The 57024-nt window shown below is 63.9% G+C and carries 51 protein-coding genes (1 of these 51 running past the window's edge); 21 read left to right on the top strand and 30 right to left on the bottom strand.

Going from position 1 to position 57024, the window contains the following annotated elements:
• A protein-coding gene (locus tag AC1RJW_RS16735; RefSeq protein WP_131686128.1) for a YidB family protein crosses the window boundary here: on the bottom strand, positions 1 to 390 show its 5' portion. The gene continues 30 nt to the left of window position 1, outside the view; only the first 390 of its 420 coding nucleotides appear in the window; the start codon lies at positions 388 to 390; its stop codon lies beyond the left edge, outside the window.
• Between the two features lie 262 nt (positions 391 to 652).
• Here AC1RJW_RS16735 and AC1RJW_RS16730 point away from each other — a divergent pair, with 262 nt between their 5' ends.
• The 4 genes from AC1RJW_RS16730 to AC1RJW_RS16715 all read left to right on the top strand — a co-directional run bounded on the left by AC1RJW_RS16730 (position 653) and on the right by AC1RJW_RS16715 (position 4754).
• A complete protein-coding gene (locus AC1RJW_RS16730; protein WP_034751103.1) occupies positions 653 to 865 on the top strand; it encodes a hypothetical protein in 213 nt (70 codons plus the stop codon).
• A gap of 109 nt (positions 866 to 974) precedes the next feature.
• Positions 975 to 1682 (top strand): hypothetical protein, encoded by a 708-nt coding sequence (locus tag AC1RJW_RS16725; RefSeq protein ID WP_493045927.1) that lies wholly within the window; start codon positions 975 to 977, stop codon positions 1680 to 1682.
• An 88-nt stretch (positions 1683 to 1770) separates the two neighbouring features.
• The gene (locus tag AC1RJW_RS16720; RefSeq protein WP_493045926.1) at positions 1771 to 2244 is read left to right on the top strand and encodes a DUF6328 family protein; all 474 of its coding nucleotides are present in this window, start codon (positions 1771 to 1773) and stop codon (positions 2242 to 2244) included.
• Between the two features lie 260 nt (positions 2245 to 2504).
• A complete protein-coding gene (locus tag AC1RJW_RS16715; protein ID WP_493045925.1) occupies positions 2505 to 4754 on the top strand; it encodes a hypothetical protein in 2250 nt (749 codons plus the stop codon).
• A gap of 27 nt (positions 4755 to 4781) precedes the next feature.
• Here the strand turns inward: AC1RJW_RS16715 and AC1RJW_RS16710 are convergent, their stop codons facing one another.
• Positions 4782 to 5684: a LysR family transcriptional regulator gene (locus tag AC1RJW_RS16710; RefSeq protein ID WP_493045924.1), complete on the bottom strand. Its 903-nt coding sequence runs from the start codon at positions 5682 to 5684 to the stop codon at positions 4782 to 4784.
• A gap of 103 nt (positions 5685 to 5787) precedes the next feature.
• Between AC1RJW_RS16710 and AC1RJW_RS16705 the strand changes: the two genes are divergently transcribed.
• The 5 genes from AC1RJW_RS16705 (at position 5788) to AC1RJW_RS16685 (ending at position 10496) form a co-directional block, all read left to right on the top strand.
• Positions 5788 to 6804, top strand: a complete 1017-nt coding sequence (locus tag AC1RJW_RS16705) for an aldo/keto reductase (protein WP_493045923.1) — start codon at positions 5788 to 5790, stop codon at positions 6802 to 6804.
• Between the two features lie 19 nt (positions 6805 to 6823).
• Positions 6824 to 7240 carry an SRPBCC family protein gene (locus AC1RJW_RS16700; protein WP_493045922.1) on the top strand — a complete coding sequence of 139 codons (417 nt, stop codon included), beginning with the start codon at positions 6824 to 6826 and terminating at the stop codon, positions 7238 to 7240.
• A 295-nt stretch (positions 7241 to 7535) separates the two neighbouring features.
• On the top strand, positions 7536 to 8753 hold the full coding sequence (locus AC1RJW_RS16695) for an MFS transporter (protein ID WP_083287090.1): 1218 nt from the start codon (positions 7536 to 7538) through the stop codon (positions 8751 to 8753).
• A gap of 166 nt (positions 8754 to 8919) precedes the next feature.
• Entirely contained in the window at positions 8920 to 9660 is a 741-nt protein-coding gene (locus AC1RJW_RS16690; RefSeq protein WP_493045921.1) for a HipA family kinase, read from the top strand.
• Positions 9657 to 10496, top strand: a complete 840-nt coding sequence (locus AC1RJW_RS16685) for a DUF3037 domain-containing protein (RefSeq protein WP_493045920.1) — start codon at positions 9657 to 9659, stop codon at positions 10494 to 10496. Before AC1RJW_RS16690 ends, AC1RJW_RS16685 begins: the two co-directional genes overlap by 4 nt.
• A gap of 98 nt (positions 10497 to 10594) precedes the next feature.
• Here the strand turns inward: AC1RJW_RS16685 and AC1RJW_RS16680 are convergent, their stop codons facing one another.
• The 5 genes from AC1RJW_RS16680 to AC1RJW_RS16660 all read right to left on the bottom strand — a co-directional run bounded on the left by AC1RJW_RS16680 (position 10595) and on the right by AC1RJW_RS16660 (position 14688).
• Positions 10595 to 11293 carry an aspartate/glutamate racemase family protein gene (locus AC1RJW_RS16680; protein WP_493045919.1) on the bottom strand — a complete coding sequence of 233 codons (699 nt, stop codon included), beginning with the start codon at positions 11291 to 11293 and terminating at the stop codon, positions 10595 to 10597.
• Between the two features lie 63 nt (positions 11294 to 11356).
• Positions 11357 to 11662: a hypothetical protein gene (locus AC1RJW_RS16675; RefSeq protein ID WP_493045918.1), complete on the bottom strand. Its 306-nt coding sequence runs from the start codon at positions 11660 to 11662 to the stop codon at positions 11357 to 11359.
• 98 nt (positions 11663 to 11760) lie between these two features.
• Positions 11761 to 12282 carry a hypothetical protein gene (locus AC1RJW_RS16670; protein ID WP_493045917.1) on the bottom strand — a complete coding sequence of 174 codons (522 nt, stop codon included), beginning with the start codon at positions 12280 to 12282 and terminating at the stop codon, positions 11761 to 11763.
• A 28-nt stretch (positions 12283 to 12310) separates the two neighbouring features.
• Positions 12311 to 13846, bottom strand: coding sequence for a hybrid sensor histidine kinase/response regulator (locus tag AC1RJW_RS16665; RefSeq protein WP_493045915.1), 1536 nt, complete (start codon positions 13844 to 13846; stop codon positions 12311 to 12313).
• An 11-nt stretch (positions 13847 to 13857) separates the two neighbouring features.
• Positions 13858 to 14688, bottom strand: coding sequence for an alpha/beta fold hydrolase (locus tag AC1RJW_RS16660; RefSeq protein ID WP_493045913.1), 831 nt, complete (start codon positions 14686 to 14688; stop codon positions 13858 to 13860).
• Positions 14689 to 14926: 238 nt separating this feature from the next.
• On the opposite strand from AC1RJW_RS16660, the gene AC1RJW_RS16655 reads away from it, so the two are divergent.
• Together AC1RJW_RS16655 and AC1RJW_RS16650 are read left to right on the top strand one after the other, a co-directional pair.
• On the top strand, positions 14927 to 16174 hold the full coding sequence (locus tag AC1RJW_RS16655; RefSeq protein WP_493045911.1) for a PepSY-associated TM helix domain-containing protein: 1248 nt from the start codon (positions 14927 to 14929) through the stop codon (positions 16172 to 16174).
• Positions 16175 to 16514: 340 nt separating this feature from the next.
• The gene (locus AC1RJW_RS16650; RefSeq protein ID WP_493045908.1) at positions 16515 to 18818 is read left to right on the top strand and encodes a TonB-dependent receptor; all 2304 of its coding nucleotides are present in this window, start codon (positions 16515 to 16517) and stop codon (positions 18816 to 18818) included.
• On the opposite strand, the gene mdcH is transcribed toward AC1RJW_RS16650, so the two are convergent.
• The 9 genes from mdcH to mdcA are packed head-to-tail and all read right to left on the bottom strand — an operon-like array spanning position 18815 to position 26095.
• Complete coding sequence (mdcH, locus tag AC1RJW_RS16645; protein WP_493045906.1) at positions 18815 to 19753, bottom strand: malonate decarboxylase subunit epsilon; 939 nt, start codon at positions 19751 to 19753, stop codon at positions 18815 to 18817. The two genes, AC1RJW_RS16650 and mdcH, sit on opposite strands and share 4 nt — an antisense overlap.
• Entirely contained in the window at positions 19750 to 20358 is a 609-nt protein-coding gene (locus AC1RJW_RS16640; RefSeq protein WP_493045904.1) for a malonate decarboxylase holo-ACP synthase, read from the bottom strand. Before AC1RJW_RS16640 ends, mdcH begins: the two co-directional genes overlap by 4 nt.
• The gene (gene madM, locus AC1RJW_RS16635) at positions 20358 to 21122 is read right to left on the bottom strand and encodes a malonate transporter subunit MadM (RefSeq protein WP_070218632.1); all 765 of its coding nucleotides are present in this window, start codon (positions 21120 to 21122) and stop codon (positions 20358 to 20360) included. The genes AC1RJW_RS16640 and madM overlap by 1 nt, the downstream gene beginning before the upstream one ends.
• Complete coding sequence (madL, locus tag AC1RJW_RS16630) at positions 21115 to 21528, bottom strand: malonate transporter subunit MadL (protein ID WP_493045902.1); 414 nt, start codon at positions 21526 to 21528, stop codon at positions 21115 to 21117. Before madL ends, madM begins: the two co-directional genes overlap by 8 nt.
• 54 nt (positions 21529 to 21582) lie before the next feature.
• On the bottom strand, positions 21583 to 22395 hold the full coding sequence (gene mdcE, locus AC1RJW_RS16625) for a biotin-independent malonate decarboxylase subunit gamma (RefSeq protein ID WP_493045900.1): 813 nt from the start codon (positions 22393 to 22395) through the stop codon (positions 21583 to 21585).
• On the bottom strand, positions 22392 to 23246 hold the full coding sequence (locus tag AC1RJW_RS16620; protein ID WP_493045898.1) for a biotin-independent malonate decarboxylase subunit beta: 855 nt from the start codon (positions 23244 to 23246) through the stop codon (positions 22392 to 22394). The genes mdcE and AC1RJW_RS16620 overlap by 4 nt, the downstream gene beginning before the upstream one ends.
• Positions 23243 to 23551 (bottom strand): malonate decarboxylase subunit delta, encoded by a 309-nt coding sequence (locus AC1RJW_RS16615; protein WP_493045896.1) that lies wholly within the window; start codon positions 23549 to 23551, stop codon positions 23243 to 23245. Before AC1RJW_RS16615 ends, AC1RJW_RS16620 begins: the two co-directional genes overlap by 4 nt.
• Complete coding sequence (locus tag AC1RJW_RS16610) at positions 23538 to 24419, bottom strand: triphosphoribosyl-dephospho-CoA synthase (protein ID WP_493045894.1); 882 nt, start codon at positions 24417 to 24419, stop codon at positions 23538 to 23540. Before AC1RJW_RS16610 ends, AC1RJW_RS16615 begins: the two co-directional genes overlap by 14 nt.
• Positions 24419 to 26095 (bottom strand): malonate decarboxylase subunit alpha, encoded by a 1677-nt coding sequence (gene mdcA / locus AC1RJW_RS16605; protein ID WP_493045891.1) that lies wholly within the window; start codon positions 26093 to 26095, stop codon positions 24419 to 24421. Before mdcA ends, AC1RJW_RS16610 begins: the two co-directional genes overlap by 1 nt.
• A gap of 116 nt (positions 26096 to 26211) precedes the next feature.
• Between mdcA and AC1RJW_RS16600 the strand changes: the two genes are divergently transcribed.
• The gene (locus AC1RJW_RS16600; RefSeq protein ID WP_493045889.1) at positions 26212 to 27135 is read left to right on the top strand and encodes a LysR family transcriptional regulator; all 924 of its coding nucleotides are present in this window, start codon (positions 26212 to 26214) and stop codon (positions 27133 to 27135) included.
• Between the two features lie 33 nt (positions 27136 to 27168).
• Here the strand turns inward: AC1RJW_RS16600 and AC1RJW_RS16595 are convergent, their stop codons facing one another.
• From AC1RJW_RS16595 to AC1RJW_RS16580, 4 genes are all read right to left on the bottom strand, one after another.
• Positions 27169 to 27528, bottom strand: coding sequence for an immunity protein PIM1 family protein (locus AC1RJW_RS16595; RefSeq protein WP_493045887.1), 360 nt, complete (start codon positions 27526 to 27528; stop codon positions 27169 to 27171).
• Between the two features lie 159 nt (positions 27529 to 27687).
• Complete coding sequence (locus AC1RJW_RS16590) at positions 27688 to 29508, bottom strand: glycoside hydrolase family 15 protein (protein WP_493045885.1); 1821 nt, start codon at positions 29506 to 29508, stop codon at positions 27688 to 27690.
• A gap of 3 nt (positions 29509 to 29511) precedes the next feature.
• Positions 29512 to 30276: a trehalose-phosphatase gene (otsB, locus tag AC1RJW_RS16585; RefSeq protein WP_493045884.1), complete on the bottom strand. Its 765-nt coding sequence runs from the start codon at positions 30274 to 30276 to the stop codon at positions 29512 to 29514.
• A complete protein-coding gene (locus AC1RJW_RS16580; RefSeq protein ID WP_493045883.1) occupies positions 30276 to 32552 on the bottom strand; it encodes an alpha,alpha-trehalose-phosphate synthase (UDP-forming) in 2277 nt (758 codons plus the stop codon). Before AC1RJW_RS16580 ends, otsB begins: the two co-directional genes overlap by 1 nt.
• Positions 32553 to 32812: 260 nt before the next feature.
• Here AC1RJW_RS16580 and AC1RJW_RS16575 point away from each other — a divergent pair, with 260 nt between their 5' ends.
• From AC1RJW_RS16575 to AC1RJW_RS16560, 4 genes are all read left to right on the top strand, one after another.
• Positions 32813 to 33928, top strand: coding sequence for a mechanosensitive ion channel family protein (locus tag AC1RJW_RS16575; RefSeq protein WP_493045882.1), 1116 nt, complete (start codon positions 32813 to 32815; stop codon positions 33926 to 33928).
• A gap of 50 nt (positions 33929 to 33978) precedes the next feature.
• On the top strand, positions 33979 to 35274 hold the full coding sequence (locus AC1RJW_RS16570; RefSeq protein WP_493045881.1) for a cation:proton antiporter: 1296 nt from the start codon (positions 33979 to 33981) through the stop codon (positions 35272 to 35274).
• 108 nt (positions 35275 to 35382) lie between these two features.
• Positions 35383 to 36564, top strand: coding sequence for a serine hydrolase domain-containing protein (locus AC1RJW_RS16565; RefSeq protein ID WP_493045880.1), 1182 nt, complete (start codon positions 35383 to 35385; stop codon positions 36562 to 36564).
• Positions 36565 to 36655: 91 nt separating this feature from the next.
• Positions 36656 to 36826 (top strand): hypothetical protein, encoded by a 171-nt coding sequence (locus AC1RJW_RS16560; protein ID WP_493045879.1) that lies wholly within the window; start codon positions 36656 to 36658, stop codon positions 36824 to 36826.
• On the opposite strand, the gene AC1RJW_RS16555 is transcribed toward AC1RJW_RS16560, so the two are convergent.
• Positions 36823 to 37206, bottom strand: a complete 384-nt coding sequence (locus tag AC1RJW_RS16555) for a YkvA family protein (protein ID WP_219889948.1) — start codon at positions 37204 to 37206, stop codon at positions 36823 to 36825. The genes AC1RJW_RS16560 and AC1RJW_RS16555 overlap by 4 nt on opposite strands.
• A gap of 92 nt (positions 37207 to 37298) precedes the next feature.
• Here AC1RJW_RS16555 and AC1RJW_RS16550 point away from each other — a divergent pair, with 92 nt between their 5' ends.
• Positions 37299 to 38396 (top strand): DNA topoisomerase IB, encoded by a 1098-nt coding sequence (locus AC1RJW_RS16550; RefSeq protein ID WP_493045878.1) that lies wholly within the window; start codon positions 37299 to 37301, stop codon positions 38394 to 38396.
• Here the strand turns inward: AC1RJW_RS16550 and AC1RJW_RS16545 are convergent.
• Together AC1RJW_RS16545 and AC1RJW_RS16540 are read right to left on the bottom strand one after the other, a co-directional pair.
• Positions 38350 to 38616, bottom strand: coding sequence for a hypothetical protein (locus tag AC1RJW_RS16545; protein WP_493045877.1), 267 nt, complete (start codon positions 38614 to 38616; stop codon positions 38350 to 38352). The genes AC1RJW_RS16550 and AC1RJW_RS16545 overlap by 47 nt on opposite strands.
• Before the next feature lie 461 nt (positions 38617 to 39077).
• Positions 39078 to 39521, bottom strand: a complete 444-nt coding sequence (locus AC1RJW_RS16540; RefSeq protein ID WP_326456338.1) for an RICIN domain-containing protein — start codon at positions 39519 to 39521, stop codon at positions 39078 to 39080.
• A gap of 370 nt (positions 39522 to 39891) precedes the next feature.
• On the opposite strand from AC1RJW_RS16540, the gene AC1RJW_RS16535 reads away from it, so the two are divergent.
• Positions 39892 to 43275 (top strand): hypothetical protein, encoded by a 3384-nt coding sequence (locus AC1RJW_RS16535; RefSeq protein WP_493045876.1) that lies wholly within the window; start codon positions 39892 to 39894, stop codon positions 43273 to 43275.
• 6 nt (positions 43276 to 43281) lie between these two features.
• Here the strand turns inward: AC1RJW_RS16535 and AC1RJW_RS16530 are convergent, their stop codons facing one another.
• The 3 genes from AC1RJW_RS16530 to dsdA are packed head-to-tail and all read right to left on the bottom strand — an operon-like array spanning position 43282 to position 46396.
• The gene (locus AC1RJW_RS16530) at positions 43282 to 44103 is read right to left on the bottom strand and encodes a ferritin-like domain-containing protein (RefSeq protein ID WP_493045875.1); all 822 of its coding nucleotides are present in this window, start codon (positions 44101 to 44103) and stop codon (positions 43282 to 43284) included.
• A gap of 41 nt (positions 44104 to 44144) precedes the next feature.
• Positions 44145 to 45065, bottom strand: a complete 921-nt coding sequence (gene dsdC, locus AC1RJW_RS16525) for a DNA-binding transcriptional regulator DsdC (RefSeq protein ID WP_493046056.1) — start codon at positions 45063 to 45065, stop codon at positions 44145 to 44147.
• Positions 45065 to 46396 carry a D-serine ammonia-lyase gene (gene dsdA / locus AC1RJW_RS16520; protein ID WP_493045874.1) on the bottom strand — a complete coding sequence of 444 codons (1332 nt, stop codon included), beginning with the start codon at positions 46394 to 46396 and terminating at the stop codon, positions 45065 to 45067. The genes dsdC and dsdA overlap by 1 nt, the downstream gene beginning before the upstream one ends.
• Positions 46397 to 46649: 253 nt before the next feature.
• Between dsdA and AC1RJW_RS16515 the strand changes: the two genes are divergently transcribed.
• Positions 46650 to 46874, top strand: coding sequence for a hypothetical protein (locus AC1RJW_RS16515; protein WP_493045873.1), 225 nt, complete (start codon positions 46650 to 46652; stop codon positions 46872 to 46874).
• A gap of 43 nt (positions 46875 to 46917) precedes the next feature.
• Here AC1RJW_RS16515 and AC1RJW_RS16510 read toward each other — a convergent pair whose 3' ends face one another.
• From AC1RJW_RS16510 to AC1RJW_RS16495, 4 genes are all read right to left on the bottom strand, one after another.
• On the bottom strand, positions 46918 to 47139 hold the full coding sequence (locus AC1RJW_RS16510) for a hypothetical protein (protein WP_493045872.1): 222 nt from the start codon (positions 47137 to 47139) through the stop codon (positions 46918 to 46920).
• A gap of 228 nt (positions 47140 to 47367) precedes the next feature.
• Complete coding sequence (locus AC1RJW_RS16505; protein WP_493045871.1) at positions 47368 to 49446, bottom strand: TonB-dependent receptor; 2079 nt, start codon at positions 49444 to 49446, stop codon at positions 47368 to 47370.
• Between the two features lie 98 nt (positions 49447 to 49544).
• Complete coding sequence (locus AC1RJW_RS16500; protein ID WP_493045870.1) at positions 49545 to 49943, bottom strand: DUF2946 domain-containing protein; 399 nt, start codon at positions 49941 to 49943, stop codon at positions 49545 to 49547.
• A gap of 54 nt (positions 49944 to 49997) precedes the next feature.
• Positions 49998 to 52142 carry a TonB-dependent siderophore receptor gene (locus AC1RJW_RS16495; protein ID WP_493045869.1) on the bottom strand — a complete coding sequence of 715 codons (2145 nt, stop codon included), beginning with the start codon at positions 52140 to 52142 and terminating at the stop codon, positions 49998 to 50000.
• Positions 52143 to 52387: 245 nt separating this feature from the next.
• On the opposite strand from AC1RJW_RS16495, the gene AC1RJW_RS16490 reads away from it, so the two are divergent.
• Positions 52388 to 55858, top strand: a complete 3471-nt coding sequence (locus AC1RJW_RS16490) for a DUF748 domain-containing protein (RefSeq protein ID WP_493045868.1) — start codon at positions 52388 to 52390, stop codon at positions 55856 to 55858.
• Between the two features lie 21 nt (positions 55859 to 55879).
• Complete coding sequence (locus tag AC1RJW_RS16485; RefSeq protein ID WP_493045867.1) at positions 55880 to 56971, top strand: hypothetical protein; 1092 nt, start codon at positions 55880 to 55882, stop codon at positions 56969 to 56971.
• The last annotated feature ends 53 nt before the right edge of the window (positions 56972 to 57024 follow it).

The following is a 57024-nucleotide window of genomic DNA, read 5'->3' as shown; positions in this document are numbered from 1 at the left end:
CAAGCCCTGGCTGACCAGGTCATTGCCTTCAGGCACCTGACCGTTCGGCGTCAGCTTGTCGATCAGCTGGGGCAGCAAGGCGGCCAGGCCGCCCGAGGCCGCGTCCGGGGCGACGCCCGCTTTTTCAGCGATCTGGGTGATCGTGTCGGCGCCCAGCGCATCCTTGATCTGGTCGCCGGAGACGGGCGCATTGGCGCCGGTGCCGATCCAGCTGGCCACCTGGTCGCCCAGGCCGCTTTCCTGGAATTTCTGCAGCAGGCCGGGCAAGCCGCCATGCTGGTTGACCAGGTCCATCACGCTGGCCATCAGTCCCGACGGGGCTTCCCCCTCCGCACCCTTGTTACCCAAAGCGCTCATCGCCTGTCCTGCAAGTTGATCTAGCAAACTCATCGTATTCTCCTGAACGCTGTCAATTGGTGCCGCATACAGCGGCGTCCGGTAAGGCCGGCGCATAGTCGCCGACACACACAACAATTATACTATATATAATTCAAATGCTATAATTACAATTTAACAGGCGGAACAAAACCAGGCTCGGCCTTAGCCTCACCCACCTCCATCATATTTAGTTCGGCACAACATGCAAGCGTAAATTGACGATTTGCAAAACCGTGTAGAATTAATTTTCCTACTTACTGAGGAGTATCAACACATGAACATCAATAAAGCGGTAGACAAAGCCTACGAAAAAAAGACGTTCAAGGAAATTGCCGATGCCCCCGTCGATGCGCTGCAAGGCGTGAGCGAGAAAGATGCGGAACTGCTCAAGCAGGCGTTCAATATCAAGACCGTGCGCGATCTGGCGAACCTGAAATACTCGAAGTGGGCGCGCGCCATCGTCACCCTGGCCGATACGGAAGAATAAACCGGGCCATGCCGCAGGCATTCCCGTCAGCACAGCCCGCCCCAGTCGGCGGGTTTTTTCATGCCGGCCCACTATCGGCTCGCAAGCCGCTAGCCGCGGGGAGGCGCCATTGGCCACGCCGCTGACCCTGCCCGGCATCTGCTGGCCCCTGCAGGCGAGCACGGGCCATCTTGCCGTCGCCACGTCCCACATCACGGGCCATTTTCGCGCCGGCGCGGGCGAGGACGCCGTCATCGTGTGCGATCTGCTGCCAGCCGGAAAGTTTCGCAATGGCGCGGCGCGCCACTGGTGCCGCACGCACCAGTGCTACTGGGGCACGCAGGCCGACGTGGCCGGCTGGCAGGCGTCGCGGCAGATGCGCTGCCGCCAGCACGCCAACCCCATGGGCTATGTGCTGTACCCGGAACTGTTCGACCCCGGCCGCTTTCACGCCACCACCTTGCGCCTGGGTTCCGACGGCTTGCTGCAACTGCGCGCCCTGGCCGATGACGGCGGCGCCCTGCTGGCGCGCGACGCAGCCGCGCTGGCCATCGATTGCCGCGCCCTGCCCGGCCTGTTTCCTCCTGATATCGTGCAACTGAACGTCACGCCGCCCGCCGCGCAGGCGTTCGCCGCCGCCTTGCAGGCTGGCGCACCGCTGGGCTGCAGCGACTGCGCCCGCTGCGGCCACCCGCACCTGGACCTGGGCGACTTCGCCCTGGCGCCGCACCGGCGCCACAGTTGCGGCCATTGCGGCCACGACGCCTCGCACAGTCCCGCGGCCATCGTCTCGACGCCCTTGTGGCGGCTGCGCCAACGCTACCCGCACTGGTTCTGACGCAATGCGTCTGAAGGTGCGCCCGCCCACAGTCGGCCTGGCCGCCTGTGCGTAGACTGGCCCCATCGCCACCAACAGGAATAGCGCCATGCCGCACAGCCCGCCACATGACGACAATAATCAGCCAGGCGAGGAAGGCGACCTGTCCGACCTGCTCAGCGAATTGCGCATCCTCTTGCCGGGTGCGCAGATGCTGACGGCCTTCCTCATCATCCTGCCCTTCAACGGCGGCTTCGCAAAGATCGTGCAGGCGGAAAAGATCGTCTTCCTGCTGACGTTTTTCCTGTCCATGACCAGCCTGGTGCTGCTCAGCGCGCCGGCCATCCAGCACCGCGTCATGCGCCCCCTGCAAGACCGCGAACGCTTCAAGCGCGTGGCCGACCGCATCATGATGTGCGGCGCCTTTTCGCTGGCGCTGGCATTTATCCTCGGCACCAATCTGGTGATGTCGGAAGTCTTCGGCCACCTGCCCGGCATCGTCGCCAGCGTGCTGATGGGCACGCTGATCGTCTGCATGTGGTGGCTGCTGCCCCTGCACTTGAAGCGCAGCAGGAAAATATAGGCGGGCTGGCGCTGCCGCCAGCGCTGGCTGACTAGCGAAAGCATAGCCGTTTTAATTTACTGCATGACAATATTGCCCTTCAACATGGCAATGCCCTCCCATTCCTTCGTCCAGTGGCGCCAGCGTGCCGGCCGCCGCGTGCCGCTGCGCTGGCTTGCTGCCATTAAATGTTGCCTCTGCGCCCAGCCGCCCATGTTAGTCTAGAAGCAATATTTTTCTTTTCCCAACAAGCGCTTGCGCCGCAATGAAAGGATGACAACTTGACTGCCGATCCCGACCAAATCAAGAGACAGCTTGCGCTGATGAACCTGCATGCGCAATCGACCAAGGAAAAAAAGCAGATCCAGATCATTGCGACGGCAACCCGCGAGATACAGACGACGTATGAGGATGCGCTGCGCACCTTGCACGACGAGAAATCAAGCGGCAAGGCCAGGAAGGATGCCAAGGACATCCTCGATGCCATCGACAAGAACCTGCCGGACATGGTCGACGCCATGCTGTCCGCGTCTGCCGCCTTCAAGGCGGGCGACCATATCAACGGCAGTGCCGCGCTGATGACTATCTGCGCTTCCGGCATGCAGATACTCGCCGGCTTCTCCGTCGCCGCCGGTCCGTATGGCGTGGCGTTTGCGGCGCTGTTTGGCCTCGTCGGCCAGCTCCTCACGTATTTCGGGGAAGAGCAGCCTTCCCTCAAGGACCAGATCATCGAGGCGATCAAGGGGCTGAACGCGGACGAAAAACTGCGCAATGCGCAAGAGCATGCCAATGTCGTCGACGAATATACGCGCACCGTGTATCGCATGCGGGCAGACCTGCCACTCCTGTTGCAACTTCCCATGAAAACGGAAGAGGACCTCAGGACGTTCCACAAAGGTCTCGATACCTGTCTCGTTTCCATCAACAAGGCGCACGACAAGATTTCCCTGCTATACAGGAAATGGGCGACCGCGGAATGGCTGAAGGACCCGAAAACCCAGGAACTGCCCCAATGGCCGGAAATCCTGGGCGTTTTCTGCCGCACCTACGCCGACTCCCTGCTCGCCAACATGGCCCTGGCATCCATGGCAAACCTTGCCGTGGTGAATCAACGGCTGGACGACGCCTCGAGCAAGAACCCGGACTACACGAAGTTCCAGCACCAATTCGACGCGATCTATGATCGTTTGATGATGCTCAGTGCCACCGTCGAGGCGATACCGAAGTTGTGGGACGACGGTAACGATCTGATCCTGCGCTTCATGCAGGCCGTCGAGCCGGTGGCCCGCGCGCGGGGACTGTTCGTCTACCTCGGCGCCAGTGCCAACAGGGACTTGAACAACGAGCATAACAATAGAAACAGGAACAAGTCCGACCTCTACGCTGCCACGGGTGGCAAGGTCATGGAGCCTGGCGACTGGACCCTGTTGCAAATGGGGCCTTACGACCGCGGCCACCGCTTCGCCATGAGCATTCCCGGAACATTCGCGGGCTCGCTGCAGGCCCGCTACCGCATCTTTTTTTGCCAGCACTGGGTATTGTCCGACAACGGAGACATGGAGCACGGCTGGGTAGACCCCGCCGCCGTCGACATTTCTGGCCGCGCAATGATTTCCCCGGATAAATTCCATGACGTCTGGGCCATCCCCTCCCCCAAGGAGCGCGATACCTCGTTCGTGTATGCGGCACGCAATGATGGCAACAGTGGCGCCGTCAAACTGTTTGCGATCGGTGCCAGCGACACCTTGAAGGAAATCGGCTGGAAAGCGACCACCAAATCCGGCATCGTCAATGTGCGCGCGCTTCACCACCCGCCCGCCACCTTGCCTGGCGATCCGCACGGGGACGCCATGCCGCCAGAGCTGCTGCAAGGCAAGGGAGAAGAGCATGCCATCCTGTATGGCGCGCTCGCCTCGTCCGGCGACATTTATGTCGATTATTTAAACACACTGCGCTACGTGCCGTCTCCGTGGGGCAGCTATGGCGGCATCGACGTCGACCCGTACTTTCTCTGGGTTTTCGGGCCATGGGGCATGGCGTGCGCCACGCACGCCTCGGTCATCAGCTGCCTGCGCGGGCAGATCGACAAGCCAAGGTGGATGACGCACTCGCCCGATGCGCTGATCGGCGACAGGGATGCCCATGAGGAAAACAAGTGGTGGGACAGGCAACGCAAGACCAGGACCTACCCGCCGCTGATCGGCATTCGATCGCTGTCCCCATGCAAGGATGGCACGCTGTTCGCCAGCATCCATCACCGTAGCGTGACGAAGAAGAGGAACGAAGACCATTGGCAGTTCGAAGTGCAGGATACGCCAGCGCTGTACACGGCCCGTTACAGCATCGATATCAAAAACGGACACCTGCATGTCGATTCCTGGAGCAAGCTGCCAGCCGAGCGGCAAGCGCAGCAAGTCCAGAAGCTGGCCATCCCCTGCTGGCCGCAGTTTGCGCGCCTGAAAGCGAGGCTGACGGATGTCCCCGTCATCGCCAAGGCTACGCCACGCGCTCCGCGGCCCGGCAGCGTCTGATGCCAGGCCGGTCAGGCGGGCGCCCCGTCAGGCCAGCGCGCCCGCCTGCTCCAGCAGGGTTGCACGGAAGATCCCCACCAGCGGACGCAGATTCACCTTGTGCCAGGCCAGCCACAAGGGCGTGCGGTAGCTGAACCAAGGCAACTCGCGCACGACGACGCCGGCCGGCGCGTGCTGGCGCAGGCTGTGCTGGATCATGGCCATGCCCAGCCCGGCCGCCACCAGGCCCAGCGCCGTCAGCGGCTCCGTCGCTTCCATGCGGATATCGGGCGTAAAACCGGCGCGCGCGCAGGCGGCGATGAAGTTATCGTGTTTCAGAACGCTTTCCTTGTGCAGCACGGCAATCCACTCCTGGCCCGCCAGGTCGGCCGGGGTCAGCTCGGCCTTGGCCGCCAGCGGGTGCGTCTGCGGCAAGGCCAGCAGCATGGGGTCGCTCAGCACCTGCGCGCAGTCGAGGTCGGGGTCGTTCGGCAGCGGCGGTTCGCACAGCAAGGCGATGTCGAGACTGCGCTGGCGCAAGCCCTCGATCTGCTCGGCGGAATGCAGGTTGTACAGCGCCACGTGGACTTGCGGCCGCGTGGCGCGCAAGGCGCGCAAGCCGTCAGGCAAGACGCCCGCATGCATGGCGTTTTCGATGTAGCCGATGCACAAGCCGCCCTCGTCGCCCCGTCCCAGACGCTTGGCCAGCGCTTCCAGCCGGTTCCCGTGGGTAATAAAAGCGCGCGCTTCGGCCAGGAAGGTATGGCCGTCGCGCGTCAGGCGGATGCGCTGGGCGCTGCGCTCGAACAGGGTCAAACCGAGCTTGTCTTCGAGCTGGGCGATTTGCCGGCTCAGCGGCGACTGGGAAATATGCAGGCGCTCGGCAGCCCGTCCCACATGTTCTTCCTCGGCGACGGCGATGAAGTATTGCAATTGGCGTATGTCCAGCATATCAGACCTTTAAGGACTCAAGTTGCGCCAATTATGTCTTGGACAGGCTTAACTTGTCCAGCTATTCTGTCTCCATTCGCTCACTCATTGAAGGAAAAACACCATGACGATCAAACACTTACTGACAGGCAAACTGGGTTTCGGCACGGCGCCGCTGGGCAATATGTTCCGCAACATTCCCGAAGCAGAAGCGCTGGCCACCGTCGACGCCGCCTGGGAATCGGGCATCCGCTATTTCGATACGGCCCCGTTCTACGGCGCCGGCCTGGCCGAACTGCGCCTGGGCGCCGCCCTGAAGCAGCGCCGCCGCGACGATTACGTGCTCAGCACCAAAGTCGGCCGCCTCATCCTCGACGAGCTGGAAGACCCGGCTGCCCGCGAACTGGGCGAAAAAGGGGGATTGTTCGAATTCGGCCGCAAGAACAAAATCGTCGACGACTATTCGGCCGACGCCACCCTGCGCTCGATCGAAGACAGCCTCAAGCGCCTGGACACGGACCGCCTCGACATCGTCTGGGTGCATGACATCGCGCAAGACTTCCATGGCGACAACTGGCTGGCGCAATTCGAGATTGCCCGCACGGGCGCCTTCCGCGTGCTGACCCGCTTGCGCGAAGAAGGCGTCATCAAGGCCTGGGGCGTGGGTGTAAACAAGGTGGAACCGCTGGAACTGACCCTGGATTTAAGCGAAGCGCAGCCCGATGCCTTCCTGCTGGCCGGGCGCTACACCCTGCTCGACCATGAACGGGCGCTGCAGCGGCTGATGCCGGCCGCGGCAAGCCAGAACGTCGACATCGTCGTCGGCGGCCCCTACAGCTCGGGCATCCTGGCCGGCGGCGCGCACTTCGAATACCAGAAGGCCTCGCCCGAGATCATTGCCAAAGTGGAACGCATCAAGGCCATTGCCGCGCGCCATGGCGTCAGCGTGAAGGCGGCCGCCCTGCAATTTTCCTTGGCCAATCCGGCCGTGGCCGCCGTGATCCCCGGCGCCAGCCGTCCCGAGCGCCTGGCCGAAGACCTGGCAGCCTTGCACAGCGTCATCCCCGCCGCCTTCTGGCACGACATGCGCGCCGAGCAGCTGGTGGCGGCCAACGCTCCGCTGCCAGCTGGCGCCAACTAATATAGACAAGGAACTTACCATGGCACACACCACCACCTCGATCGACATCGCCGCCACGCCGGAAAAGGTCTGGCAACTGATCGGCGGCTTCGACTCGCTGCCCGACTGGCTGCCCTACATTCCCAGCAGCACCTTGAGCGACGGGGGCCGCATCCGCCACCTTGCCACCCCGGCAGGCGAGGTCATCGTCGAGCAGCTGGAAGCGTATGACAACACGGCGCGCAGCTACAGCTATTCGATTCTGCAGGCGCCGTTTCCCGCCACGGATTACCTGTCGACCCTGCAGGTTGAACCCCTGGCGGGCGGCGCTGGCGCCCGCGTCACCTGGTCCGGCCGCTTCATGCCCGTGGGTGTGAGCGAACAGGAAGTAACCGACTTGTTCCACGGCATCTATGTAGCGGGCCTGGAAGCGCTGCAGCAATCCTTGGCGAAGTAAGGCGCAGCTAAGACCATTTCCGCCACAGCCAGGTTTTCTTCGCTTGCCCTGTGGCGGAAACGCGCGCATTCCGTGTTATCGTTAACAACAAGCGCCATCGCTGTTGTGTGCAATGCAGCAGATTTTAGCCATCGCCCAGCAGAGCTTGCCCGAATCTTTTACAATGTTGTCCTTGGGCAGTTGTTATAGCCCGAAAATACCGGCCAGCCGTCGACTCTGGTGGCGCATTGCCACTTCCGGCCGGGCCACAGCGCGCCTCTCCACCCAGTCACATCCTTACCCAACCAACAAGAATATGCACGCCTCCGTAGACCCATTGATTCCGCGCGTCACCGCGCCTTTTGGCGCTGGCTATGCCGACCTGGCCCTGGCCATCGGCGGCCTCGCCATCGGCACGGGCGAATTCGCCTCCATGAGCATCCTGCCCGTGGTGGCCGACGACCTGGGCACGACCTTGCCGCAGATGAGCCACATGATCAGCGCCTACGCGCTGGGCGTGGTCATCGGCGCGCCCCTGATCACCATCTTCCTGGCGCGCATGCCGCGCCGGCTGATGCTGATCTGTTTGATGCTGATGTTCGCTGGCGGCAACTTGCTCAGCGCCATCGCCCCCAACTACGGTTTGCTGGTCGTCGCCCGCTTCGTGGCCGGCATCCCGCATGGCGCGTATTTCGGCGTGGCAGCCCTGGTGGCGGCCGCCCTGGCCGAACCGGACCGGCGCGGCCAGGCCGTCGCCCGCGTGCTGATGGGCTTGACGGTGGCAAATATCTTCGGCGTGCCCCTGGCCACGTACATCGGCCAGACCCTGGGCTGGCGCTCGGCCTTTTTGCTGGTCGCCGCGCTGGGTTTATTGACCATGCTGATGGTGCGCATCTTCGTGCCGATGGTCGCCGCCGGCGATTCGAGCCCGCGCCGCGAACTGGGCGTGTTCCGCCGCCTGCAAGTGTGGCTGACCCTGCTGATGGTGGCGATCGGCTTCGGCGGCATGTTCGCCGTCTACACGTTTATTACCCCAACCTTGCTGGAAATCACGAAAGTCTCGCCCCTGGTCATCTCGATCCTGCTGGCCATCATCGGCGTGGGCATGACGGTGGGTAATTTGATCGGCGGCTGGCTGGCCGACCGCTCGCGCCTGTGGACCATCTTCGGCGTGCTGCTGTGGAACGTGGCCGCGCTGGCCGCGTTTACCTATACCAGCAGCAATGTCTGGTTGACTGCGATCAACCTGTTCGCCATCGGCGCCGGCATCGCCGTCGCCCCGGCCGTGCAGACGCGCCTGATGGACGTGGCCGGCGACGCGCAAACCGTGGCCGCCGCCCTCAACCATTCCGCCTTCAACATCGCCAACGCCCTGGGCGCCTGGGCCGGCGGCATCGCCATCGCCATGGGCATGGGCTTGCGCTCGACGGGCTGGGTGGGCGCCATGCTGGCCTGCGGCGGCATCGTCGTGCTCGGTATTTCCGTGCTGGTGGAAAACCGCAGCCGGAATGTGGGCGGTGTGCAGCCGGCTTGATGCTTGTGCATAGGTAGGATAATTTTCTCTGTATAGTTATCATTTCCTATATCATGAATATAGATCGGATCTCGCAACTCCTGCGCATCCGATTTCTTTACATGATGAAGCGTGCAGCCATGAACGAAGCAGTCATCGCCAGGTACAAATCTGAAAGCTGGCATCTGTGAATACAGCGACCATCTTCATTGACGAGGTTCTCGGACGGGCGCAGCAAGGCATAACCGAGCCATTTATTTGCCGAGGCGACGACGGAGCGATTTACTTTATCAAAGGCAAGGGGGCTGGTCGACGCAGCCAGATTTGCGAGTGGGTCTCGGCGCAGCTGGCGACGGAATTTGGCCTTCCGATTGCAGAATATGCATTGGCAGAAGTGGCTGAGGAACTCATTGAGGCAAATGCATTTCCCAATATCAGCCAACTCGGCAGCGGGATAGTATTTGCCTCGAGAGAACTTCCACATCCACAAGAGCTGACAGCGATCACACGAGACCTTGTGCAGGATCAACTGGCAAGCGATGTGTTGGTTTTTGATTGGTGGTTGCATAACGAAGATCGTCATTTGACCGAACGTGGCGGCAATCCTAACTTGCTTTGGGACATGCAGAACTCAGAATTGGTCGTGATCGACCATAACCAAGCGTTTGATCGGCATTTCAATCCGAGCAACTTCCTGAAAACGCATGTGTTTGCGAGCAGGTGGAACGACATTTTTAGCGACCATCTTCAACGCGAGCACTACGCAGGCAAGTTAGAGGCAATTCTGCGAAGATTGGCGGGCATCCGTGCTAACATACCCGACTCTTGGTGGTATGTTGATGATGGCGTACCAGCAGATGTGACGTGGGATGAAATCGAGACCTGCCTGCAGCGTTGCTGCCAAGAAGATTTTTGGAATACCCCATGAAAAAGTTCGCCTGCCAATATGCTCTGTTGCGATTTCGCCCGTTTGTGGAAACCGGAGAGTTCGCCAACGTCGGTATTGCGCTGATCGCCCCCGAAGCGCGCTTCTTTGGTTTCCGCATATTGAAGCGGTATGGCCGTATCACGCAATTCTTTCATCAGCTTGACCGTCAAATCTACCTGGATGGCCGCCAACTTTTTAAAGAAGAGATGGATCGCTTCGCTCTCGAGCTTCGGCGCTTGGCATTGGATGGCAGAAAGACGCAGCCCGATGTAATGCTCGCAAGAAATCTGTTTGCTGAAGTGGTTCGCCCACGAGAAGCGATGCTGCAGTTTGCCGATCAGCGCGTCGTCCTGGCCGAAGATCCCAAGGCCAAACTTCTGCAGCTATTTGATCATTATGTCGAACGCAACTTTGTAACCAAAGAATATCAAGAGCGTTTATTGGAAAACAATGTTCGCAAACTTCTCTTCAACGCGCAAGTCGGCGCACGATATCAACGTGAAAAGGTTGGCACGGAAGATTTCGCCGTAAATTTCCCCTTTGTCGCTATGGTTGAAGGCAAAGCTGAGCGGGTGATCAAGCCGCTTTATCTTGCCCAAGGCGATAGCACCAAGATCCTCACACATGGCGGTCAATGGGTCGACAGAGTACGGCGCTTACGCAAACGCAATGCACTACCACCAAAAGTACTGTTCCCGGTTACTCAACCGGCAGCCAACACCAAGCCTTATCATGCATTCCAGGAGATTAGGCAAGACTTGCTGGCTGAAAATGTACAGGTCGTGGCTGCGGACGATGAGCGTCAGATTCTCAAGTTCGCTACCGATAGAAGCTGACAATAACGACTGAGAATAGTAGCGACCTTGAAGATAGCGGTAGTGCGCGAGCGTGCCGGATTGCCATGCATAAGGCACAGAGAACATTGACAGGCGTCCTACTCCGCAATGGCAAACGCCACCGCCGCCTCGCAATGAATGGCCGTGGTATTAAATAGCGGCAAGTCGACATCGCCGGGCTTGATCAGCAGCGGTATTTCCGTACAACCCAGGATCACGCCCTGCGCGCCTTGCCGCCGCAGTTTCTCAATGATCTCCAGGAAAATGTTCCGGCTGGCGCCGGTGAAGATATTCTGCACCAGTTCCGTGTAGATAATCTCGTGGACGGCCTCCTGGTCGGCCGCATCGGGCGTCACCGTCGCGATGCCCTGCTGCTCCAGCGCATCGTGATAAAAGCGGCCCGCCATCGTCTGCTTGACGCCCAGCAAGCCGACCTTGCGCACGCCCGACTGTTGTACCCGCTTCGCCGTTTCCTCGACGATGCTGATAAAAGGCAAGCCGATGCGCGGCACGACGGCCGGGGCGAAACGGTGGGCGCCGTTTGCGCACAGCAGGAAGAAATCCGCACCCATGCCTTGCAGGCGTTGCCCTTCCGCCACGAGGAATTGCTCGATGGCGCGGGAATCGGGCTGCGCCGCATGCGCGACGAAATCGGCCTGGTCGATGCTGACCAGCATGATGCGCGCGCTGTGCGCGGGACCGATGCGCGCCACCAGCATTTCATTGAGCAAGCGATAGTATTCCAGGGTGGAAGCCCAGCCAATGCCGCCGATTAAACCTATCGTTTTATGTTGCACGTCTATTTCCGTGAAAAAGTTGCATAAATCATACAGCGAAAAGCGGCAGCCTTGCGCTTCCCATCATGCGTCCAGCCAGAGAAAAAATGCTTTATCCGCCGTGGCGGATCGATGCCAATTCGATTGCAATTCCATTAGGAAGCCGGCCAGGTCGAAGGGATTGACCTGCGAACCGGCCCACGGCGCGGTTTTTGCCCACGCCACGGCGATATCCGACAAGTCGTCGGCCGCCATGCCACCGATCGCCTGCGCTATGGCGTCCGTCAACACGTAAAGCTCCCGCCCCTGCACCAGCGCAGGCCGGAGAACAGGCGCTGTCGACTGTGTCAACAATTGCCCAAGTGACATAAAATCCAGTTCGCCGGGCAAGGTGATGCCGGTGACGGGAAACGTGCCAGCTGGCACATGCGCGCATCTCGGCATCGGAACAGACAAAGATATCGATTTTCTTCATCGTTCGTTCTGCATCAGGTAAGGCTCACATCGTGCCGGTTCGACGTCACGCGGGAGTATCGCTGCTCAAACTCGGCAGCACTACCGGCCTCGGACCATAAGCCCGCAACGTAATTGAACTCCCGCTCGAACGGCTGCTCAAAGTCGGGCACGTCCGTCGCATACTCGCAATTGCGGCTCAGCATGACCAGCCAGTCCGGGTAATCGAGCGCCGGGTACAGGCGGGTCAGGATGGCATCGAGCGACGTCACGCTTTCCCGGCCCGCCAGGTAGGCGGCGCGCAATTCGACGATGTATTTTCCCGCCAGGAAGTGGTCACTGAGCCGCTGTGCGCCCCGGTAGCGCTCGATGATGGCCTCGGCCAGCGGCAGCACCTCATCGCGGCCGCGGGCACTGGCCAGCAGCACGACGTCCAGGTCGTCGCCTTCCTGGTCCAGGCGCAAACGCTCCACGGCCCAGTCCACGCAACGGTCCGCCGTGGCGTAACCCATGCGCAGCTGGAAAACGGCGATTTCAAGTTCTGTCAGTTGTTCCATGCGTTCATTTGACTTACGAATACCATTCTCACCCCGTTTGCAGCATCTGTTGCAGCACCGCATCGAGCTCATAAAAATCCACGGGCTTGGTCAGGTGCAAGTCAAAGCCCGCGTCGGACGCCAGTTGGCGGTCCTTGTCCTGGCCCCAGCCCGTGACGGCCACGAGGATGGCGTGCTGGCCGCAGGGCTCGCTGCGCAACAGCCGCGCCACGTCGTAGCCGTTCATGTGCGGCAAGCCGATGTCGAGCAGGATCACGCGCGGCATAAAAGTTTGCGCCGCCGCAATGCCCGCCGCGCCATCGTAGGCCGTGCGCACTTCATAACCGAGGATGTCGAGCGCCAGCGCCAGGCTTTCGGCCGCGTCGGCGCTGTCGTCGATGACCAGCACCTTGCCCTCGCGCGTGCCGGCCAGCAGGCGGCGGTTGGGCTCGGGCGGCGCTTGCAGCGGCACGGCGGGCAGCGGCAGGCGCAACTCGAACGTGCTGCCCTGCCCCACGCCGTCGCTGCGGGCGCTGATGCTGCCGCCATGCAATTCGGCCAGGCCGCGCACGAGAGACAAGCCAATGCCCAGGCCGCCCTGGGCGCGCGACAGGGCCGGCTCCAGCTGCGAAAACATGTCGAAGATGGTATCCAGGTGTTCGGGCGCGATGCCGATGCCCGAATCGCGCACGGTAATGTGTACTTCGTTATCCGTGCAAGCCACTTCCAGCCCGATGACGCCGTTGGCGGGCGTGTACTTGACGGCATTGGTCAGCAGGTTGGCGATCATCTGCCCCAGGCGCGTGGCATCGGCGTCGAGCCAGATCGGCTGCGGCCATTGCTCCACGTGCACGCTGTGGCCCGACTGCGCCGCCAGCTCCGCCACGCTGTGCAGGGCCGCTTCCACCACGGGCGCCAGCTCCACGCTGGCGCGGCGCAATTCCAGGCGCCCCCGCGTGATGCGCGACACTTCCATCAGATCGTCGACCAGGTGCGTCATGTGCCCCACTTGCCGTCCCAGCACGTCGCGGGCCCAGCGCAGCTGCGGGTCGTCCAGCGGCGCCAGGCGCAGCACTTCCAGCACGTTGCGCATGGGCGCCAGCGGATTGCGCAACTCGTGCGCCAGGGTCGCCAGGAACTCGTCCTTGCGCCGGTCGGCGGCCGCCAGCTGCTCGTTGAGCTCGCCTGCTTCCTTGCGCGCCAGTTGCAGCTGCTGCTCGTATTTGCGGCGGTCGCTGGCGACAAAGACGGCGATCTCGTCATAACGCACGCCCTCGTGCACGCGCCGCACGGCATTGAACAGCATGGGGATGGATTGCCCGTGGCGCTGGCGCATGTCGAGCAGGATTTCCGATACGCTGCCCTGCACCTGCATCAGCGGCAACCAGTGCGTCTGGTGGAACACGCGCCCGCCGATGGTCAGCAAGTCCTGCAGTTTCTTTTTCCCGAGCAATTCCCCGGCGCCGTAACCGAGCCAGCCGCAAAAGGTGACGTTCGCCTGCACGATGGTGCCGTCGGCCGTGCACAGCAGCAAGCCGCAGGCCGCGTGCTGGAACAAGGTATGGGCGTCAGGCAAGGAAGGCATCGTGTCCCGCATTACAGGTGCAGGCCGTCGAGAAAGTGGCGGATGGCGCGGTAGCTGGCATCGGGCACGCTCATGTGCGGGCAATGGCCCACATTCTCGACCACGTGCAGGCTGCTGTGCGGCAGCGTTTCGCGCAAGTACTCGCCCACGGACGGCGGCGCGATGAAGTCGTCGCTGCATTGCACGATCAGGGCCGGCGTGCTGTTGTGCGGCAAGATGACGCGGTGATCGGACAAAAACGTGGCTTGCGCGAAATGCCGGGCGATGGCGGGGTCGGTGCGGCAAAAGCTGCTTGCCAGGTCCTCGCCCAGCGCCGGCTGGCCGGGCGCGCCCATGATGGCCGGCGCCATGCCGGCGGACCAGCCCAGGTAATTGCTGTCCATGGCATCGAGCAAGTCGTCGATATCGGCACGGCTGAAGCCGCCACGGTAGCCGGCCGCCGCATCGTCGACATAGCACGGCGACGGCGCCAGCATGACTTGCGCGGCGAACAGGTCCGGCTCGGCGATACTGGCCAGCAAGGCGCTCATGGCGCTGACGGAATGGCCCACGCAAATGACGGGGCCGCCGCCGACGGCATGGATGACCTGGCGCAAATCGGCGCCATGCGCGTCGAGCCGCGCATAGCTATCGAAATCATAGGCGCCCAGGTCCGAAGCGCCGCTGCCGACCAGGTCGAACAGCACCGTGCGGTAGCAGGGACGGAACAGCGGCTCCAGGTAGCGCCACATGGTCTGGTCGCAGCCAAAACCGTGCATGAATACCATGGTCGCTGCCGCGCCTGCCTGCGATGCACCGCTGCGTTCGCTTACGCGGACATTGTTCCGATCTTCTATACGCATGCCGCTTCAGCCTTGGATATTTCCATGTGGAATGTAAATTAATTTATTGCTAGCATCTTAACATGCGCGATTTGACCTTGGGCAACACCATTGGCGCTGGACAAACGCCGTGCTCCAGCGGATAATGAGAACGATTCCCATTATCAAACTACCGGGCCTGTGCCTGGCGTTTTCCTGTGCGCCGCTCTGGCGCCTGCTGGCGGCAACAAGCCGGTTTCATGTTGAAGGTTTGTACCGCATGCGCGCTTTCTGGACTGTCATACACCGCTGGGCCGGCCTGACCATCGCCCTCTTCCTCATCGTTGCGGGACTCACGGGCGCCGTCACCTCGTGGGACCATGAACTCGATGAATGGCTCAACGCCGACATCATGGACACCCCGGGCCGCGGCCCCCTGCAGGCGCCGTTTGCGCTGGCGCACAAGGTGGCCGCCGCCGACCCGCGCGTGGAAGTCAATTACATGACCCTGGGCCTGGAAGAAGGCCATGCGGCCGCCTTCATGGTGCGCCCCCTGACCGATCCGGCCACGGATAAACCGTTCGTGCTCGGCTACAACACCGTCTACATCGACCCCGTCACGGCGCAGATCACGGGCACGCGCGATTCGACGGCCATTTCCCTGTCGCGCCGCAGCCTGATGCCGTTCTTGCGCCATCTGCATTACAGCCTGCACGTGCCCGCCTTCTGGGGCACGGACCGCTGGGGCTACTGGCTGATGGGGAGCGTGGCCCTCATCTGGCTGCTCGACAGCATGGTGGCCTTGTATCTGACCACGCCGCGCCGTTTGCGCCCGCGCGCACATGACGAGGCGCCGCGCCACCGCGACGCCGCCAGCTGGTGGCAACGCTGGAAACCGTCGTGGGTGGTGCGCTGGGCGGCCGGCGGCTACAAGCTCAATTTCGATCTGCACCGCGCGGGCGGCCTGTGGGTGTGGGCCATCATCATCGTCGTCGCGTTCACGTCGTTCTCGCTGAACCTGTACCGCGAAGTGTTTTATCCCGTCATGTCGCTGGTCTCCACCACCACGCCGGGACCGTATGAAACGCAGACGCCGGCGCCGTACGGCAGCTACATCACGCCCGTCATCGGTTTCGAGCAGGCGGTGGACATTGCGAAAAAGCAAGCCATGCAGCGCGGCATCACGGCGCCCATCGGCGGCATTTATTACGGCGGCAATTATTCGTTCTACAACGTCTCGTTCTTCGACCCGGCCGACGAGTTCGGCGCGGCCGGCATGGGCCTGTCGAACCTGTACGTCGACGGCATGGACGGCAGCATCATCGGCCAGCACAAGCCGTGGGAAGGCACGGCCGCCGACGTCTTCGTGCAACTGCAATTCCCCCTCCACTCTGGCCGCATCCTCGGCTTGCCGGGGCGTATTTTGATGTCCTGCATGGGCCTCATGGTCGCCATGCTGTCGGTGACGGGCATCGTCATCTGGGAAAGAAAGCGCCGCGCACGCCGGCTGCAGGCGAAAAGCCGCTGACACCCGCCTCAAGTAGCCACTTCATAAGGGCGCAGGCGGACTGACTCAGCCTGCGCCGCACGCATTGCCGCCGGCACGATCGTGCACAACGCGCAACGCCCCTCGCACCTCCGCACTTTGCACCACAGTCGCCGGCACACGCCGGCTGTCTGCGCTGCGCGCTTGCCGTGCGCCAGCCATCCCAAACCCTCAAATGCAGTTTACTTGCATTAGCATGGCGTGCCGGCTATTATTGCAACTCGATTGCATCTATACCATCGCGCTGCGCCTGCATCCCGCGCCAGCACCCCATTCCGCCTTTTTAGAGAGTCCCATGCGCCATTACGTATTCGCAGCTGCCATGCTGTCCCCCGCCCCGCTCGCCTATGCGGCAGACGACGTCACCCTGCAAACCATCAAGGTCCGGGCAGACAAGCCGGCAAGCGTCGACAGCGTCGTCCTCGTCGAGAATACGCAAGCCCAGAACCGGACGCTGGGCGGCATGCTCGAACATGTCTCGGGCGTGCAAAGCAGCGCCTTCGGGCCGAATGCGGGCGCACCGGTGATCCGCAGCCTGAGCGGCAGCCGCGTGCAGATCCTCGAAGACGGCCAGTCCATCCTGGGCATGAATGCGCTCAGCGGCGACATCAACATCCCGTTCGATCCCCTGTTTGCGCGCAGCGTCACCGTCAACAAATCGTCCGATAGCGTGCGTTTTGGCGGCAATGCGATCGGCGGCAGCGTCGACGTCGATTCGGGCCTCGTTTCCAGGAAGATGGAGAGCACGCGGAAGGACGTGGAGCTGGTGCTGCGCAAGGGCTTCAACGATGCCGATGCGCAAGGCTTGCGCGTGAATTTCAACGACGGGCAGCGCTTCTCGACAAATCTGCAGCTGTCATTCCAGAACATCGGCCATTACGCTATTCCCGGCAGCAGCAAGGCCGGCGTCTGCAACAGCCAGCTGTTCCCCGCAAAGGGCGGCGTGAATACCTTTCTGGCCGACAGTTGCCAGAAAGAAGCGCGGATCCAGCAAGTCTACAACAAGGCGTCGCAGCCGTTTATCGACCAGTTCATGAAGGAAAATCCGGACTGGGCGGACGGCGATTTTTCCTTCTACACCAATAATCCGGCCTCCGTCTGGCAGCGCAAGACCTACGTCAATCCGGCCAACCCCGCTTACGTGCCGGGCACGCCATCGATGACCCAGAACAAGATCAACAAGGACGTCACCCCCGATTACCACGGCACCCTGGGCAACAGCCACGCCAGCAATGCCCACTTTGGCGTCGGCACGACCTACTTTTTCGATCGCGGCTACGTGGCCGTCAGCCTCGATGCGAAGGAAAGCGAATATGGCGTGCCGGGCTTTTCCATGGAAAACAAGTCGTTCGGCGCGAACTATGACGAGGGGCTGCCCGTCGGCGTGATCATCAGGCAGGATAAATATGCGCTGGAAGCGCATCTGCGCGACCCTGTTGCGTACCTGGAAAGCGCGCAATTGCGCGTGTCCCGCCTGAACAATGCGTCGGGAGAGCGTCTTGGCGCTACCAAGGCCAACGACTACCGGTTTGACACGAATCAAGCCGAGTTCCTGCTGGCGCAGCGGCGTGCCGGTCCCTTGAGCGGCTTGCTTGGCCTCAGCTACAAGGCCAGGGATATCACCGGCAGCGGGACGCAGCTGTACCTGCCCGACGCAAGCACGCTCAGCCGCGCCCTGTTCGTCAAACAAAACCTGGAATTCGACTGGGCCACCTTCGATGCGGGCTTTCGCCATGAAAACGTGGCGCACGACATCCGCAAGAGCGGATTCAAGACGTCGAGGAATGCAGGCAACTCCACACTCGAGGACAAGTCGTTCAGCCTGAACAGCTATAGCCTGGGCGCTTCAACCAGGCTTGGCCAGCTGTTCGGCGCAAAGCTGCGCTACTCGGCGTCGGAAAGAGCGCCCGACGTCAATGAGTTGTATGCGAGCAACCGCCACTATTCGATCATGACCCAGGAAGAAGGCAACCAGAACTTGAAGGCCGAGCGCGCGAGGAATACGGAACTGACCGGTTTGTTCGCCAATCGCGGCTTCCAGCTGTCCGCGACGGGCTACGTCATGAAATACGAGAACTATCTCTACCTTGGCCATTCGGGCGCCCAGATGGCCAATCGCCTGCCATTAAAATACTGGAAGCAGACCGATACGACGGTCCGGGGATTCGAGATCGACGCTTCCCAGGTCATTCAGCTTGGCAGCTACGGCAAGCTGAACCTCTCCGCATTTGCCGACCTGGTCAAGAACAAGGCGGACAATCCCGACAAACTGCGCGCGCACAACGACGGCGCCTACCTGCCCAACATGCCCACCAACCGCTACGGCGCCAATCTGCAGTGGGAAAACCAGGGCTGGAAGACGCGGTTGTCAGGCACCCGCTACGACAAGCAGAAGTACCTGGGCAAGAGCGTCAGCGAGGAAGTGCCGCTCGACGGCTACACCATGGTGAATTTCCAGCTGAGCCGCGCACTGCAGGTGCCGGATTCGCCGTTTTCCAGCGTCGAGGTGTTCATCAGCAGCAGCAACCTGCTCGATGTCGATGCCAGGCCGCATAATTCCCCACTGAAATACATCGCGCCCTTGCCGGGCCGTGGCTTCCAGCTTGGCTTGAGCGCCAGGCTTTAAGGCACGCTGCCGTTGCGCTCCCGCCCCACCAGCGCCAGCAGGCTGTCGCCCCGGTTGCCGTCGCAGCAGACGGCCACGCCATCCGTGAAGTCGGGCGCCGTCAGGCGCGTCAGCACGCTGCCCGGCGGCATTTCCAGCGCCAGCCGGGCGCCCCGTTCCCACGCCAGGCGCGCGGTAGCGGCCCATTGCACGCGCTGCGCCATGTTGGCGGTCAGGCTGTCGCGGATGCGCGCCGGGTCGAACAGCGCGCGCGCCGCACTGCTGCTCAGGTAGACGAGCGACGGCCGGCGCATGGCCACGCCGTCGAAAGCCGTGCGCAAGTCCAGCGCGGCGCCTTCCAGCAGCGGGCAGTGCGACGGCACGCTGACGGCCAGGCGCTTGGCCTTGCCGGCGCCGTGCACCAGGGCCAGCGCCATCACGGCCTCCAAGGCAGGCTCGCTGCCGGCAATGGCGATCTGGCGCGGCGCATTCAGGTTGGCGATATACACGGGCGTGGCGGCGCCATGCACCCGGGCCAGCAAGGGTTCGAGTTGCGCCAGATCAAGGCCGACGATGGCCGCCATGCCGTAGCCGGCTGGATACGCCTGCTCCATCAACTCGCCGCGCCGCGCCACCAGGCGCACGGCATCCCCGTAATCGAGCGCGCCGGCGACGACGGCCGCCGCATATTCGCCGATGGAAAAGCCGGCCACCATGTCGGGCCGCGCGCCGCGCGCCCCCAGGGAGCGCGCCATGGCCACGCCCGCGATCAGCAAGCACAGTTGCACGGCCCGCGTCGACGCCAGCGCGCAAGCCGTGTCCAGCGTCAATGGATCGCAGCCCAGCACGGCCGCCGCCTCGGCCAGGGTATCGGCCACCGCCGCGTCGCCGGGCAGCGCGTGCAGCATGCCCGGAGACTGGGCGCCCTGGCCGGGAAAGGCAAACAATACGCTCATGCCGGCTCCCATGGCGTGGCCGTCAGCACGGGCCCCTGGTCCGTCTTCAGCAGGACCCGGCCCCGCCCCGCCGCCCACTCGGCATACGCAAAGCCGCCATGGCCCGTGTCGATCTGCAGGTCCAGCCGGCACGCCGTGACAGTCGCCGCGATGGCGCGCAGGGTCTCGGCCTGCGCGGCGTCCGGCGGCGCGGCCAGGCGCAGCACGAGATCGAGGTCGCTGTCTGCCCGCAGCACGGGCAAGCCGCTGGCCAGCGCGAAACCCACGCCGCCCGTCGGGCCCCAGGCCCAGCCCGTGGCGTCGAGCAGCGGCGCTGCCTGCCGCAATGCGTCCAGCGCGGCAGAGGAAAAATCAGGCAGCGGCATCCTCGCCAGCACTTCCGGCGTCACGCGGCGCACGACGGCGGCAGCATCCACTTCGCACGCGTGCCGCTCGCTGCGCAGCATGCCGCGCACGCCGACGGGGATGCGCCCTGGCGAGGTGCTGGCGCGCCGCACCACAAGCGGTGCGGCGGCCAGCCACCCGGCATCGGCCCAGGCAGGCATGGATACGCCGTCCGGCATGCCGGACACCCACAGCAAATCATGCGCGCGCCAGCCGTCCATCAAGCTACCACCGCCTTGACGGCAAAGAACAGCAGCGAGGGCCCCAGCAGACAGCCCAGGCCCGTATGAAACGTGGCCACCAGCGCGCCATACGGCACTAGCTTGCGGTCGGTGGCGGCCAGACCCGCCGATACGCCGCTGACGGTGCCGGCCAGGCCGCCGAAGACCATCGCCGAACGGGGCGTCTTCAGGCGCAGGAAGCGCGCCGCGACGGGCGTGCCCACCATCACGAGGATGGCCTTGATGAGGCCGGCCGCGATGCTCAGGGCCATGACGTCCGAGCTGGCGCCGATGGCCGCGCCCGTGACGGGGCCGACGATGTACGTGACGGCGCCGGCGCCGATGGTGGTCATGCTGACGGCGTCCGAATAGCCAAACGCGTAAGCCACGCCGGCGCCGACGAGAAACGGCAGCACCACGCCCAGCACCAGCGCCACGAGGCCGATCAGGCCCGCCTTGCGCGCCTCGGTCGCCTGCACTTCGAAGGCGGTGGCGACGATGGCAAAATCGCGCAGCATGGCGCCGCCCATCAGGCCGATGCCGCCAAACAGCGACAAATCGGCCAGGCCCTTGTGGCCGCCGCTATGCACGCCGCCCCAGTAAGCGAGGCCCAGGCCGATCACGATGGCGATGGCCGAGCCGTGCACGCGGCCAAAGGTCAGGTATTTCGACAGCGCCATCGACACCAGCATGATCAGGCCGACAAAGGCGAATGCCGTCACCAGGCCATTGTGGATGGCGGCTTTTTCAAAGAGTTCAAGCATGACGGTGCTCCTTGACCAGCATCAAATCCGCTTCGGCGGCGGCGATGGCAGCCGGGCTTTCCGTGCGATTGATGAGCGAAATGACGGCGCCGCAGACGATCACGGAAGCGATGGCGGCCAGCACGGCCACCGGGCCGCCGCGCAGCGCCGCGACCACGTCCTGCTGCGCCGCCATGGCCACCACCACGGGAATATACATGGCGCCCCAGTATTCGACGCCCCGCTCCGTCATCTGCGGCAGCCAGGATCGGCGCTGCATGTAGAGCCGGGCGCAGATCAGCAGCAGCATGGCGATGCCCACGCCGCCCACGTTCGTCTTGACGCCCATCAGCTGCCCGAGCAGGTCGCCCAGGAAGATGCCGAGCAAATGGCATAGCGCCAGCAATGCGGTTCCGTAAATGATCATGATTGTCTCCGTTAGTGGAATAGGAATGACTTGGTGTCTTCTCTGTTGTTTCACTTACCACTGCTGCCCCAGCACCTCCCTGACTTTTGCCGATGCCTGGCGGTGCGGCGCGCCCAGGCGGCTGGAAAGGTCCCTTTCCGGATCGGCGCGGATGTCGGCCAGCGCCGCCTGCAGGCTGCCCTGCACCTGCGCCAGATCAAGCTCCGACGGCGCGTCCGGCTGCGCCACCTGCAAGGTTTGCCACAGCAGGCCCAGGGTCGCGTAATTCTTGACGTCATAAGCCATCGGTGGAATCGTCGCGGCCAGCGCTTCGAGCGCTGCCACCGTGCGCAGGGTGATGCGCGCGGCCGAGGCCTTGCCCATCGCATGCACCATCACTTGCGGATCGTCGAGCGCGATCAGGCGGTTGGCCTGGTAGCCGTGCGCCAGGAACGCGCCCGACATGGCCTTGCCGACGATCAGGCCGATGACGGGATGGCCGGCCAGGCGGGCCTCGGCGTAGGCCCCCGCCGCTCCGGCCAGCGCCTGGTGGATGCCGTAGGCTTCTTCGCGCCGGCCATACGCCTGGCTGGCCACGTCGATGACGGCAACAAACGGCCGCTTGACGGCCAGGTCACTGTCTTCAACAACCACCTGCTGCACGGCGCGCGCCAGCTGCCACGCCTCGACCAGGCCGATTTCACCGCTGCGCGCACGCGTAAAACGGTTGTCCGGGTCGGGCAGCACGGTGACATAGCGCGCCGGCTCGCCCGCCAGCGGCGCGTCGGCCACGCGCACGGAAGGCGGATAGCCGTCCAGCGGCGCGGCGTTGTCGGTCAGGGCCGCCAGCCAGACGGCGCCGCGGCTGGAATTGGTGATGGCGTTCATGCTGCGGCTCCTTTGCTATAGATCAAACGCACGGCTTCCGGCGTGGCTTGCACGCCCGCGTCGACATCGGCCAGGCGCGCCAGGTAGCCTTCCGCCTGGTCGCTGCGGTGCCGGGCCGGCACGCCGCGCGCGAACAGTTCTGCCACGGTGGCGCGCATCTGCGCCGTGTCGTCGTCCACATAGGCGTCGGCCAGGCCGCTGTGAAAGCGCTGTTCGCCGCCCGTCAGGCTCCATATAAATGGCTTGTTGCGCGAGTCGAATTCGTCCACGCCCGCTTCCTGCTCGATCACGGCGGGGCCATTGAGACCCAGTCGCGCCTCGCGCGTCACGACAACATAGCTGCACAAGCCCGCCGCGATCGACATGCCGCCGTAGCAGCCCACCGTGCCGGCCGTGATACCGATCACGGGCTGGTAGCGGCGCAGGTCGACGATGGCGGCATGGATGTCGGCAATCGCCGCCAGCCCCAGGTTGGCTTCCTGCAGCCGGACGCCGCCCGTCTCGAACAGGATCACGGCGCGCGTCGGCACGCCCTGGCGGTTGTCGCGCGCCGCCAGTTCCAGCGCGCCGGCGATCTTCGCGCCGCCCACTTCGCCCATGCTGCCGCCCTGGTAGGCGCCCTCGATGGCCAGCACCACGGCGGGCTGGCCATCGAACAGGCCCTTGGCCACCACCACGCCGTCGTCCGCCTGGGCCGTGACGCCCTGCTGCGGCAGCCACGGCGACGCGATGCCGCAGAACGGGTCGAGCAGTTCGCGCATGCTGCCCGCATCCAGCAAGGCGCGCGCGCGGCTCCGGGCACCGCGTTCGATGAAGCTGTCGCGCTCCAGCAATTCCGTCAATGTGCTCATGCCGCCCTCCCCGCTTGCAATTCTTCGTAGGCTTGCTCGATGCGCATGCGCACAACGCCCGGCGTGGCGCCGCAATCGTTGATGACGATGGTCGCCGCCGGCAGCGGCTCGCCGCCGAACACGCGCAGCAAGAGCGCATCCCAGACGGCGCCCTTGCCGTCGACGGAAGTGTTGACGACGATGCGGGTCACGCCATCGTCGGCGGGCTGCAGCAGCACTTCCAGGTCGCCCGAACCGACGACGCCGGCCAGCGCGCGCCCCGATGCCGGCTGCCCGGCAGGGAACGTGTAGTTACGCGTCTCCATGCGCTTCTCCTTCTTGTAATCTGTCCAGGAACAGGGTCGCCGCCAGCAGATCGGCCGCGCCGCCCGGCGACACGCCGCGCGCCAGCGCCGCCGCTTCCAGCGCCAGCAGCGCCTGCGTGCCGGCAGTGGTAGCCGCGCCGCCGGCCGCCAGCACCCGCGCCGCGCCCGCCTGCAGGTCAAGCAAGGCCGCCTCGCCGCCGCGCGACAGCACGCAGGTGTCGTCCAGCTGGCTGACAATCGCCAGCAAGGCATTCAGGCGCGCCGTCGTTTCGTTGTCGCCGCGCGCCCGCGAGGCGTGCAGCTGCGCCAGCCCGACCCCCGTCACGAGGGGAAAACCGGCCCGGGCCTGGCCCCGCGCGCCATCGACGTGGTACTGGCGGCACGCCAGCTCGCCCTTGTTGCCCGTGGCGGCAGGCGCGCCCCGGTCGTGCAAACGGGCCAGCGCGCCGGCCCGCGCCGCCACGGCTTGCGGCGCCAGCGATGCGCCGCGCGCGTCCTGCTGCGCCGCCGCCGTCACCAGCAGGCCCAGGGCCCAGATGGCGCCCCGGTGCGTGTTCACGCCGCCCGTGGCCGCCAGCATCAGCGCCTCGCCATCGCGGCCGATGGCGCCGATGCGCTGGCGCAGGCCATCGTCATCGTCGCTGTCCCAAGCCGCTTGGGCCATGGCGGCAAACACGGGCTGCAGCACGCAAGCCGAATGGCACATCAGGGCCCAGTTCAAGTCCGCGTGCGCGCCCCGGCTGCGCAAATCGACCAGGCCCGGTTTCGGCGTCAGGGTCACTTCGTCGAGCAGCGCCTGCAGCACCTGCCGCCCCAGCGCGGCGGCGCGTTCCCGCACCGGCACTGTCGTCATCATCATTGTCGTCATTACCAGCTCCTGAATTTGGCGGGGGGTTGATACAGGCCGTCCGACCATTCGACCAGGTCGGCGATGCTTTTCGCCGCCAGCAGCGAGCGGTTAGCCGCGCCGCGCTGCACGCCGATATCCTCGGGCAGCGCGATCAGGCCGTCGGCGCGCAATTTGGCCGTCGTCTTCGGGTCGTGGCGCAGGCCGATGGGCGTCACGCCGGCCACGGCCGCCAGCATGGCCTTGCGCTCGTCAAGCGAACGGGCCTTGTACAGGTAGGCGATGCCCTCCTCCGTCAGCACGTGGGTGACGTCGTCGCCATAGATCATCACGGGCGCCAGCGGCATGCCGCTGGCCTGGCCCACGGCCACGGCGTCGAGCGACTCGACGATCGTCGGCTGGCCGCCATCCTGGAACGTCTCGACCATCTGCACCACCAGCTTCTTGCCGCGCGCCAGCGGGTCGTCCGTCTCGATCAGGTCCAGCCAGGCCGGCGTCGGGTGGCGCCGGCCGTGCGGGTCGTGACCCATATTGGGCGCGCCGCCGAAGCCGGCCAGGCGGCCATTCGTCACGGTCGAGGAATTGCCCAGGCCATCCATCTGCAGGGTGGCACCGATGAACAGGTCGACCGCGTATTGGCCCGCCAGCTGGCACAGGGCGCGGTTCGAGCGCATGGAACCGTCGCGGCCCGTGAAGAACACGTCGGGCCGCGCGGCCGCATAGCCTTCCATGCCCAGTTCCGCGCCGAAGCAGTGCACGCTCTCGACCCAGCCCGTCTCGATGGCGGGGATCAGGGTGGGATGGGGGTTGAGCACCCAGTTGCGGCAAATCTTGCCCTTCAAGCCCAGTTGCTCGCCATACGTGGGCAAAATCAGCTCGATGGCGGCCGTATTGAAACCGATGCCGTGGTTGAGCGACTGCACCTGGTGTTTTTCATACACGCCGCGGATCGCCATCATGGCCATCAGCACGTGCACGGGCTTGATCACGCGCGGATCGCGGGTAAACAAAGGCTCGATGAAGAAGGGCTTGTCGGACTGCACCACGAAATCGATCCACGAGCCGGGCACGTCGACCCGGGGCAAGTCGCTGACATCGTCGACGATCTGGTTCACCTGGGCGATGACGATGCCGTCGCGGAAGGCGGCCGATTCCACCAAAGTGGGCGTGTCCTCGGTGCTGGGGCCCGTGTACAGATTGCCCAGGCGGTCGGCCATGTAGCCGGCCACCATGACGACGTTGGGCGTCAGGTCGACGAACAGGCGCGCATACAGCTCGATATACGTGTGGATGGCGCCCACTTCCAGCAAGCCATCCTGCAGGAACTGGGCGATGCGCAGGCTTTGCGTGCCGGCGAAGGAAAAGTCCAGCTTGCGGGCGATGCCGCGCTCGAACAGGTCCAGGTGCTCGGGCAGGCTGACGCTGGGCATGATCAGGTGCAGATGGTGGATCTTGTCGGGGTTGACCTGGGTCAACATGCGGGCGAGGAAATCGGCCTGCTTCTGGTTATTGCCTTCAAGAACGACGCGGTCGCCCGGCGCAAGCAGCGCTTCGAGCACGGCGACCATGTCGCCCGGTTGCAGCACGGGGCCGCTGGCGTACTGGCGCACGGCGTCGAGGCGTCGGCGTTTCTCGGTGCGCCGCGTGTCCCATTGTTTTTGCCGCTGCGCTGGCGCTGCTGTGGCGGTTGACATCATGCCTCCGGAATGAGCTATCGAGTCCAGACGATAGAACGAAAGCGCCAGCGCGACAATCAACCTGCTAGCATATTCATTACCTTGAAGTTAATGAACTCCCTTAAAAAGGATTAGCCATGGCCATCAACGAAGAAATTACCCTGAAAAAGCTGGAAGTTTTTCTCAGCTTCATGGAATTGAACAACCTGGCGCGGGTAGCCGATGCGCTGGGCCAGAGCACGGTCAGCGTGCACCGCGCCCTGCACTCGCTGGAAGACGGCTTGCGCTGCCCCCTGTTCAAGCGCGAGGGCCGCAGCCTGATCCCCCTGCATGCGGCCTACACCTTTGCCGAATCGGCGCGGCGCGCGCTGGCCGAATGCGAGGAAGGCGTGCGCAAGGTGCGCGAAATGTCGGGCATCAACCCCGTGCGCCTGAAGATCGGTTCGCTGTATTCATTGACCCTGCACTGCATCCCGCAGCTGGTGATCGCCCTGAAACTGCGCCGGCCGGGCCTCGACATCGACCTGACCCTGGGGTCGAACCGCGACCTGCTGCAAAGCCTGGCCGACGGCCGCCTGGACGCCATCATCATCGGCGTGCAGGAAGACGAACAGCATGCGGGCCTGGTGGCCGTGCCCCTGTTCCAGGACGACGTCTACCTGGCCGCGCCGCTAGCCTCGCCCTATGCGGGGGCGGCCTCGGTGGACTTGCAACAGTTGCGCAACGACAAATTCGTCACGCTCAGCGAAGGTTTCGTCACCTCGCAAAGCTTCAATCACGCGTTTGAGCTGGCGGGATTCGTGCCCGACACCGCGATGCGCGTGGGCGACATCTTCTCGCTGATCAACCTGGTCAGCGGCGGCATCGGCTACAGCCTGCTGCCCGGCCGCGTGCGCGCCTTCAGCTCGCGCATCGAACTGCTGCCCCTGGACGCGCGCTACGGCTCGCACCAGCAAATCACCCTGCTGATGCTCAGCAGCCGCGAGCGCGACCCTAATCTGCTGGCGCTGGCGGCGGAATGCAGGTTGTATGGGCGTGGCGAGCGCGCAACTGGCAGCTGAAATGGAGGCGCGAGAGCGCCGTGCTGAACAGGCTCACCTTGGAAATTCTCCGCGCATATAGGTTTTCCAGAGATTGTCGATAAAGTCTATCTCGACTTTATTGTGACATGCCTGCGCAATCAAGCCCATGTCGTCCGACACATATCCAGCAAGGTCGGAATTTTCAGTGACTTGATACACTTTCTTGAATGCGATCTCCCTGATCTCCTTCACCAGGGCGCCTTCGTGTGGACAAGATGAGGTCACTTTTTCGTAGCTGGCGCACCATGCGCCATCAAACTCAAAAGAGTCCCTGGCGCACAATGCAGCATCCCAGTCGGTATCTTTCTGAAAAATAGTCTCAAAAAAAATACTCTCATTTATTGTCGCTAAAATTTCGCTTACGGTCGTCATCTCGATATTTTGTATTCATCTGTGTGGATGCCATTCGGCGTTTCGTGTGCCTGCGCGCCAACGATTGTTATGACCAGACGCTAAAACGCCCGCAAGCAGGTCAACACGCCCATTATAGTGACCGGCATGGACTGCTCACGGGACTGGAGCACAGTACAATTAAATAGCACTATCCCAAGGCGCCGACAACCTCACCGCGCAGTTAATCAAGCCCACCATCGAGTAAGTCTGCGGGAAATTGCCCCACATCTCCCCCGTCACGGGGTGCGTGTCTTCCGACAGCAAGCCCAGGTGGTTGCGTGCCAGCAGCATGGTTTCGAAGATCTTGCGCGCCTCGTCTTTCCTGCCGATGCGCGCCAGGGCGTCGATGCGCCAGAAGGTGCAGATGTTGAAGGCCGTTTCCGGTTTGCCGAAGTCGTCTGGCGCTTCGTAGCGGCGCATGTAGGGGCCGTCGCACAGCGATGCTTCCAGCGCGTCGACGGTGGCGATGAAACGGGGGTCCATGGGGTCGATGAAGTTGACTTCCGCCATCAGCAGGACGGAGGCGTCGAGGTCGCGCCCGCCCAGGCTTTCCGCGAAGGCCTGGCGCTCCTCGCTCCACGCTTCGCGCAGCAGGCGTTCGCGGATCAGCACGGCGCGGCTGTTCCAGTGGTCGGCGCGGTCCGGCAAGCCCAGTTTGTGCGCGACTTTCGCCAGGCGGTCGCAGGCGGCCCAGCTCATCAGCATGGACGAAGTGTGGACCCTGGCGCGCGTGCGCAGCTCCCACATGCCGGCGTCCGGTTCCGCATGCAATCGGAAGGCCTGGTCGCCCACGGCTTCCAGCGCGGCAAACTCGGCTTTTCCCGCCCGGTGGAACAATCGGTGGTCAAGGAAGGCCTGCGCCGCGCCCAGGACGATATTGCCGTAGACGTCGTGCTGGAAGTGTTCCTGCGCCTGGTTGCCCACGCGCACGGGGCCATTGCCCCGGTAGCCGGGCAAGTGGTCGAGTATCGATTCGGGCAGCTGCTCTTCCAGACCGATGCCGTACAGGGGCTGGATGTGACCGCCTTTCGAGCGGGCGACGATATTCGTCAGCCAGCGCAGATACTCTTCCATCGTGCCCACTTCCGACAGGCTGTTCAATGCCCGCACGACGAAGAAGGCGTCGCGCAGCCAGCAATAGCGGTAATCCCAGTTGCGGCTGCTGCCCGGCGCTTCCGGGATGCTGGTGGTCATGGCGGCGATGATGGCGCCCGTGTCTTCATATAAAGACAGTTTCAAGGTGATGGCGGCGCGGATGACCACGTCCTGCCATTCCAGCGGCACGGCCAGGCGGCGCGTGTAGGTGCGCCAGTAGTTGATGGTTTCCTTTTCGAAGATGCGTGCCGTCTCGTCGATGCCGCCGGCCAGCGTTTCATCGGGGCCCAGCAGGAAGTTGGCCGTGCCGCCCAGCACGAAATACGTTTCGCCCAGCACATAATTGAGCGACACATCCGTATTCAGGCGCAAAGTCTGTTCCGGCCCCACGTAGCGGATGTGGTGGCTGCCCTGCGTGATCTGCGGCGCCAGCCTGCCCCAGTCGTAGCGGGGGCGCAGCCGTACGCGGATGCGCACGGCATGGTCGAGCGGCCGGACCCGGCGGATCAGCATCAGCGGGCGGAACATGCGGTCGCGGCTGAGGAAACGGGGCGCGAAATCCGTGATTTCCACGCCCCGCCCCTGCGTGTCGTACAAACGCGTGCGCAGAACGGCCGTGTTCGGCTCATAGAACTGCTCGCTGCGCGCGAAGTTTTCGATGTCGATGGCCCATACGCTGCCGTTTTCCGTGTCGTCCAGCAAGCGGTTGAAGACGGGGTCGCCGTCGAAACGGGGCAGGCAGGACCAGACTACCTGCCCTGCCTGGTCGATCAGGGCGTTAAAGGCGCAATTGCCCACCACGCCGCAGTTCAGCGATGCTGGCGCGGGCGGTTGGCTGGCGCGGGTGTCATGCGATGTCGTCATGGGCTACTCCTTCGATGTCGGGGATACGGCAGCGGCCAGCAAGGCGGCGCGCAAGGCGCCGGGGCTGGTCAGGCGCAGGGTGGCGGCGCTGGGGCCGCTGCCCACTTTGACGCCCTGCCCGCCTGCTTGTTGTACAAAGGCAAAACCTGCCTCGTCGGTGGTGTCGTCGCCCGCGAACACGGGGCGGCGGCCGGCGAAGGGGCCTTCCTGCATGAAGGCAGCGATGGCGCCGCCCTTGTCGGTGGCGGCCGGCTTGGCTTCCAGGACCATTTTGCCATGCAACAGCAATACCCCCGGGCACGCTTGCACGGCGGCCGTCATTTCCTGCAGGCATAATGGTTCAAGCTCAGGCGCCAGCCGGTAATGCAGGGCCACGGCGCCCCGCTTCTGCTCCACCAGCAAGCCGGGGTGGACGGAGGCCAGCGCCTGCGCGCGCGCCAGCACGGGCGCCACCTCGGGCGTGGCCGCCACGTGCAACTGGCCATCGGCGCCGCGCCGCTCCACGCCGTGCACGCCGGCAACCGGCAAGACCAGGGGCGCCAGCATGGCGTCGATCTGCGCCACGGGACGGCCGGAAATGAGGGCCAGCGCGCCGCCATGGCGCTCGGCCAGCAGCGCCAGCGCTTCGATGACGCCGGGCGCCACGCGCACGCCGTCGGGCGTGGGCGCCAAATCGACCAGGGTGCCGTCGAAGTCGAGGAAGACGGCTGTTCCGGGCGCACTCAGCAGCTGCAACAGGGCTGCGCTATCGTCAGGGATATCGGCCATCACATCCCCTTGCGCCGCTTGATGCGGCTGTGCGCGTCGATCTTGGTCATGACCTTGTCGCGCTGGCGCAAGCGGGCCGCATCCAGCAGCATGCGCCCGGCCCAGCGGTAGACATTGAAATGTTTCACGCGTGCCCGCATGCTCTTCATGCGCTCGCGCTGTTCCACGGGCGGCATCACGAGGGCGCGGTACAGCGCATCGGCGCCCTGCTCGATGTGATACGGGTTGATGATCAGCGCTTCATGCAGTTCCCGCGCCGCGCCGGTGAATTGACTTAGAACAAGGACACCCATCTCGTCGTCGCGCGCGGCGATGAATTCCTTGGCCACCAGATTCATGCCGTCATGCAAGCTTGTCACCATGCACACTTCCGAAGCGCGGAAATAGCGCTGCAGATCGTCCTGGCCATGGTGCTCCGCTTTCAGCAGGATGGGCACGTAATCTCCGCTGCCGAAGCGGCGGTTGATGCGCTCGACCATCTTGCGCACCCTGGCGTCAAAACTTTGATATTCGTCAAGCGAAGCGCGGCTGGGGGCGGCGATCTGCACGAACGTAAAATTGCCGACCATGCCGGGCTGCTGTTCCAGCATGCGCTCGACGGCCTGGAAGCGCTCGACGATGCCTTTCGTGTAATCGAGGCGGTCCACGCCGATGCCCAGCAAGTGGTCAGGCGCCACGCCCAGTTCGGCACGGATCTGTGCGCGGCACGCGGCCACGTCGGGCTGCGCCGGGTCGTCCTCGGGCCAGGCGATCGAGATCGGGTAATCCTCGACCTGCGTCATCTCGCCGCCATACGAAATCGTCGATGCTTCCGGCTCGATGCGGGTTTCCAGGTAGCGGTCCACCGTTTCGAGGAAATTCTTGCGGTGGAACGGCGTGTGGAAACCCAGGATCGTGCTGCCCAGCAAGCCGTCGAGGATTTCCTCGCGCCATGGGCAAATGCCGAACGATTCCGAGTTCGGCCAGGGGATATGCCAGAAGGTAATAATCGTCGCCTTCGGCAAGGCTTCGCGCACCATGCGCGGCAGCAAGGCGAAGTGATAGTCCTGCACCAGCACGACGGGGTTGTCCGTCTTCGCCTCGGCAATCACGGCGTCGGCGAAGCGGCGGTTGACCTTCACGTACTGTTCCCAGTCGGACGAGCGGAACACGGGGCGCACGTGGGCGATATGGCACAGCGGCCACATGCCTTCATTGGCGAAACCATAATAGTATCCCTGCTCTTCCTCTTCCGTCAGCCACACGCGGCGCAAGGTATAGCTGGGGTTATCGGGCGGCACGGGCACGTGGTCGTGCTTGTCGACCGTTTCCCGGTCGGCGGAACCGGCGCCATGCGCGATCCACGTGCCGGAGCATGCCCGCATCACGGCTTCCACGGCCGTCACCAGGCCGCTGGCCGGGCGTTGTACGCGGATGTCGCCGCTGCCGTCATCGGCTTTCGTGTGGATATACGGTTCGCGGTTCGACACGACGAGCACCTGGTCGCCCTGCAAGTCCGCTTCCAGCAGCGCGCGCAGCTTGTCCGGCGTCCAGTCGGACGACCAGCCGTTGTCGCCCTGGCGTTCCAGATGGTATTCCTGCAGCAATTCGCGCAAGTCGCCGATCAGCGGCTGCATTTCCGGCGGCGGCGCGGGTGCGGCGGCGGGCGCCGTGGCGGCGGCCACTGCGCCATTGCTTTTCGGCAGCAACTCGCCCCGCAAGATATCCTTCACGGCCGACAGCCAGCCGCGCCAGCTCAGGTGGGCGACGAACACGGTCATCAGGGAAATGAGCACGGCCAGCACGGCCAGGAAGGCAAAGATGAAGCGCTTGGTATCGGTATTGCGGCGTTCGACAAAGCTCATGTCCTGCACCAGCACCAGGCGGCCCAGCTGGGACGCGTCCTGCATGACGGGGGTTTCGCTCAGGTGGACTTGCCCTTGCGGCAATTGCGCCAGGGATTTGTACAGGCCGCCCGTCGATGGCGTGCTCCAGCAGCCGATGGAAGTTGGGTATTGCGCTGACTGGTACAGCAGGTGGCCCGCGTTGTCGCAAAAGCCGATGGCGATCAGGCGTTCGTCGCGCGTGGCGCCCTGGAACAGTTCGCTGATGCGGGTGGCATCCTGCGCGGGCAGGTATTCGGTGAGCGAGGGGCGGAGGGTTCCAGCGAGCAATTCAGCCCGGCTGTCGAGGTCGCGCACATACCAGCGCAGGGTAATGTTATCCAGCAGGGGTACCACGATATAAGCAAACAGTCCCAGCACGAGGGCAAGCGGCAGGATGAAGCGCAAGGACATTCGGAGTGATCGTACTATCATCGGTTTCCTTTGCAAAAACAAAAAGCATGGCAAGTATGACTATGTTTCCAATGCGGCGACGCCCGCTTGCTTTCCGTATTGAAACGTCAACGAGGCATGGCGCAGCGCAGCAATTTCTTCCAGTATCCCCCTTGCCCGAAGTCTTATCCGTACGGCAACGCACGCCCCCGCGACGTCATCTGCCCGTAAAATACCCGCTTCCGACATCCATTTCACTTATCAATAAGGAGTTTTCGCCTATGGATCTCAGCACGTTCCACTCGCTGATGGGAGGCCCGCTGCGCTCGGCGCTGACCGTGCTCGTTTCCGCCCTGCTCGTCACCGTCGTCGCCATCGGCGTGCACCGGGCCGGCATCGGCTTGCTGAGAAGATTGGCCAACGGCCGTCCGTTCACCACCAACGCCACGCGCGTGGCCTTCCGCGCCAGCCAGCTGTGCGTGATCGTCTTCGGCCTGCGCATGGTGCTGGCCGGCGCGCCCGACGACACGCCGGGCCTCGTCGCCATGTCGCACCTGGCCAGCGTAGCGCTGATCATCGCGCTGACCTGGCTGGCCATGCAATGCATCCAGGCCCTGTCCATCACGATTTCCGAAATCAACCCCGTCGACGTGGCCGACAATCTGCGCGCGCGCCGCCTGATCACGCAAGCGCGCGTGCTCACGCGCAGCGCGCACGCCATCGTCGTCATCCTGGGCCTCGCTTTCGTGCTGCTGACCTTGCCCGGCGCAAGGCAGATCGGCGCCAGCCTGCTGGCCTCGGCCGGCGTAGCGGGCCTGGTGGCCGGTATCGCCGCCCGCCCCGTGCTCGGTAATTTCATTGCCGGTTTGCAAATTGCGTTTTCGCAACCGATCCGCATCGATGACGTGCTGATCGTCAATGGCGAGTGGGGCAAGGTCGAGGAAATCAAGGGCACCTACGTGGTCGTGCGCGTGTGGGATGAACGCCGGCTGATCGTGCCGCTGCAATGGTTCATCGAAAACCCGTTCGAGAACTGGACGCACAGCTCGTCCACCCTGCTGGGCACGGTATTCCTGTGGCTCGATTTCAGCATCCCCCTGGACCCGCTGCGCGCGGAACTGACGCGCATCTGCGAGTCCGCGCCGCAATGGGATGGCCGCGTCTGCACGGTGCAGGCGACGGATTCGAACGAGCGGGCCGTGCGCGTGCGCTTCCTGATCAGCGCGGCAGATTCGGGCCTGGCCTTCGAGCTGCGCTGCCTCGTGCGCGAACAGATGCTGGCCTTTATTACGGCGCACTACCCGCACGGCCTGCCGCGCCTGCGCTCCACGCACGACCCGATCGAGCTGCACGCCATGCAGGCGCAGAACGATACGGTACAGTTGCACAAGGCGTAACAAAACCTGCGGCGCGCTGCCCCGGCCCGCGCGCCGCTAAAATAAGGCGCATGAGCACCACCGCCTGGTTCATCCTGATCGGCTGCCTGATGCTGGCGCGCGGCCTGGGCGCCGACGGCATCGCGCGCCTGCCATTGACTTCGGCCATGGCGTATCTGGGCGTGGGCCTGCTGCTGGGGCCCATGTTCCTGGGCCTGTTCGCGTTCGACCTGCTGCAGCAGGCGCCCCTGCTGGAAACCCTGACGGAAATCGCCGTCCTCATCTCCCTGTTTTCCGCCGGCGTCAAGATGCCCGTACCGTTCAGCCTGGCGCGCTGGCTGCCCTCGCTGCGCCTGGCGTGGCTGTCGATGGCCATTTCCGTGGCCCTGGTGGCCGCCTTTGCCTGCCTGGTGCTGGGGCTGCCCCTGGGCGCGGGCGTGCTGCTGGGCGCCATCCTCGCCCCCACCGACCCCGTGCTGGCCACCGACGTGCAGCTGCGCCATGCGGGCGACAGCGAGCAATTGCGCTTCATGCTGACCAGCGAGGCGGGCATGAACGATGGCAGCGGCTTTCCTTTCGTCATGCTGGGCCTGGGCTTGCTGGGCCTGCATGAGCTGGGACCGCATGGCGCCACCTGGCTGTGGCGCGATCTATGCTGGGCCAGCGCGGGCGCCATCGCCCTGGGCGCGGCCGGCGGCGCGCTGCTGGCCTGGCTGGGCTGGCAGGTGCGCGCCAAGGAGCCGAAACACGCCATGCTGGACGACCTGGCGGCCCTGGGCCTGATCGCCTTCGTCTACGGCGTGACTACCTGGCTGCACGCGTGGGGCTTCCTGGCCGTATTCTTTGCCGGCGTGGCCCTGCGCCAGACGGAACTGCGGCTGGCCGGCGCGCCAAAAGACCGGCAAGGCTTGCTGCAGGCGGAGGAAACGCATGCCGTGTCCGCCGCCAGGCCGCACGACAGCGAGGTGACGCTGACCGTCAGCGGCGAATCCCTCGTCTTCAAGGAACACCTGGAACGCCTGTCCGAACTGACCCTGGTGCTGTTGCTCGGAGGCACCGTCACGGCCGCCGCCTGGAGCTGGCAGGCGTGGAGCGTGGCGCTGTTCCTGCTGCTGGTGGCGCGCCCGGCCAGCGTGATGCTCGGTTTGCTGGCTTCGGGCACCAGCGTGCGCCTGCGCGGGCTGGCCGCCTGGTTCGGCGTGCGCGGCATCGGCTCGCTGTACTACCTCAGCTATGCCATCGCGCACGGCGTGCCGCGCGGCCTGGCGCGCGAACTGGCCGACATCACCCTCGTCGTCATCATCCTCTCCATCGTCGCGCACGGCCTGACGGTCAAGCCCCTGCTGGAACGCTACTGGCGCAAATAGGCACTGGCGCCCCCTTTTGTCATTGCTGCAGAGCAATGATTTGTCAATCGCCCCTATATCGGGCGGAAATATTGTTAAGATAATTAAAAATGGCAAAAGAGAGAATCGATGAAACGAAGAAGCGTGCTGGGACTGGGCGTCTCACTGGCCCTGCTGCAAACGGGCTGCGCCACCGATCCGGCCCGGCTGGCGTGGGAAACGGAATTTGACGGCTTCATGCGCGATGGCCTGGCCCGCACGGAAACGCCGGGCATGAGCGTGGCCGTGGTGCGCGGCGAACAGACCATCTTTGCACGCGGCTATGGCTGGGCCGACATCCAGGCCGGCAAGAAGGCCGATGCGAACACGGTGTTCCATGTCGCCTCCGTCAGCAAGCTCGTCACGGCCACGGCCGTCATGATGCTGCTGGAACAGGGCGCCTTCCAGCTCGACGACAAGGTGGCGGCCTATCTGGACTTTCCGCTCATGCATCCGAAGTTTCCCGACGTGCCCATCACCTTCCGTCATTTGCTCAGCCATACCTCGGGCATTTCCGACGCCGTGTACGACAAGACGACGGCGTTTTCCGTGCAGGGCGACCCGCGCCTGCCCCTGCGCGACTTCGTCAAGGGCTATCTGTCGCGCGGCGGCGCCTGGTATGACGCGGATGTGTCGTTTGCCGCCCGGCCCGGCACGGAATGGCGCTACAGCAATGTCGGCATCGCCCTGCTCGGCTATCTGGTGGGCCGCGTGAACCCCGATGGGCTCGACGCCTATACGCGCGAGCACCTGTTCGAACCGCTGGGCATGGACAGCACGGCCTGGAACCTGGCCGGCTTGCCGCGGCGCGCCGTTGTCGCCCAGCCGTACGCGCACAAGGAGCCGCGCCTGCAAGTGCTGCCGCCCGTCGGCTACCCGGACTGGCCGGCCGGCCTGCTGCGCAGCTCGGCGCAGGACTTTGCCCGTTTCCTGGCCATCTACAGCAATGGCGGCCGGGTCGATGGCCACCGCTACCTGCAAGATGCCACCCTGCAACTGTTTTTCGCCCCGCAAGCGGCCCCCGTCGTGCCCGCAGACTCGTCCGTGCAGCAAGCGCTGGTATGGCTGCTGCGCGACGTCGACGGCCGGGCGCTGGCCACGCACAGCGGGGGCGACCCGGGCGCCGCGTCCGTCGTCTGCGTCGACCGGGCCCGCAGGACGGCCGTGCTGGCCTTCGCCAACGTCAGCGCCGACAAGGAGTTTCGTTCATTCCAGAAAGAAGTCGTGCTGCGCCTGCTGGCGCATGGGGCAGGCGGCCCGCCAGCCCGGTAGGCATGCCGCTTGTGTGAGCGGGCGCACGGTAGTGCCCGGGCAAGAACGTATGCTGTGCTGGTCAAACTTGACGCTCAACGAGGAGACCAGCATGACGAACCGCATCGGCAACAAGGACGTGGCGCAGCAGCGCAGCAAGAGTGAAAAAGCCCGCATCAAGGCGCAGAACATCGCCAGCGAGGCGGTGAAGAAGGCCGAGGCCAGGGCCCGCTACCGCAATGCCGTCAAGGGCCAGCCTGGCCAGCCCGCTGCCGGCGGCTAGGCGCCGAACCAGCCGCGCAATTTCTCGGCGGCCCGTTCCTTGACCTCGGCCGTGATGTAGGTGGCGACGGTGGCGACGGCCGCCGCCAGCACGGCCAGGTCATCCGCATAGCCGATCACGGGCGTGATGTCGGGAATCGCATCGATGGGCGAAATGAAATAGCCGAGCGCGCCATAAATGGCCGTCTTGGCCCACAGCGGGGTGTTCGGCTGCTGGGCCGCGTAATACAGCCACAGGGCTTTTTCGATGACTTCGCGTCCCGCCGTCTTGGCGAACTTGACGACCTTGTCCCAGAAACTGTCATCCGTGTACTTCTTTTCATACTGCTTGTCGGCCTGGGGGGCGTGGTCTTCTTCCAGATTCTTTTTTCTGCCAAACATCTGCTGCTCCTGTCTGCCGCGCACGGCGTTACGAATGCGCACCTTAGCATAATGGCGCGGCGGGTGCGCGGCGTGCAAGGTAAGCTATCGCCATGGAACTATCTGCCACCACCACGGCCCGCGCCGCCGGCCTGCGCTACACGGGCGACCATCAGAGCGGCATCGCCCGCCTGGGCAAGCCCGGCAAGTTCCGCTACCGCGATGCGGATGGCCAGGTCCTGCGCGATGCCGACACCTTGACGCGCATCAAGGCGCTGGCCATCCCGCCCGCCTGGACGGACGTGTGGATCTGCCCGCGCGCCAACGGCCACCTGCAGGCGACGGGCCGCGATGCGCGGGGCCGCAAGCAGTACCGCTACCATGCGCGCTGGCGCCAGGTGCGCGACGACGTGAAATATGAGCGCATGCTCAGCTTTGGCCGCGCCCTGCCCGCCATCCGCGCGGCCGTCGCGCGCGGCATGCAGCTGCCCGGTTTGCCGCGTGAAAAGGTGCTGGCCACCATCGTGCACCTGCTGGAGCTGACGATGATGCGCATCGGCAACGAAGAATATGCGCGCGCGAACAAATCGTTCGGCCTGACCACCCTGCGCACGCGCCACGTGCAGGTCGACGGCAACGCCGTGGCCTTCCACTTCAAGGGCAAGAGCGGCGTGCGCCACGATATCCGCCTGAGCGACCGCAAGCTGGCCAGGGTGCTTGCGCGCATGCGCGAGTTGCCGGGCCAGGAACTGTTTCAATATGTCGATGACGAAGGCGCGCGCCACGGCGTCGATTCAGGCGACGTCAACGATTACCTGCGCGAGGTGACGGGCGAAGACTACACGGCCAAAGATTTCCGCACCTGGTCCGGCACCCTGCTGGCCGCGCTGGCCCTGCAGGCGTTCGAGCAGGTCGATTCCGATGCGCAAGCGAAGAAAAACATCGTGCAGGCGATCGAGTCCGTGGCGAAAAAGCTGGGCAATACGCCGACCATCTGCCGCAAGTGCTATGTGCACCCGGCCGTGCTGGAATCATATCTGGATGGCAGTTTATTGGAAGGCATGCGCGCGCGGGCGCAGGAGCAGTTACGGGAAGAGCTGCCGGCGCTGGCGCCGGAGGAAGCGGCCGTGCTGGCCTTGCTGCAGCAGCGCTTGCAAGCTGCGGTCAAGCCTGGCGCGCCGGCTGGGGCTGGCACTGGGCCGACAGCGTGAGGGCATCGCTGCTGCACACGGGCAAGGTGCCATGCCCCGCTTCGCGCGCCACGGGCGCCGGCGCGGCATCGCTGTTCTGCGTCTCGCCCGTATTCATCCAGGTGGCCGCCAGGGTCGAAAAGGTGAACAGGCAGATCAGCAGGAATGGCTTGTTCACGTGAAGGGACTGGCCTGGCTTTTGCATCGCATACTCCGTCGGACTGGTTGGCTGTTGCAGCATGGACACGATCATCGCGTGTTTCCGCAAGGCATACAATCAGACGGTTTCGACAAGATGGGTAGGACAGCGCTGACAGGCTCAGCGATGCATCAGCTGGCGCGTCTTTTAAAAATAAACCGGCCAATCGATATTATCAATGCATGACAGGCGAGATTATTCCCGCCAATATGGGAATATCGGCAAATACTGAAATTGAATAGCAAAATAAAAGCATCTTTATTTTAAATACCCCTTCGCTTAAATATAATCAGCCGCATCGCGAAAAACAATCAGGATGAGACATTGATAAATCATTGCGCGTGCATATGCAATCAGCGGGCATGAATGAAAAAATGATCATTTAAATATCGGCGCGCCATGCAATTGCCAACAGGACGCTCAGGACAGGACGGCAGGCGGCCAGCGCCAGCGGCGCGAAACAGCGGCGCTGGCGCAAGGGGGCTACGTGACCGCGCGGATGCTTACGCCGCCTCCAGCATGGCCTTCAGGGCCGGCACGGCAAGGCAGCTCCACTTCTGGTTCTGGCCGCCGTTGTAGGGCCACACGAGGATGGGATTGCCAGGGCTGGCGTTGTTGTTGGCATTGTCCAGCACCATTTGCGGGTATTGCACGTTCGAGATGTTCGGCGCGCGGCCCACCCAATTCCACAACTGGCTGGTACGGCCCAGTGTCATCGTGGCAACGATCACCTGGCCCTGCTGGCCATCGTAGCCTTGCACGTCGAGGCACAGGCTGGGATTGGCCGCCAGCGTGATGTAGCCCGTATTCGGGTCCATATTCCATTGCGAAGTCGTGCCGCCGACGCCAGAAAGAACTTGCAGGGTAACGAGAGAACCTGCCGCGGTGCTGGTGACGCCGATGCACAGATTCGTATTTTGCAAGCTTTGGATTACATATGCAGTCATGCTATATCTCCAATGGGGTTATCGACGTTAATATATCGGGCTGGCAGCAAAATATATTAGCGGAGCTGTTTTACAGCAGAGTCAGTATGTACCCTATTTTTTTATTTATTGTCACGCTTTGTCACTTTGAAAAATATATATTAATGGGCCATTGCCAATTAAAATCGTTAATTGAAAAAACAAATGCCCGCCACGCGGACCGCCTGGCCGCGCGCCTGTGCGGCAGTGTCAGCGTATTTGACAGTGTGCCCGGCCGCAACGCGAACGCCGTACTCAAGTCCTTGTTTTACAAACGATAAATTTTCAGGAACGCTTCCTGCTTGACCTCTTGCCCGGGCACGCTTGGCGCCAGTCTATTGGGGGAACGATCATGAGCTTTATCAAACAGGCGCTGCTGGCGCTGCTGCTGTGCGCAATGTCGGCCGCGCACGCCACCAGCATCGGCTACACGGCGACATCGCTGGGCGGCACGCAGTGGCGCTACGACTATACGGTCAGCAATAGCACCCTGGCCGCGCCCATCGAGGAATTCACCTTGTTCTTCAGCGTGGGCCAGTATGCCAACCTGCACGGTGCCGCGACGGCGCCGGGCTGGGACGTGCTGCTGCTGCAGCCCGATCCCGCCATTCCCGCCAACGGCTACTTCGACGCGCTGGCGCTGGCGGGCGGCATCGTCCCCGGCGCCACGGCCACGGGCTTTTCCGTCACCTTCGATTACCTGGGCGCGGGCAGCCCCGGCGCCCAGCCGTTCACCATCCTCGACCCCGTCTCCTTCATCGAACTCGACACGGGCATCACGCAGCCGGCCGCCATCGCCCTGCCGTCCACGCCATGGCTGCTGCTGGCCGGCGTGCTGGCCCTGGCCTGCCTGCGGCGGCGCCAGCTGGCCGCCGCCGCGCTGGCCCCTTTGCTGGCCGCTGGCCTGTGCGCCTGCGGCGGCCCCAACGATCCCACGCAGCCGCCCGCGCCGAAGGTCATGCTGGCCGCCGCGGCAAGCAGCGGCACCACCGCCCAGGCCGCCGGCGATCTGGAAGTCATCTTGCTCGATAAAGTGGCCGAACAGCGCGTCAGCCGCACGGCCTGGGACTACACTTACCGCGTGCATATCCGCAACAATGGCAGCGAGGCGGCTGGCAATGTGCAAGCCGTGCTGGCCAGCGCGCCCGACGGCAGCACCATCATCGATGGCGAGGTGCTGGCCGGCAGCATCGACGCGGGCGCCACTGTCGTTCCCGACGACACCATCACCCTGCGCATCGAGCGCAGCATCGCCTTCCAGAGTGCCGGCCTGGTCTGGACTTTCAGCACCGGCGCCAGCATAGCCCTCGATCCCGTGCGGCCCGCGCAAGTGGTGGTGCTGTCGCTGGCCGACCTGGGGTTTGCGGACGGCGCCGACAGCGTCAAGGCCAGCGGCGCCGTCACGGACGTGCTGCTGCAGGACGGCACTCTGCGCTTTTCCACCCCGGGCGACACGGGCGTGGACCAGCACGCGCAGTTTTCCCTCAGCAAGGGCGGCAAAACCACCACGCTGGACCTGCTGATCCAGACGGAACTGCCGACGGCCGTGGAAACCCATGTGGAGCCGGACGACGACGGCAACCTGCCCGCCACGGCGCCCGTGCTGGCCATCACGGGCCTGGGGCCGAACAACCGCCTGCAGCCTGGCGGTATGGCGTTCCGCCTGGTGGGCGCGCCGCCGCTGGCCCTGCAGGACGACAGCGACGGCCTGCTGTCGATGCCGGACGGCGCGGCCGTCAGCCTCAAGAACTACTGGACGTTCGATGCGGCCAGCGGCAGTTTCAGCATCAGCGCCACGGCCATGCAGCAGTTGCTGGTTTTCTTGCCCAACGGCAGCTACGACCTGAACCTCAACTTCGTCTCGCAGGACGGTGAATTCACGGCCAGCTATGCCTTGATCGTCCTCAAGTCCGGTGCCGTGCTGCAGGGCCAGCTGCGCACGCCGGAAGGCGGCAACGCCACGGGCCTGGCCGGCAAGAAGATGCTATTGGCCGGCTACAACAGCCACCAGCGCCAGGTGGCCGTGGTCGATGCCGCGGGCGCCTTCCACTTCGACGGCGTGCTGCCCGATACCTACCAGCTGACCTTGAACGACCTCGTCCATCCGAACGTGGTCAGCGTCAGCGCCGTCGTGTTTGACAACAGCAGCACCGTCAGCGTCGGCATCGTGTATCCGTACGGAACCGGCCTGGCCCGGCGCAGTGCGGCGCAGAGCTATGTGGCGGGCACGGTCACGCAGGATGGCGCCGCGCCGCCCGCGCGCGCGGTGATCGCCAGCCCCCGTGCCGCGGACGACGTCACGCCGCAGGATGACGAGGGCAGCAAGACGTTCACGGCCACGGCGGACGCGCAAAACCAGACCATCACCTCGCCCATCGCCTTCACGGTACCCAAGGGCACGAAAAACGTGGGCGTGAAGATCACCGTCAGCACGGCCGAGTATCCCGTCTACACGACGGCGCAAAGCCAGTACAACGATACCTGGTCCTATTCCGTGACCGGTTTGCCCGGGGTCAACCTGGCCGCCACGGGCGCCGTCAACCAGAGCCACTACACGCAGGGCACCATCGTCAGGACGGAGTGCGTCGACGTCAGCAAGCAGACCAAGGATGGGGCTTTGAGCCTGGGCGGCAATGTCAGCGCCACGAATATCGGCGACAGCGCCCTGCCCACCGTGACGACGGTGGAACTGAGCCTCGCGTGCAAGGGCTTGAAGGTGACGCTGGCAAAATTCCTGTCACCCAACAAGGACGGCCACCCCGTGCTGCAGCCGATCAAGCTGACGGGCAATCTGCGGGGGCCGTACGTTTCCGTGTCGCAAGGCGCAACCACGGCCACGCACACCCTGCCGCTCGAATTGCACTACACGCCGGCGGCGGCGACGATTACAGAAGTGAACATCGGCATTTCGGCCGGCGGCGGCGATCCCGCCTTCAGCACGCAGAATTTATTGTCCCAGACCAATACCAAGAGCGCCGGCAAGGTGAAATTTCCCAGCCTGGTGCTGCCGACCTTTGCCGGCGCCAAGCTCGACAAGAAGGCCGTCGTCACGCTGCGCCTGAAGGGCCGCATCGACAATACCGACGCCAGTTCCGACCCGGCCGAAGGGGGACAAGTGGAGTTCAAGGGCGACACGGCCTACATCCCCCTGTACCTGGCCAACAACGAGGCGGCGCTGGCAGCGCGGCGCTACGGCACGCGCGATCCCGGCGGCGATTCCTGGGCCACGCGCCTGGCCATCGCCTGGCTGGCGGGCAAGGCTTACCGCTTCGACGACATCAGCGGCCAGCACGTGACGCAGACGGCGGCGGGCCGCTCCATCCTCGGCCATAGCGGCCACAGCGACGGCCAGCAGATCGACTTGCGCTATGCGGACGGCATGGGCGGCTACACGGATGCGCTGGGCGGCCAGGGCAATGGCGCCGCCATTCACAAGCTGATCACCGACGCGAAGGCGGAAGTGGTGGCCAACCCCGCGCAAAAGCCGAAGCTGGCGGCGCTGCAGGCGTGGATCGCGGCGAACCGGGCCATGCTGGCCCAGGAAGCGGCGCCGGCCAGCACGCGCGTCGTCTACATCGGCCCCAGCTTCGTCAAGCTGGCCCTCGTCGACGGGCGTTTTTCCGCCGCGCCAACCGACAAGATCCCCGGCGCGGGCGCCTGGCTCAAGCCGCCGAAAGTACACATCGAAAAGGGACACCTGAGCCACTGGCATATCAGCATCACGGCCCATCCGTAGCCAAGGTCAGGCGGGCAGATCGGACAATTCCAGCTCCGAAAACCCCGCCCGGCGCCGCGCTTCCAGGTTGAACGGGCCGCGCAAGGTGGGCGCTTCGTAGCGCAGCGCCAGCTCGGCATAGGTGGAGCGCAATTCCAGGCCCCTTTGCTCGCACAGGTAGCCGTACCAGCGGTTGCCGATTTCCACATGTCCCACCTCGTCGCGCAGGATGATGTCGAGGATGGCGGCGGCGGCCATGTCTCCCGCCTGCGCCAGCTTGGCGCGCAGCGGTGGAATCGCGTCCAGGCCCCGCGCTTCCAGGGTGCGCGGCACCAGCGCCATGCGCGCCAGCACGTCGCCGCGCGTCTTGTCGACCATTTCCCACAGGCTGTCGTGGCCGGGGAAGTCGCCGTACGTGTGCCCCAGCACCTGCAAATGCGCCTGCAGCATGGCGAAGTGCGTCGCTTCCTCCTTCGCCACGCGCAGCCAGTCCGTATAGTAGTCAAAGGGCAGATCCGGGAAGCGCCACAGGGCGTCCAGCGCCAGGTTCATCGCGTTGAACTCGATATGCGCCAGCGCGTGCACCAGCATGGCGCGCCCTTCCGGCGTGATCATCGAACGCCGCCCCACCAAGCGCGGCGGCACCAGTTCCGGACGCTCGGGACGGCCCGGCACGGCGCCAGTCGGCGCCAAAGCCGCCTGCGCATCGAGAGAAAGTTGCGCCTCGGCCATGGCCGCCACCATCGCCACCTTGGTCGCCGGGTCCGGTTCCAGCAGGCAGGCCAGCGCAGTGCTGCGTAACTCGCGCAATTCCGGCGGTACGGTGGGGGTCGATGGGGATGGCTGCATGGGCATTCTTTCGTGCGCGTTTCAATAAGGGGCGCAGTGTATCAAATTGCCTGCCCCAGCAGCCAGTCGAACAAGGCCTGCACCCTCGCCGGCAGCGGCCGAGCGGCATGCACGAGGTAATACGCCTGCGGGCTGGGCAAGCTGAAAGCGCCGAACGGCAAGACCAGCTGGCCGCTGGCCAGCCACGGCTGCACCAGCTGGCGCCGGCCCATGGCCACGCCCGCGTGGTGGATGGCCGCCTGCGCGCACAGGTCGGCGCGGTCGAAACGCAGGTTGCGCGCGGGCAAGTTCACCTCGGGCACCTGCCCGTCCAGCCACAGCCGCCACTCGGCATCGGGCGCGCAGGCGGGCCAGGCCAGGGTATCGTGCAGCAGCGTCGCGCTGGCCAGTTGTTGCGGCGCGTCAAACAAGCCGCGTTCGCGCGCATATTCCGGGCTGCACACGGGCGCCAGCCATTCGTCCATCAGCTTGCGCGCGGCCAGGCCGGGAAAGTGGCCGTCGCCATAGTGCAAGGCCAGGTCGACCTGGCCGGCGCGAAAGTCCACGCTTTCATTGCCCACGCGCAAGTCGATCGACACGTCCGGATATTGCCCAGCGAAGCCTGCCAGGCGCGGCACCAGCCAGCACTGGGCGATGGACGGGCGCGCATGCACGGTGATGCTGCCCGCCAGCGCATCGCCGCCGGCCAGCGCCGCATGCAAGCCATCCCAGCCGATTTGCAGGGCGGCGAAGATGCGCTCGCCGTCGGCCGTCAGTCTGACTTGCCGCGTCAGGCGCTGGAACAGCCGCAAGGCCAGGCTGCTTTCCAGCCGCGCGATGCGGTGGCTGACGGCGCTGGGCGTGAGCGCCAGTTCCTGCGCGGCCAGCGCAAAGCTGGCATGGCGCGCCGCCACGAGGAATGTGTGCAGGTTGGCGAACTGGCTGGCCGTCAGCGTGGCCCTGCTCGGCGCGCCGGCCGGCATCACGCGGCTCCGGCTGCCAGCAGCGCCCTGCCCCGCGCCACGTAGGCCGCCATTTCCTCCTGCGGCACCATGCTGCCGCCCGTGCCCCACACGAGGTGCGTGGCCGTTTCCAGCTGCGCCTGGTATTGCGGCGCGGCCAGCACGGGATTGATGCCCGCGAAACCGGCCACGGCGGACGGTTCCAGGCGCAAGCCTTGCGTTTGCTCAAGCATCGCCAGCAAGCGGTACAGTTCTTCATCGGTGACGGTGGCGTAGCCGTCGATCAGCCGCTGCATGGCGCGCCCGACGAAGCCGGACGGGCGTCCCACGGCTAGGCCATCGGCGGCCGTCAGGTTGTCGATGCCGATCTCCTGCACGCTGATTCCCTCGTGCAAGCCCGTGTGCACGCCCAGCAGCATGCACGGCGAGTGGGTCGGCTCGACGAACACGCAGTGAACAAAATCGCCAAACGCCAGCTTCAAGCCGAAGGCCACGCCGCCGGGGCCGCCGCCCACGCCGCACGGCAAGTACACGAACAGCGGGTGCTCCTCGTCCACCGCGACGCCGGCCGCGGCAAACTGGGCTTTTAGACGCTGGCCCGCCACCGCGTAGCCGAGGAACAGATCGTGCGAATTTTCATCGTCGACGAAGTGGCAGGTGGGGTCGTTCTCCGCCTGCTTGCGCCCCGCTTCCATGGCCACGCTGTAGTCGGTCGCGTACTCGACGACGGTGACGCCATGGCTGCGCAATTTATCCTTCTTCCATTGCCGCGCATCGGCCGACATGTGCACGGTGGCGCGAAAGCCCAGGCGCGCGCTCATGATGCCGATCGACAAGCCCAGGTTGCCCGTGGAACCGACGGCGATCGCATACTGGCCGAAGAAGGCGCGCACGGCGTCGCTGGCCAGCACGCTGTAATCGTCGCCCTCCTTCAGCAAGCCCGCGTCCAGCGCCAGCATTTCCGCATGTTTCAACACTTCATAGATGCCGCCGCGCGCCTTGATCGAGCCGGAAATGGGCAAATGGCTGTCCTGCTTGAGCCACAGCTGACCGCTCGTCATGCCTGAGGCTAAACCCAGCGCCGCCTGCATGGCGGGCAGCGGCACGACGGGCGACTCGATGACGCCGCCGCTGGCCTGCGTTTCCGGGAACGCCTTGGCCAGATATGGCGCAAAACGCGCCAGGCGCGCGCTGGCATCGGCCACGTCGTCCGCCGTCAAGCCCACGTCGTTCAAGGCCTCGGCCGCCGGCGCGATGGCGGGATTGAACCAGCTCAAGGGCTGCAAGGCCATCAGCTCTGTAATCAGGGGAAATTTTTCGCGCAGCGCGGCGATGGCGGAAGTGGGCAGCATGGCAAGCTCGTGTAGGAACAAACCATGATTAGACCGCATCCGGGCGCCGCTGGCAAAGGATGGTTGTTCAGGCAATGGATGACGCCAGGTCATGCATGCCGCAGTCATCCCCAGGCACTGCACGCCGCCCATAGTTAAATTTAATTCCTGAATGCACTATCGATTAAAGAAAAATTTCCACAAAGGCACAAAAATAAGTTATCTTAAAGGCAAATAAAAGGAGACATTTTTTCTCTTTTCTACCGAGGCAAAAATGCGCTCCAAGAATGACAAGGTCACTGCTACGAATATGGATACCCTCGACTGCGCAAGGCAGGACGATTTGACGGCCCAAAAGGTCGAGGTCGGCATTATTTTCCAGGAAATGCTCGATACCGCCACGGCCGCCGCCTACCTGGCCAGGAACAAGGTACCGATCGCCACCGCGCTGCGCGTGCTGACGGGGGCGCGGCGCAAAAAGAGCGGCGGAGGAAATTGATGGCGCTGCGGCCGATGAGCTCGGGATGGCGTGGCTGAGCAGATCAGGGGGTCAAGGGAGGAGGCGCCACTTCATACCACACCCGTATCCCTCGCTCAACCTGGCTGATCGCCGTCCAGCCCCTCGTTTCCGTGATGGTTTCGATGCTGACCGGACGCACGCCCGTTTTCAGCAGCCATTCATTGGCCAAGACCAGCGACCGGTCCATGCCATCGGAAAGCGGACTGCCCGCAGTGGTCGAACGAAAATCTTTAAATGCGATCATGGACACCTTTTATTCAGTCAGCTTCATTTGAGCAGATTAAGCCTTCAGCCTCCGCTATCGCACCGATGTGCGCCAAACGCCTGAAGCAGGCGCCAGAGAGCATAACAAATTACCGTCGAGAAACATGCGCACATTGTCACGACCACATGGCGCTGGACGATGCGGCGATGCCAGCGTGCGCCTTCTTCCCCCCATCGGCAGCAGGAAGGCGCACGCTGGTTGCCAGGTTTAGAACTTCAGCTGCAGCCCCAGATCAATCGACCGGCCCTCGGCCGGCAACGCTTGCAGCGCCCCGCCCTGCGCCTTCAGTCCCGACAGGTACACGCCACCGAGCGGGTCCGCATACGCGCGGTTGAACAGATTGCTCACGCCGGCGCTCAGGCTGGCCATCTTGCTCAATGCCACGCTGCTGCGCAGGTTGACGAGCGCATAGCCGCCCGTCTCGGGTTCGAAGCGCCGGGCATCGACCTTGTCCTTGCGGGCCACGATCTTCGTTTCGATGCGGCTGCTCCAGGCACCCAGCTTGTGCTCGACGGCCAGCAAGGCGTTGAACGGCATCATGCGGTACAGGTCGCCGCCATCGCTGCGCTTGCCCCGCGTGTAAGCCGCATTGCCGGTCGCCATGAAGCGGCCCCAGCGGGTGCTGCTGGCCAGCGGCAGCTGCCATGCCACATTCGCGCCGTACAATTTGGCGTCGTGGTTGGCAAAGCGCAGCAAGTTGCCGTTCGCGCCCATTTTCATGTACGGGTGGAAAGGCGCCAGCACGTCGACGTCGATGTAGTTATCAACCTTGCTGTAGTAGGGGTTGACGCGCAGGAACCAGCCCTCCTCGCCGCCGCCATGCCAGTCGGCCGTGAACGCGGCCGTGTACGCCGTCTCGGGTTTCAGGTCCATAGCGCCCACATAGCCGTTGCCATCGCCAAACCAGTTGGTCATGGTCATGGCCATCGAACCGCGGCCCCACGAGTAACGCTCGTACAGATTCGGCGAACGTACCTTGCGCGCCAGCGCGAATGCATAGCTGCTGGCAAGGTCCGGCGTGAACGTCGCTTGCGCGGAGGCATCGATATTCGTGTCACGCCGGCTGCGGCTGCGCGCATTGAAGGCTTTGGCGGCCATCACGTCCGGCATGTTCATCATGTTGGTGCCGTACGATTGCACGTCTCCCGACTCCATGCGCACGGATTCGCCGCGCAAGCCCAGCACGCTTGTCCAGCGGCCATCGTGGCGCGTTTCCAGCTCGCCGAACAGCACGGTGCGGTCGCGCTTGCCGTCGTTGATGTTCAGGTAGGTGCGCGGCCCCATCATCATGGACCCGGGTACGGCCGGCCAGTAGTCGTCGAGGCGGAAGCCGTGCCACTCCTGGCCCAGCCGCAACTCGCCCGCCCCTGTCGGCAGGCTGGTCATCAGCGCATAGCCCGTGTTACGCCCGTGCGTGAGCATCGGCATCGTGCCCGTGCGCTCGGGCGTGAAAAAGCCCATTTCGTGGTCCGTCTGCTGCCAATAGGCGCGCGCGTCGAACACCCCCCAGGCAAACGTGCCCTGGTAAGCGAGATTGGCGAACTGGCCGTGGTTGTCCGTCATGTCCATGTACTGGTTCGGAAAACCCTGGTACGGGATGTGCTGCACGCCGGCGCGCAGGGTCAGTTGCTGCCCGTCACGCCTGGCCGCCAGCACGATGGCCTGGTTGATGCTTTCAAACATGCTGGCCAGCACTTTATTGCCGTGGCCATCTTCATAGCTGTGGCCGCGCGTGGTGGCGCCGCTGTAGCCGATACTGAGCATATCGCTGGCGGCCGAGGCGTTCACGCTGGCCGCCACGCTGTTGTTGACGCTGCGTCCCGACACGGCAAAGCTGCCTTGCGTGAGCAGCGGCGCGCCGGGCTGGGCGAACACGGGTGCGTTCGATTGCACCTCGATGGTGCCGGCGATGCTGTCGCCGCCCGCGCTGACGGGTGTCACGCCGGCGATCAGGCGAATGCGCTGCACTTGTTGCGGATCAATGTAGGACAGCGGCGCATTCATATGATTGGCACAGGCGGACGTCAATTCCATGCCGTCGATGCGAATCTTGATGCGGTCATCCGCAAAACCATTGACCACTGGCAAGCCGGACACGCCGCCCCCGGCCGCCACGCTGTAGCCAGGCGTGCTGCTGAGCATCTGCGCCGTGTCGGCCACGGGACGGTAGCCGTCCTTGACGCCCGCAACGATGACTTTCATTTCAGGCAAGACATCTTCAGGGCGCGTTTGGGCCATGGCGGGCATGGCGAGGGCGAGGGAAATCAATAACGGTAACTGTTTCATGGTGCTGCTTTCGGATTCTGTAGGGGTCAAACGAACAGGCGCAAGCGCAGCACAGCACATAGCCGCGCGGCGCAAGGCAGTTCAGGGAAAGGGACAGGTCAGAAAGCGGCGGGCGGCCCGCGGGGCTGGACGGGTGTCCAGGCGAACAATGGCGTGGCGGACTGGTAGAACAGCTCGGGCAACAAGCCCGTGAGGAGCTCGCCGGAAGCGAGCACGAGGGTGGTGGGCGGCATCGACAAGGTGTCCGCATGCATGCTGCAGCACGGGCAGTCGCCCATGCGCATGCCCGATTTTTCAGGCGCGGAGGGTTCCTGCGCATCGTAGCGGGCGGGCATGGCTTGCATGCCACCCGCCACCGAGCAGATTTCCAGGCTGGGCACGGCCATGCCGCTGGCGACCGTCAGCGCGCGCGACACCGTAGGGGCGAGCGTGGCCAGGAAGATGGCGATACACGCGATCCACAGGACGATGCCGGCCTTGCCTTTGCTGATGAACATGGCAACATTGTATCAGGGCAAGGCCCCTGCGCACAGGGCGCAGGTCAAACCTTCCTACAAATCCACCTTCATCGACAGCTTGATGGCGCGCGGCGCGCCCGAGGCCAGGCGCGTGCCGGCGCCGGCCCAGTAGCGCTTGTCGGCAAGGTTTTCCACGTTCAACTGCCACACGACGGCCTTGTCCATCACGCGGCTCGCATAGCGGGCACCCGCGCTGAACAGGCTCACGCCGCCGAGGAAAGCCTGGTTCAGGTCGTTGACGGGACGGGCGCTGTAGTAATACGCGCCGCCGTTGACGGCCAGGCCCGGCACGCCATCGAACGCATACGACAAGAAGGCGCTGGCCGTGCGTTTCGACGCGTTTTCCGGCGCCTTGCCATTGTAGTCGGCGTTGATGTGCGCAAAGCGCGGGTCGAGCAGCTGGGCCGACGTCTGCCACGACAGCTGGCGCGTCAGCTTGCCTTGCGTCGAGATTTCCAGGCCGCGGTAGCGCTGTTCACCGTCCGACGTGAATACATTACTGGCATTCGTGTAGTAGCCGGGGCGCGTGATGTCGAACAGCGCAGCCGACAGCAAGGTGCCGCCCGGCGTCAGCCAGCGCGCACCGAGCTCTTTCTGCTTGCTCACGCCGGGCGCCATCTTGACGCCCTGATTGGCGGTGCCCGTCGGGCCCGTTTCGCCCTCTTCCAGACCCCGCGCCGTGGACGCGTAAAACGACAGTTCGGGCGTGGCCTTGTAGATCAATGAGGCCATCGGCGTCGTCTTGCTGACGTCGTAATGGCTGGCGCCCTGGTCGCTTTGATAGCTGCTGCGGCGCACGCCGATGACGCTTTGCCATTGCGGGCTGAAGACCATGCGGTCGAGCGCGTACAAGCCCGTGTCGCGCGTCTCCAGCGCGGCCGTCGTTGGCGCCGTCGGCTTGGGACCGAACACGACATTCGTCACAGGCACGGGCTGGTACAGGTTTTGCGAAGCGATCGTGTAGTTACTCTGGTAAATAGCATCTTGCGACTTGTCCGTGCGCGAGGCGCCCAGGGTCAGTTCGTGGGCAATCAAACCCGTATTGAAGTTGCCGGCCAGTTCCGCGCGCAGCAAGTCCGACGCCGTCACGCTGTGCTGGATATTGCCCGTGATGCGGCCCGCGCCCGTGGCCAGCGCCGCCGCGTTATTCAGGCGGAAGATGGCCAGGCGGCGGTCGCGCGCCGTTTCCGAGTGCCCCGCTTCCACCGTCAAGGCCCAGCCATCCGTGATGGCGTAGTCGGCGCGCAATTGCGCGTTTTTCGTCTGCGCCTCGAAATTCGACCAGTCGGGGCCGATCAGCTGGCGCGGGTCGACGGCGCGCGGCAGGCTGATCACGCCTTTCACGGCGGTGGGCAAGGTCACGCCCGCCTGCTCCGTCACCTTGCGGCGGTCGTATTCCAGGTCGGCCTTCAACAGCAGTTTATTAGTCACCCGCCAGTCCAGCGCCGTGGAGAGAAAGCTGCGGTTGCCATTGCCGACATGATCGAGGTAGGAACCCAGGGTGCCGCCGGCCGCGTTGATGCGCACGCCGAACTCCCGCTGCGCGCCAAAGCGGCGGCCCAGGTCGACATTCGCCACGGCACTGCCCCGGTCATCGAGGCTCAGGCCCATGCTGGTGACGGGCTTGCCACCAGCCCGCTTGGTGACGAAGTTGACGACGCCGGCCGGCGACGTAAAACCGTAGTACAGGGCCGAGGCGCCCTTCAGCACTTCCACCCTTTCCTTGTTTTCCATGGGTACTTGCGAGAAGTTCATGATGGGCATGGAGCCATTGAGGCGGTAATTCGTGCGGTTTTCCACGGCGATGCCGCGTATCACCAGCTGATCCCAGGTCTCGCCACCGTTTTGCTGGCGCGTCACGCCGGCCGTATTGCGCACGGCGTCGTACAGGCCGGACACGGCTTGCTGCTCCAGCAACTCGCGCGTGATCACGTTGACAGTCGACGGCACGTCCATGATGTTGGCGCCACGAAAGCTGCCCGCCTCCGTGGTGACAGGCACCAGGCCTTGCGCGCGCGTGCCCGTCACTTGCACGGCTTGCATGACTTTCTCATCGCCAGCCGTCAGATCGTCCTGGCCGCTGGCCGCATTGACCGCCAACGCGGCGTGGGAAGCGAAGGCCAGCGACAGGGCTGCGGCGACTGGAAGTAAGCGGGTGCGGGGAGAGACGACAGGCATGACATCGGGCTTTCAATGAGAAAATATGTACGAATGGAAACTTACGGTTATCGGGCATGATACCGATAATGAGAATCATTATCAAGTAAGAGTGAGTTTGTGTGAGTTTTATACAAGAAACAAGGCCACCCTGGCGCCTGTTATCACTTGAACACGTTTGAATTTTGCAGATGAGTCAGCAAAGAGGCATACTGACAGTCACGGCGTGCAGGATGTGCCGCCCAACAAGATCAAAAGGTAAGTTCGTGAACACAATCGACAACAAAAGCGTGCAGACGAAAACATTTCGCTGGAAACGCTGGCAGCGCTGGGCCGTTGGCACAGGCTGCGTCCTGGCCGCCTACAGCGCGGCCGGCTTCTGGCTGGTGCCCTACGTCATCAAAAACCAGCTGCCCAAATTTGCAGAAAAAGAACTCGCGCGCCAGGCCAGCATCGCCGACGTGCGCTTCAACCCGTTTACCTTGCGCCTGGAAGCGGACCAGATCGCTTTCAAGGAAGCGGCCAGCGCGGATGGCCAGCGCGGCGCGCCGCTGCTGTCCATCCGCGCCCTGGCCGTGCAACTCGAATGGAAATCCATCGTGCGCCGCGCCTGGAGCCTGGCAGAAATCCGCATTACGGCGCCGCAGGCGCAGTTGACCATCACGCCGGACGGCAAGTTCAACCTGGCCGAAGTGCTGGCCACCTGGCAACGCAACCATCCGGAAAAGAGCGACAGCGGCATGCCGCGCCTCGTCATCGCCCACTTTGCGCTGGAACAAGGCAAAGTGGACTGGCAAGACCAGAAGGCGGGTTATGCGGATAACTTCACGCCGATCAACTTTACACTCGACAATATCTCCACCCTGCCCGACGCCAACGGCAGCTATAGCCTCAGCGCCGACGCGGCGCGCGGCGGCAAGCTGCACTGGCGCGGCACCGCCTCGCTCAGCCCGATTCGCGGCGAAGGCGAGCTGATATTGAACGACGCTTCCCTGCCCGGCCTGGCCGCGTATTTGAAAGCCTACACGCGTGCGCAAGTGACCAGCGGCAAGCTGTCGGCGCGCCTGCCCTACGCTTTTTCCTATGCCGACGGCAAGCTGGAAGCGACCGTCAAGGGCGCGGGCCTGGCCTTGCGCGACCTGGCGCTGGTGCAAGACGGCAAGGGCGCGCCATTTACCTCGCTGGACACCCTGGGCATCGCCGGCGTGAACGTGGACCTGGCGCGCCAGAATGTCACGGTGGATAAAGTCAATCTGTACGGCGGCAAGGTGGCCGTGCGGCGCGACAGCAAGGGCGAGATCGACGTGGCAAACCTGGTGCTGCCGGGCAATCCCGCCCCCGCAGCATCGGCCACCGCCGCGCCAGCCAAACCTGGCAAGTGGAAGGTGGATTTAAAACAGCTGGCGCTGGCCAATGTGGACGTGTCCGCCATCGATGAAACCGTCTCGCCTGCCCTGCAATTGAGCGCCAGACAGTTGCAACTGCAGCTGCAGATGGGCATGCAGCAGGGGCCAGCGGGCATGGCTACCGTGATCGACGGCGCCAATTTCAGCCTGGCCGATCTGGCCATGCAGCGCGGTGCGCAAACGCCGTTCAAGCTGGCCCAATTGGGCTTTACGGAAGGCAAGATCGACCTGGCGGCGCATAGCGTGCACCTGGGTGCCGTGACGGCCAGCGGTGCGCAGATCGACCTGGCACGCAACCGCCAGGGAGAGTTTGCGATTGCGCAAAAGCTGCCCGTGTTTGCCTCCGGCAAAGCCGACGCAAGCAAGGAAGCGCCGTCCGCGCCCTGGTCCACGACGGTAGACAAGGTGGAACTGAGCAAGTTCGGCGCCCGTTTCGATGATGCAAGCACGGGTATCAAGGGCACGCTGCAGGATGCGCGGCTGTCGCTGCACAAGGTCAGCAACGACATGAAGCAGGCGCTGCCGTTCGAGCTGGGCGTGGGCCTGCGCGAAGGCGGCTTGCTCACGGCTAACGGCAAGTTCGTGCCGGGCACGGGCGCCGTCGATGCGCAGCTGAACCTCAAACAGCTGACCCTGGCCCCCGTGCAACCGCTGCTTGCGCAGCATCTGAAACTGAAGCTGGCGGGCGGCTCGCTCTCCGGCAGCGGCCGCCTGACAACGGGCGGCGGCGCGCCGAAAGCGCCCAAGGTACGCTATGAGGGCGGCGTGGATATCGCCGGCCTCGTGCTCAATGAAACGGATGGCAAGCGTTTTGCTTCATGGAAAAGCGTGCGCACCGACAAGCTGACGGCCAGCGTGGGCCCCGATTTTGTCGACATCCCCGAGCTGCGCGTGGTCGAACCGAATGCGCAGCTGATCATCGAAAACGACCGTAGCCTCAATGCGCAGCGCCTGCTGGTGAAGGCGCCGGAGCCGGCGCAAGCCCCAGTGGCGGCCAGCGCGCCCGCCGCTACGGCAGCGCCGGACGCCGCTTTCCCCGTGCGCGTGCGCCGCGTGCGCCTGCAGAATGCCAAGCTGGACTTTGCCGACCTGAGCCTGCGGCCCCAGTTTGCCGCCAAGATCTATGAGCTCAATGGCGTCGTCACGGGCCTGTCGACGAAACGCGATGCGCGCAGCCAGATCGAACTGGACGGCCGCATCGACGAATTCGGCCTGGCACGCGTGCGCGGACAATTAAATCCCTTCGCCCCGACCGACAACACGGACTTGAACGTCGTCTTCAAGAACGTCGACATGGTGTCCGCCTCGCCGTACACGATGAAATTCGCCGGCTATAAAGTGGCGGAAGGCAAGATTTCGCTGGACTTGCAATACAAGGTGCGCAACCGCCAGCTCGACGGCACCAACCAGATCGTGCTCGACAAGCTGACCCTGGGCGAGCGCATCGACAGTCCTGACGCCCTGAAGCTGCCGCTGGAACTGGCGCTGGCCATCCTCAAGGATAGCGACGGGCGCATCGACCTCGGCTTGCCCGTGTCGGGCGACATGAACGACCCGCAATTCAGCTATGGCGCGCTGATCTGGAAAGCCGTGGGCAATGTGCTGACGAAAATCGTCACGGCGCCGTTCCGCGCGCTGGGCAACTTGCTGGGCATCAGCGCCGACAAGCTGGAAGCCATCGACTTCGATGCGGGCAGCGCCGTGCTGCTGCCGCCCGAGCGGGAAAAACTCAAGCAGGTGGCGCAAATCCTCGCCAAGCGCGAACAGCTGAAGCTGGCCGTGCCGGGCCAGTACAGCGACACGGACGGGGCAGCCCTGCGCGCCCAGGCCGTGCGCCGCGCCGTCGCCGCCAAGGCCGGCATCAAGCTGGAAGCGGGCGAAGAACCGGGACCGTTGAACCTGGGCGAACGCAAGGTACGGGGCGCCCTGCGCGACCTGTACGGCGAACGCTTCGGCAAGGCCGAGCTGGACAAGCAGAAGAAGGCGGCGGAGTCGACTGGGCCTACCACAGCGGCGGCATCCGCCAGCGCTTCCGTACCGGCGGCGGCCAAGATCCCCGTCCTGCAACGCCTGGGCAAGCTGATCGAGGGCGAGCCGCAAGTGGCCGACACGGGCGTTTTCTATACCGGCTTGCGCGAGCAGCTGGAAGCCAAACAGCCGCTGCCTGCCGATGCCTTGAGCAAGCTGGGTGCCCAGCGCAGCGCGGCGATTCTGGCGGCCCTGCAGCAGGACGGCACGCCGGCGACCAGGGTCAGCGCGGGCGCGCCGGAAAAAACGGAGGCCGCGCCGGGCAAGCTGGTGGGCTTGAAGCTGGGTTTGGCGGCACAATAAAATATGGAAACCATCTGACGCATGAAAAACCTCGACAAGGTAACGCCCTATACATCGTCTGTCACGCAGGGCGACTGGGGCACAATGACAACGATGCTTGCCGAGACAGCAGTATCAGCAAAAGACAGCATGCCGTTTGCAGAAAAGACGCTGCTGGCTAATTACGTCTACGACAGAAATGGCACCTACAAGCTGATTTATACAACTGTCGCGATGGATGGCAGTATTGAAAACTACGCCGAGGATGACGGCATTTTGCCGACACTGTTCCTGAGTCCGGATCAGGAAAATTATGTTTCCGTCATCCCCTATCATCCTGATAAAGAACTGGAAATCAGCATTCCCGTCTTTCATCGTGACGATGTGGAAATGCCAAAGGGCAACCGTCCATTTACCGGACACTTCATTGGAACAACGGAGGCCTATTCGATATTTCACGATGTGGATATCTTCGATAATAAACCGGACAAAATCCTGGCCATCGAGTTTATCAATGGGAAGCTGAAGAAGAAACACAATGCCAAAATCCCCCTGCCCGCAAATAACCGCATCGCCATTTGCAACAAGACGATTCATTTGCTGGCAAATGACGGCAGCATCCTGCTGCACCGGGAGATCGATGAAAAAGGCAATGTCACGCGCTCGCGGGAAATCGGCGCGAACGATATCCATGTATTGCAGATATTAAGCGCCTCCTTCGACACGGATTCCTATCTGCTGGCGCAAGAAAAAGATAAAATCATTATCGAAAAAATAGCTGCGGCTGGGGCAAGCGAAATCATTGAATTGGCGGACTTTGCCGATCCGCTGTTCAATACATGGCAGCCAGTCGACATCGCTGACGACACTTTTGTCACGCGTTTCAATACCGAGTTTGGAAACGGCTGGTTGACCACCAAAAATGATGAGTTATTGGAAATATTCTATAGCAAAGGCGAGCAAGGCTACCGGAACTTGCTGACAAACGAGCTTCTGTCCATGCAGCATGACAAATTGAGCATTTCCAGCATCAACAAGACCACGGAGCGTGCTTATGCGGTCGTGCTCTACCCGAGGGTAGTCGGTACAGCGGAGAATGCCGAACTCATCGTCTTGAATCGCCGCTTGCCATAGCGTCGGGGCCCTCAATGGCAGCGGGGGGGGGGGGGGGGGGGGGGGGGGGGGGG

This window comes from Janthinobacterium sp. GW822-FHT07A03 (assembly GCF_058798815.1).
This window is presented reverse-complemented; position numbering and strand designations above follow the sequence as displayed.

Bases quoted from the DNA above. Each gene is read 5' to 3' on its own strand.
- AC1RJW_RS16730 (WP_034751103.1), top strand. From the start codon at position 653: ATGAACATCAATAAAGCGGTAGACAAAGCCTACGAAAAAAAGACGTTC.
- AC1RJW_RS16720 (WP_493045926.1), top strand. From the start codon at position 1,771: ATGCCGCACAGCCCGCCACATGACGACAATAATCAGCCAGGCGAGGAA.
- AC1RJW_RS16710 (WP_493045924.1), bottom strand. From the start codon at position 5,684: ATGCTGGACATACGCCAATTGCAATACTTCATCGCCGTCGCCGAGGAA.
- AC1RJW_RS16705 (WP_493045923.1), top strand. From the start codon at position 5,788: ATGACGATCAAACACTTACTGACAGGCAAACTGGGTTTCGGCACGGCG.
- AC1RJW_RS16700 (WP_493045922.1), top strand. From the start codon at position 6,824: ATGGCACACACCACCACCTCGATCGACATCGCCGCCACGCCGGAAAAG.
- AC1RJW_RS16695 (WP_083287090.1), top strand. From the start codon at position 7,536: ATGCACGCCTCCGTAGACCCATTGATTCCGCGCGTCACCGCGCCTTTT.
- AC1RJW_RS16685 (WP_493045920.1), top strand. From the start codon at position 9,657: ATGAAAAAGTTCGCCTGCCAATATGCTCTGTTGCGATTTCGCCCGTTT.
- AC1RJW_RS16670 (WP_493045917.1), bottom strand. From the start codon at position 12,282: ATGGAACAACTGACAGAACTTGAAATCGCCGTTTTCCAGCTGCGCATG.
- AC1RJW_RS16665 (WP_493045915.1), bottom strand. From the start codon at position 13,846: ATGCCTTCCTTGCCTGACGCCCATACCTTGTTCCAGCACGCGGCCTGC.
- AC1RJW_RS16660 (WP_493045913.1), bottom strand. From the start codon at position 14,688: ATGCGTATAGAAGATCGGAACAATGTCCGCGTAAGCGAACGCAGCGGT.
- AC1RJW_RS16655 (WP_493045911.1), top strand. From the start codon at position 14,927: ATGCGCGCTTTCTGGACTGTCATACACCGCTGGGCCGGCCTGACCATC.
- AC1RJW_RS16650 (WP_493045908.1), top strand. From the start codon at position 16,515: ATGCTGTCCCCCGCCCCGCTCGCCTATGCGGCAGACGACGTCACCCTG.
- mdcH (WP_493045906.1), bottom strand. From the start codon at position 19,753: ATGAGCGTATTGTTTGCCTTTCCCGGCCAGGGCGCCCAGTCTCCGGGC.
- AC1RJW_RS16640 (WP_493045904.1), bottom strand. From the start codon at position 20,358: ATGGACGGCTGGCGCGCGCATGATTTGCTGTGGGTGTCCGGCATGCCG.
- madM (WP_070218632.1), bottom strand. From the start codon at position 21,122: ATGCTTGAACTCTTTGAAAAAGCCGCCATCCACAATGGCCTGGTGACG.
- madL (WP_493045902.1), bottom strand. From the start codon at position 21,528: ATGATCATTTACGGAACCGCATTGCTGGCGCTATGCCATTTGCTCGGC.
- mdcE (WP_493045900.1), bottom strand. From the start codon at position 22,395: ATGAACGCCATCACCAATTCCAGCCGCGGCGCCGTCTGGCTGGCGGCC.
- AC1RJW_RS16620 (WP_493045898.1), bottom strand. From the start codon at position 23,246: ATGAGCACATTGACGGAATTGCTGGAGCGCGACAGCTTCATCGAACGC.
- AC1RJW_RS16615 (WP_493045896.1), bottom strand. From the start codon at position 23,551: ATGGAGACGCGTAACTACACGTTCCCTGCCGGGCAGCCGGCATCGGGG.
- AC1RJW_RS16610 (WP_493045894.1), bottom strand. From the start codon at position 24,419: ATGACGACAATGATGATGACGACAGTGCCGGTGCGGGAACGCGCCGCC.
- mdcA (WP_493045891.1), bottom strand. From the start codon at position 26,095: ATGATGTCAACCGCCACAGCAGCGCCAGCGCAGCGGCAAAAACAATGG.
- AC1RJW_RS16600 (WP_493045889.1), top strand. From the start codon at position 26,212: ATGGCCATCAACGAAGAAATTACCCTGAAAAAGCTGGAAGTTTTTCTC.
- AC1RJW_RS16595 (WP_493045887.1), bottom strand. From the start codon at position 27,528: ATGACGACCGTAAGCGAAATTTTAGCGACAATAAATGAGAGTATTTTT.
- AC1RJW_RS16590 (WP_493045885.1), bottom strand. From the start codon at position 29,508: ATGACGACATCGCATGACACCCGCGCCAGCCAACCGCCCGCGCCAGCA.
- otsB (WP_493045884.1), bottom strand. From the start codon at position 30,276: ATGGCCGATATCCCTGACGATAGCGCAGCCCTGTTGCAGCTGCTGAGT.
- AC1RJW_RS16580 (WP_493045883.1), bottom strand. From the start codon at position 32,552: ATGTCCTTGCGCTTCATCCTGCCGCTTGCCCTCGTGCTGGGACTGTTT.
- AC1RJW_RS16575 (WP_493045882.1), top strand. From the start codon at position 32,813: ATGGATCTCAGCACGTTCCACTCGCTGATGGGAGGCCCGCTGCGCTCG.
- AC1RJW_RS16570 (WP_493045881.1), top strand. From the start codon at position 33,979: ATGAGCACCACCGCCTGGTTCATCCTGATCGGCTGCCTGATGCTGGCG.
- AC1RJW_RS16565 (WP_493045880.1), top strand. From the start codon at position 35,383: ATGAAACGAAGAAGCGTGCTGGGACTGGGCGTCTCACTGGCCCTGCTG.
- AC1RJW_RS16560 (WP_493045879.1), top strand. From the start codon at position 36,656: ATGACGAACCGCATCGGCAACAAGGACGTGGCGCAGCAGCGCAGCAAG.
- AC1RJW_RS16555 (WP_219889948.1), bottom strand. From the start codon at position 37,206: ATGTTTGGCAGAAAAAAGAATCTGGAAGAAGACCACGCCCCCCAGGCC.
- AC1RJW_RS16550 (WP_493045878.1), top strand. From the start codon at position 37,299: ATGGAACTATCTGCCACCACCACGGCCCGCGCCGCCGGCCTGCGCTAC.
- AC1RJW_RS16545 (WP_493045877.1), bottom strand. From the start codon at position 38,616: ATGCTGCAACAGCCAACCAGTCCGACGGAGTATGCGATGCAAAAGCCA.
- AC1RJW_RS16540 (WP_326456338.1), bottom strand. From the start codon at position 39,521: ATGACTGCATATGTAATCCAAAGCTTGCAAAATACGAATCTGTGCATC.
- AC1RJW_RS16535 (WP_493045876.1), top strand. From the start codon at position 39,892: ATGAGCTTTATCAAACAGGCGCTGCTGGCGCTGCTGCTGTGCGCAATG.
- AC1RJW_RS16530 (WP_493045875.1), bottom strand. From the start codon at position 44,103: ATGCAGCCATCCCCATCGACCCCCACCGTACCGCCGGAATTGCGCGAG.
- dsdC (WP_493046056.1), bottom strand. From the start codon at position 45,065: ATGCCGGCCGGCGCGCCGAGCAGGGCCACGCTGACGGCCAGCCAGTTC.
- dsdA (WP_493045874.1), bottom strand. From the start codon at position 46,396: ATGCTGCCCACTTCCGCCATCGCCGCGCTGCGCGAAAAATTTCCCCTG.
- AC1RJW_RS16515 (WP_493045873.1), top strand. From the start codon at position 46,650: ATGCGCTCCAAGAATGACAAGGTCACTGCTACGAATATGGATACCCTC.
- AC1RJW_RS16510 (WP_493045872.1), bottom strand. From the start codon at position 47,139: ATGATCGCATTTAAAGATTTTCGTTCGACCACTGCGGGCAGTCCGCTT.
- AC1RJW_RS16505 (WP_493045871.1), bottom strand. From the start codon at position 49,446: ATGAAACAGTTACCGTTATTGATTTCCCTCGCCCTCGCCATGCCCGCC.
- AC1RJW_RS16500 (WP_493045870.1), bottom strand. From the start codon at position 49,943: ATGTTCATCAGCAAAGGCAAGGCCGGCATCGTCCTGTGGATCGCGTGT.
- AC1RJW_RS16495 (WP_493045869.1), bottom strand. From the start codon at position 52,142: ATGCCTGTCGTCTCTCCCCGCACCCGCTTACTTCCAGTCGCCGCAGCC.
- AC1RJW_RS16485 (WP_493045867.1), top strand. From the start codon at position 55,880: ATGAAAAACCTCGACAAGGTAACGCCCTATACATCGTCTGTCACGCAG.